Below are 44028 nucleotides of genomic sequence, written 5' to 3' on the forward strand. Positions count from 1 at the left end.
GCCTCGGTACGGAGAGCTATCCGGGCGGCGATCCGACGCTGTTCAACATGGCCGTGATGGGGCTGCGGCTCGCTCAGCGGGCCAACGGCGTCTCCACCCTGCACGGCGCGGTCAGCAGGGAGATGTTCGCCGGGCTCTGGTCCGGCTTCGACCCGGACGAGGTGCCCATCACCTCCGTCACCAACGGAGTGCACGCGCCGACCTGGGTGGCCCCCGAGATCGCCCGGCTGGGCGCGGGGAGTTCGGGCGGTTCCGGTGGTTCGGGGGACGCCCTGGCGGTGGACTCCGGGGACGGATCGCCGCGCCGGGACGCCATCGCCGCGATCCCGGACGGCGAGATCTGGGACGTACGCCGGGCCCTGCGCGAGCAGTTGGTGACCGAGGTACGGAAACGGCTGCGCGCGTCCTGGCGGCTGCGCGGCGCGCAGGACGCCGAACTGGGCTGGATCGACGGGGTGCTCGACCCGGACGTCCTCACCATCGGCTTCGCCCGCCGCGTCCCCTCGTACAAACGCCTGACGCTGATGCTGCGCGACCGCGGCCGGCTGATGGACCTCCTGCTCGATCCCGAGCGGCCGGTCCAGATCGTCGTCGCGGGCAAGGCGCACCCGGCGGACGACGGCGGCAAGCGGCTGGTGCAGGAGCTGGTGCGGTTCGCCGACGACCCGCGGGTGCGCCACCGCGTCGTCTTCCTGCCCGACTACGGGATGGCGATGGCGCGCACGCTCTACCCGGGCTGTGACGTCTGGCTGAACAACCCGCTGCGCCCGCTGGAGGCGTGCGGCACCAGCGGGATGAAGGCCGCGCTCAACGGCTGCCTCAACCTGTCGGTGCTGGACGGCTGGTGGGACGAGTGGTTCGACCCGGACTTCGGCTGGGCCATCCCGACGGCCGACGGCCTGGCCGCCGACGAGAACCGCCGCGACGACCTGGAGGCGAACGCTCTCTACGAGCTGATCGAGGACCGGGTCGCGCCGCGCTTCTACGACCGGGGCCCGGACGGACTGCCCGGCCGCTGGATCGAGATGGTCCGCGGCACCCTGGTCACCCTGGGACCGAAGGTGCTCGCGGGACGGATGGTGCGGGAGTACGTGGAGCGGCTGTACGCGCCGGCCGCCCGCGCCCACCGCGCCCTGGACGCCGGTACGGCGACGGAGCTGGCGGCCTGGAAGTACCGGACGCGCACGCTCTGGCCGTATGTGTCGGTCGACCACGTGGAGGCGGTGGCGGCGAGCGGTACGGGCGGCGCGGCCGAACTGGGCTCCACGCTCACCCTGCGGGTGAACGTCGGCCTCGGCGAACTCCGCCCGGACGATGTGGAAGTGCAGGCGGTCGCGGGCCGCGTCGGCTCGGACGACGCGATCGCGGACGCGGTGACCTTCCCGCTCAAGCCGGCCGGCGGACCGGATCTGGAGGGCCGCTGGGTGTACGAGGGCCCGCTGGCCCTGGACCGTACGGGCCCGTACGGCTACACGGTACGGGTGCTGCCCGCGCACCCGCTGCTCCCCACCGGTGTGGATCTGGGGCTGGTCACACTGCCGACGGAGATGACGGGGGAGGGCGCGGGAGTGCTGATGCGCTGACGCGCGGGGCGCGAGAGGTACGCGCGTTGGTTGAGAGGCGGTCTTCGGGGCCGGGCGGCGGTGGCCGCCCGGCCCTCCTCATGCGCGGCTGATCAGGATGCGCGGCTGATCAGGTCGGTGTGTGCGGCGAGCGCGGCGCGTCCGCGCCGATGTCGCCGATCCCGTTCGCCAGCAGGTCGAAGGCGCGGTCGATCACACCGATCTGGTCCGCGGCGACCGCGGTGGCCGTGTCACCGGCCATCAGCCGCTGGGCCGCCGTGGTCAGCACCGTGTGCAGCGTGGCCAGCAGCAGCTTGCCGACCAGGTCGGCCCCGAGCGGGTCGCCGGTCTCCTCGGTGAGCAGGGCCGCGACCGCCGACTCCAGCTCGTCCCGCTGCTCCCGGGCGCGGGAGCGCAGCGCGGGACTGTCCGCGACCACCCGTCCGAACACCGCCACGTGGGCCTGCGCACCGGACAGCGGATGCCCCTCCGCGAGCAGCCGGTGCATCAGCGCCCGTACCGCTTCGACCACCGGTAGGCCCGGCGGACGCGCGCGGATCGCGCCGAGGAGCAGTTCCTCCGCCTCGTCCCGGCGGTCCAGGAACATGTCCTCCTTGCGCGGGAAGTAGTTGAACACGGTCATCTTGGAGAAACCGGCGGCCTCCGCGATCTCCGCCACCGTCACGTTGTCGAACCCGTGCTCGAAGATCAGGCCCGTGGCGACGTTGGAGATGGCTTGCCGCGCCGCCTGCTTCTTGCGCTCGCGTAGTCCCGGCTGCATGCGCAAACTGTACCAAGGATATTTATTGACGCGACATAAAAATTGGTCCAGCATAAAAAACATGAAAGCTGATGTGACTGATGTGGTGGTGGCCGGCGGTGGGCCGGTCGGATTGCTGCTCGCGGCGGAGCTGCGGCTGGCCGGGGTGTCCGTGACGGTGGTGGAGCGGCTGATCGAAGGGAGCCGGGAGATCAAGGCGCGCGGGATAAACGGCCGCAGCGCCCAGGCGCTCGCCCGGCGCGGGCTGCGGGCCCGGCTCGACGCGGAGTCGGCGAAGTACGGCGGGGGGTTCGCGGCGTTCGTCCGGAAGGGCGCCGACCGGGACACGGACACCCGTACGGCTGGCGGCACGGACGCCCGTACGCCGAGCGGCACGGACACCGGGTCGGCGAGCAGCGCGGACGTCCGGTCCGCGAGCAGCAGGGACGCCCGGCTGTCGGGCCGTTTCGTCGGGCACTTCGCCGGGCTGCTCCTGAGCGCCGTACCGGGGCTGGAGATGCCGCCCGGCGCGGGCGTGCCGCAGCAGGCGCTGGAGCACCTGCTCGGCGCGTGGGTGGCGGAACTCGGCGTGCGGGTGCTGCGCGGCCACGAGATCACCGGCTTCGCCCAGGACGAGGACGGAGTCACCGTGCGCGCCATGACCGCCGACGGAGAGGTCACCGTGCGCGGCGGCTATCTGGTCGGCTGTGACGGCGGCCGGAGCACGGTGCGCAAGCTGGCCGGGTTCGACTTCCCCGGCACCGCCCCGACGATGACCGGATACCAGGCCGTCGTCACCATGGACCACCCCGAACGCCTCGCCGGCGGCTGGAACTTCACCGACACCGGCATGTACGTGCACGACACCTTGCCCGGCCGGATCCTCATCGCGGAGTTCGACGGACCGCCCGCGGACCGGAGCGCGGAGCTCACCGCGGCCGAGGTGCAGGACAGCCTGCGCCGTGTCAGCGGGGCGGATGTGACCATCACCGCGGTGGAGACCGCGACCCGGTTCACCGACAACACCCGGCAGGCGGCCACGTACCGGATGGGCCGGATCCTGCTGGCCGGCGACTCCGCTCACGTACACCCCCCGTTCGGGGGGCAGGGTCTGAACCTGGGCCTCCAGGACGCGGCCAACCTGGGCTGGAAGCTGGCCGCCACCGTGCGGGGCCGGGCGCCGGACGGACTGCTGGACAGCTACACCGCCGAGCGGCACCCGGTCGCCGCGCGGGTGCTGGCGAACACCCGCGCGCAGCTCACGATCATGCGGCGCGACGAGCACAGTCGCGCCATGCGCGAGCTGTTCGGCGAGCTGATCGCGGCCCCGGGGGTGACGGAGCGGCTGGTGAACATGGTGCAGGGCCTGGACATCCGCTACGAGATGGGTCCGGCGACGCACCCGCTGACCGGCCGGCACGTGCCGGACCTGCCCGGTGTCGAGGACGCCATGCGGTTCCTCCGGCCGGTGCTGTTCGACCTGGCCGACTCGGCCAAACTGCGTGCCGCCGTGGACGGTTGGGCCGACCGGGTCGACGTGTGCACCCTGCCCGGCTCGACCGAGCTGACCGCATTGCTGGTGCGCCCGGACGGCTACGTCGCCTGGGCCGCCGACGGCGAGACGGACGCCACCGACCTGGACGCGCTGCGCCACGCTCTGGGCAAGTGGTTCGGCGACCCGCTGCGGTAGTGGGGGGAGAGGGTGGGGCGCTGAAGTGCTTCCGGTATATGCGCCTTTGGTGTGTACGTGAACCCCTATTGGTCCAGACCTTGACGGGCTCATGGGTTGGTTCTACGTTCCTCTTCCGTGCAGAGTTCACAACCCCGCTCAATGTTCATATGAATGAACCGAGTTGGGGCTGAGGAACGCCCAACGACTGGAAGGGCACCCCCACATGCGCCCCGGATCCATCTCCCGCGTGCTCGCTCTCTCCACCGCCCTGGCGGGCCTGACGGCCGCCGCCTTCGTCACCCCGGCGGCGGCCGAGAAATTGCCCACGGTGGACAGGGCCCCGGCCCCGTCCGTCGCGGCCGCCCCGCAGAACTTCACCCACCCCGGTGTCAACCTCAACACCGCCCAACTCGACTTCGTACGCGGCAAGGTGCAGGCCGGGGCCCAGCCCTGGAAGGGCGCGTACGACCAGATGATGGCGAGCAAGTACGCCTCCCTGTCGCGTACGGCCAAGCCCCGCGCGGTGGTCGAATGCGGTTCGTACTCCAACCCGAACTACGGCTGCACCGACGAGCGCGAGGACGCCATCGCCGCGTACACCGACGCGCTGGCCTGGTACATCACCCGCGACGACCGGTACGCGAAGAAGTCCATCGAGCTCATGGACGCCTGGTCCGGCACGATCAAGGACCACACCAACAGCAACGCCCCGCTCCAGACCGGCTGGGCCGGCTCCTCCTGGCCCAAGGCCGCGGAGATCATCAAGCACGTCTACGCCAACGGCTCGGGGACCTGGGCCAACTCCGCGCGGTTCAGCACGATGCTGCGCACCGTCTATCTGCCCGAGATCATCAACGGGTCCAATTCCAACGGGAACTGGGAGCTGACGATGATGGAGGCGGCGGTGAGCGTATCCGTCTTCCTCGACGACAAGGCGAGCTACGACAAGGCGATCGGTAAATATCTGGTCCGCGTGCCCGCGTACATCTACCTGTCCTCGGACGGCGATCTGCCCAGGACCGTACCGAGCCAGAACCTGGACACCCGAGCCAAGATCGTCAGCTACTGGCAGGGCCAGGGCACCTTCGTCACCGGTCTCACCCAGGAGACATGCCGCGACTTCGTCCACACGGGGTACGGCATCTCGTCGGTCGGCCATGTCTACGAGACCGCGCGCATCCAGGGCCAGGACCTGTTCCCGCAGGTCGGCGAGCGGCTGCGGCAGGCGCTGGGCTTCCAGGCCAAGTACGAGCTGGGGGCCGAGTCCGTACCGTCGTCGCTGTGCGGGGGCACGGTGACGCGTGGCCTCGGCCCGATCACCGAGGTCGGCTTCAACGCGCTGAACACGCGGCTGGGTTACGCGATGACCAACACCCAGCGGCTCACCGAGCAGGGCCGGCCGGCGGGGACGAACAACCTGTTCGTCGCCTGGGAGACGCTGACGAACGCGAGCAACCCCAACTGACGGCCGTCGGGAGGGGCGCCGGACCCGGGTGGCGCCCCTCCGTTCTCCGCCCGTGACCGTGGGTGGCCGCGGACGCCGTCCGCGCTCGGCCCGCATCTCGGCCGCGGCACGGCCGTCCGCGGCCGAGATGCGGGCCGAGCGCGAGGAGACGGACAATAGGGACATCGGGGGGCTCGTACCGGGTGCTCCGGGCTCCGCGCCGGCAGGGCGTGGGGGCCGCTCCGCCCCGTGGGCAGGGAGGCGACTTCCATGAACCAGGGCAGCGGCGGCGTACCGCATCTGTCGCCCCAGGAGCGGGCCGCCCGGGGCAAGGCGGCTCGTGTGCGAGTGCCTAGGTCCAGCCATGCCGGGTTCGTACCGGCCGACAAGCGGCCGGATCCGGTGGCGGTGGTCGAGGAACAGTCGGCCACGCGAGTGCCGGAGCTCATCCCCATCCGCTACGCGCGCATGTCGGAGTCGCCGTTCCGTTTCTACCGGGGCGCCGCCGCGATCATGGCCGGTGACCTGGCCGCCACTCCCCGCTCCGGCATCACCACCCAGCTGTGCGGAGACGCGCACCTGCTGAACTTCCGGCTGCTGGCCTCGCCGGAGCGGCGGCTGGTGTTCGACATCAACGACTTCGACGAGACCCTGCCCGGCCCGTGGGAATGGGACGTCAAACGGCTCGCCGCGAGCCTGGTGATCGCGGGGCGGGAGAACGGCTACTCGAAGAAGGAGCGCGCGGTCATCGTCCGGGCCACCGTACGGTCGTACCGCGAGCGGATGCGGTACTTCGCCGGCCTGGGCAATCTCGCTGTCTGGTACGAGCACGCCGACATGGAGGCACCTCAGGCCCTGGCGAGCTCGCGGCTCAGTGCGCGAGGCCGTGGGCGGGTGTCCAAGGCGATGGCGAAAGCACGGTCGACGGACAACCTGCGGGCGTTCGAGAAGCTGACCCGGCTCCAGCTCGGACAGCGCCGGTTCGACGCCGATCCGCCGCTGATCGTGCCGATCGACGACCTGCTGGCCGGCGCCGAGCGGGACCGGATCGCCCATGAGCTCGCCGACCTGATCGAGAGGTACGGCCAGAGCCTCTCCACGGACCGGCGGCACCTGCTCCGGCAGTACCGCCTGGTCGACATCGCCCGCAAGGTGGTCGGCGTGGGCAGTGTCGGCACCCGCTGCTGGGTCCTTCTGCTGCTGGGCCGGGATGACGAGGACCCGCTGATCCTCCAGGCCAAGGAGGCCGACCGGTCGGTGCTCGCCGCGCACGTCGGCGAGAGCGAGTACGACAACCAGGGACAGCGCGTGGTCGCAGGGCAGCGGCTCATGCAGGCGACGAGTGACATCTTCCTCGGCTGGGAACGGGTCACCGGGTTCGACCGGAGCCAACGGGACTTCTACGTACGCCAGTTGCACGACTGGAAGGGCATCCTGGTGCCCCAGATCATGGTGCCGAACGGGATGCGGGTGTTCGGCGAGTTCAGCGCCGCCACCCTGGCGCGGGCCCACGCCAGGTCGGGGGACCGGATCGCGATCGCCGCCTATCTGGGTGGCGGTGACACGTTCGACCGCGCGTTGGTGGAGTTCGCCGAGAGTTACGCGGACCAGAACGAGCGGGACCACCGGGCGCTGGTGGACGCGGCGCGCGCGGGCCGGGTGGTGGCGGCCGCGTGATGTCCCTGGCGTGATGCCTTCCGGTGTCGCGCCCGAGAGGCGCGCTGCCGGTGGCCCGACACCCGTGGTGGGGCGGCCGCCGCTTTCGCGAACACGGCCCGGGAACGGACGCCGCCCCACCACGGGTGCCTCAGGCGAACGCGGGGCTGGGGCGGAACTCGTGCGTACCGGCGGGGAGATCGTCGAAGTAGGAGGACTCGACATCCCCCGTCAACAGCACGCCCTCCAGGAATTGGCCGCACGCCACCGAGTGACGTTCCCACCCGGGCCCGCGCCCCTCATTGAGGATCACGGTCCAGTCCTCGGGGTCCTGTTCGGGCCGGACGAGCCAGTACAAGTACATCCCCTGCTCGGTCAGTGCCCAGGGGATGACGCGGACGCCGTCCTCCGCCAGCTCGGGCGGCTTGGGTTCGCCCATCGACCAGAGCCGTTCGAGTATCTCGGGGCGTTCCTTGTTCTCGGTCACGAGGTCGTAGTACCTGTTGGCGCACCACGGCTCCAGGAGCCAGATCGAATCGTCGAAACTGCCTCCGCCGTAGGCATCGACGAGTTGTTTGTAGTCCTTCGGCAGAGACGCCCCGACCTGGCTCTCGACCTGTTGCCAGTCCTTGGGCTGCGGGGTGACGGTCGGCGGAATGGCCTGGACCAGGTGTGCGACTGATGAGTTCATCGGGTTCTCCTTCCGTGCCTGGTCAAGCTACGTGACGAGGCCACCGCCCGGAACAGCGGTGTGCCGCCCGGGGCGGGGGGACCCCGGGCGGCACGTGTGGTCAGGACGGCGAGCGACCTGACGGCTCAGCGGATCAGCTCGGTTGGGAAGACGACCGGCCCAGCGGGTGCGTACGGATCGGAGAGCTGAGCACGGATCGGAGAGCTGACGGATCGGAGAGCCGAGTACGGATCAGAAGGTGAACGTACGGATCAGAAGGTGAGCTTGAAGCTGTTGATGGTGCCCGTGTCCTGGGACGCGGTGTCCTGGACCTTCAGCTGCCAGGTGCCGTTGGCCACCTCCGAGGAGGCGTTCACCGTGTACGTCTCCACCACGTCGTCCGCCGAGTCGCTGCCGCTGGCGCTCTTCAGCCGGTACGAAGCGCCGCTCGGGCCGACCAGGTCCACGACCAGGTCACCGCGCCAGCTGTGCGAGATGTTCACGTCGACCTGGAGGGCGGCCGGGGCGTTGCCGGTGATTCCGGTGACGGCGAGCGACGAGGTGACCGCCGCGCCGTTGTCCGGGATGGCGACGGACGTGGTGCTCTCGAAGGCCGTGCCGCCCGAGCCGCCACCGCCGGGACGGGCGCCGACCGCGATGCCGGCCCAGGCGTCCTGGACGGACTTGTACTCGGCGCTGGTGGTGCCGTACAGCTCACCGGCGACCGCGAGCGTGCCCGTACGGGCCGCCGCGTAGTTGGTCGTGGAGGTGAACTTCGTGGAGAGCGCCTTGAACCAGATCTGCTCCGCCTTCGCCCGGCCGATGCCGGTCACCGGCAGGCCGTCGGAGGTCGAGGAGTTGTAGGAGACGCCGTTGATCGTCTTGGCGCCGCTGCCCTCGGAGAGCAAGTAGAAGAAGTGGTTCGCCGGGCCCGAGGAGTAGTGGACGTCGACACTGCCGATGCCGGAGTACCACGAGTCCTTGGACGCGCCGTCCTTGCTCGGCTTGTCCATGTAACGCAACGGGGTGCCGTTGCCGTTGATGTCGATCTTCTCGCCGACCAGGTAGTCGCCCAGGTCCTGCGGGCTGTTGGCGTAGAACTCGACAGCCGAGGCGAAGATGTCGGAGGTCGCCTCGTTCAGGCCGCCGGACTCGCCGCTGTAGACCAGCTTGGCGGTGTTGGCGGTGACACCGTGGGACATCTCGTGGGCGGCCACGTCGATGGACGTCAGCGGCTTGGCGTTGCCCGAGCCGTCGCCGTACGTCATGCAGAAGCAGCTGTCCTGCCAGAAGGCGTTGACGTAGCCGCTGCTGTAGTGGACGCGGGAGTACGCGCCGACGCCGTCACCGCGGATGCCGGTGCGGCCGTGCACGCTCTTGTAGTAGTCCCAGGTGAGACCGGCGCCGTAGGCGGCGTCTGCGCCCGCCGTCTCCAGGTTGGACGCGGCGCCGTTGCCCCAGACGTCGTCCGAACCGGAGAAGAGCGTGCCGGTGCCCGAGGTGCCGCGGTTCAGGTTGTACGTCTTGTGGCTGCCGCGGCCGCCGTCGGTAAGGTTGTACGTCGAACCCGACTGGGTCGAGCCGAGGGTGACCGTACCGCTGTACTGGGTGTTGCCGACGCCGTTCTCGACGCCCTGCCATTCGTACAGCTTCTTGCCGGTGGCGGCGTCGGTGACGACGTGAAGTTCGTTGGGGGTGCCGTCGTGCTGGAGACCGCCGACGACCGTCTCGTACGCGAGGGTCGGGGAACCCTGCGCCATCCACACCACCTTGCGCGGCGCGCGGTCGGCCTCGGTCTTCTTCGAACCGTCCGCGGCGGCGGCGCTCAGCGCCTGCTTCTCGGCGGCGGCCGGGGCGATGCCGGCCGTGGTGGCGACATTCTTCAGGGCGGACGTGGACGCCTTGCTCACGGACCGGGTGGCGCCCGCCTTCGACGCGGCGACGACCAGGTCACCGCCGAGTACCGGAAGGCCCTGGTAGGTGCGCTCGTACCGGGTGTGGGTGGTGCCGTCGACGTCCTGGACGACATCACGGACGACGAGCTTCTCCTGTGCGCCGAGGCCGAGATCCTTGGCGGTCTCCGCCTTGGTGGCGTCGGCCTCGCGTATCAACGCGGCGCGCTGGGCGGGGGAAAGACTCCGCGGCAGCGCGCCGGGATCGGCCTTGCCCGCTACGGGGGCCGTGGGGGCGCTGTCGGGCTGTGCGGTGGCGGTGCCGGCCTGCACACCTACGGTCAGCAGGGCTGCTGCGGCGATCAGAGCGCCGGCGGCGGAAGCGCGCCGGCTGGGCGTGGGTCTCACGCGAACTCCTTCTGCGAGGGGAATCGGACAGCACGGAAGGCCGTCCGGACAGTGCACGCGGAGCAAATGGTGCGGAGAACGGGGGAAGAGTGTCAGGTGCGGTGCTTTTCTGTCAGGAGCGCGTCAACAAGTTGGCCGGAAACCGTCCGCTGTCCAAAATTGCGGGTTCGTTAAGCGGACGTTTCGGCGATCATTACGGCGATGCCGTCGAGCGTTCGCTGTAGCCCGAATTCAGAGAGCCGGTCAAGACCGAGTTCGCATGTGTCCTGTGTGAACAGGGCGTTGAGCAGGGGATAGGTGCCGCCCGCCGTGCCCGCGTCGAGCTGTGGCTCGATCCGGTCCATCCACTCCCCGCCGGACAGCCCGGTGTCCTGCCGGTCCCGAGTCTCCAACTCCGGCTCCATGGACAGCCGTTGGACATAGGCGAAATCTGTGAGGTGGCTGTGGAGCATCTCGTGCGGTGTGAGCCCGGCGAGTTGGAGCGCGCTGTACGAAAGCGCGCGCGACGGTCGGCCCGGGCGCGTCAGGTGGAGGCCACCAGCAGATCCTCCCCGCTCGACGGGCGGAGACCGTCGGTCCGGTCGGCGAAGTAGCGTTCGGCGAGAACGCTTCCCGACACGTGCCGGACGTCCTCGAAGCCGGCGTCGCGGGCCAGCGCCAGCATCTCGGGCGGGGTGTAGAAGCTGATGAATGGCGTTCCGGCCGCTCGCGCCCTGGGCTTGGTCGCTTCGAGCGCGGGACGGTCGGCGGCGTCGAGAAGTTCGGTCGGCAGCATGAACGTCATGGCGAGCGTCGAGCCGGGGGCGAGTCCGGCGAGCCGGCGCAGGGTGGCCGCGGTGGCGTCCTTGGTGAGATACACGGTGACCCCGGTGGAGACGACGACCGCCGGTCGGCCGGGATCGAAACCGGCGGCGGACAACTGCTTCCACCAGTCCCCGCTCGCCTCGAAGTCGACCGGCACCAGGCGCAGCCAGTCGGGGACCCCGTAGCCGAGCTCGTTCAGTCGTCGGCGCTTCCAGGCCTGGGGGCCCGGCTGGTCCACCTCGAACACCCGCAGGCGGGCGGCGATCTCCGGCCTGCGCTGGGCGAAGGTGTCCAGTCCGGCCCCCAGGACGACGTACTGGGCGACGCCACGGCCGGCCTGCTCGACGACCAGGTCCTCGATGAAACGAGCACGGGCCACAATGGCCGCCCGGAACGCGCTGGTGGCGGCCGGGTCCATGTCCGGGCGCCGCCGCCATCCGTCGTCGGGGCCCACCAGCCGCAGGCCGATCTCGTCCTCGAGTACGTGGGGCGGGGGATCGACCCGTACGTGCAACGCCCGCCAGAGGGCCACCCGCACGGCGGTGCTGTCCGGTTCTTCGTGTGCCTCGTGTGCCTCGTGTGCCTCGTGCTGCTCGTCTGTCATGGTGTTCTCTCTTTACGGCCGGACCCGCTGCAGCGGCCCGACCTGCTGCCGCGACCGGGCCTGTGGTTACTCGCCCGCGGTCACGACCCTCAGTTCGTCGAGCGACTCCCGCAGGAAATCCGCCAGGGCGCGTTCTCCGCTGTCGCCGACCCAGCGCTCGAAGCCGACCTTGAAGACGGCGATGCCCGCCTCCGCGGTGAGGGTGGCGGCCGGGTCCTTGACGCCGCGTCGGCGCAGTGTGGCGGCGAGCGCCGTGGACAGGGATGCGAGCTTGATCAGCTCGCGCTCGCGCAGCTCCGCGTTCGCCATGATGACGGCCTGGCGCTGCCGGGAGTGCTCGTGGCGCTCCGTGAAGAAGGTGGCGACGGTCTCCAGCGTCGAGGCCATCGACTCGATCGGCGCGGCCGTGTCCGGGGTGTCGGCGAGAGTGTCCACGAATATCTGCTCCAGCGCGGACGCACCCCCGAACAGCACCTCGCGCTTGTCGGCGTAGTGCCGGAAGAACGTCCGCTCGGTGAGCCCGGCGCGTTCGGCGATCTGTGCGGCGGTGGTCTGCTCGAACCCGCGCTCGCTGTAGAGGTCCAGCGCTGCCTGCTCAAGGCGCCCGCGCGCGTTCGGCTCCCATCGACCCATGCCGCGATCCTACGTGATGGCAGTCGCTGACATCAGGTGCTACGGTTGATGACAGTTACTGACATCGACGTGTTCGCCGCGCGTCCCGTGCCTCGGTAATCCGGTATTCAGTACCGCCCGTACTCGGTATGCCAGTACTCGGTGCGCCCAGTACCTCGCGGCGAGGGCGATCGGCTTACCCGGGAGGTTCTCCTCATGCGTGTGTTCATCACCGGCGCGTCCGGCTGGATCGGTTCAGCCGTGGTCCCGGAGCTCATCGGCGCCGGTCACCAGGTCGTCGGGCTCGCCCGCTCGGACGCCTCGGCCGTCGCCCTCGCCGAGGCCGGCGCCGAGGTGCGCCGTGGCACCCTCGACGATCTCGACACCCTGCGCGGCGCGGCTGCCGAGTCCGACGGCGTGATCCACCTCGCCTTCAAGCACGACATCGCGTTCAGCGGCGGCTTCGAGGACGCCGCCGACGCGGACCGGCGTGCCATCGACACGTTCGGAGAGGCGCTCGCGGGCTCCGGCCGTCCGTTCCTCATCGCCTCCGGGACGCTCGGGCTGGCGCCGGGGCAGGTCGCCACCGAGCAGGACGGCCAACCGTCCGGCCCGACCGCCGCCCACTGGACCGGCGGCCCGGCCAAGCGGCTGGCCAACGCGCACGCGACGGCCGCCCTCGCGGATCACGGCATCCGCTCGTCGGTCGTACGGCTTCCTCCGACCGTGCACGGCGACGGGGACCACGGCTTCCTCGCCTCCGTGGTCGCCATCGCCCGAGAGAAAGGCGTCTCCGGCTACATCGGCGACGGCACCAACCGCTGGCCCGCCGTACACCGGTCCGACGCCGCGCACCTCTTCCGCCTAGGGCCTCTCGTTTGGATCTTGCCGGGCTCGCGTGCCCTGGCACCGCGCCTCGCCGCGTTGTCGTCACTCCACGACGCTCCGCGTCGCCTCACTCCTCCGCCTTGCGATCCACGGCACCAGACCCCGCTCCCTGATCCGGCCTGATCCAAACGAAAGACCCTAGCTCTGGAGAGCGCTCCGGCCGGCTCCACGCTGCACGCGGTCGCGGACGAGGGCGTACCGATCCGTACCCTCGCCGAGGTGATCGGGCGGCACCTCGGCCTGCCCGTGTCCTCGGTCGCTCCCGACGACGCGGCCGGGCACTTCACCTGGCTCGCCGCATTCCTCGGCATGGACAGCCCCGTCTCCAGCGCGCACACCCGCGAACTGCTGGGATGGCGGCCGACTCGGCCCGGACTCATCGACGACCTCGACAAGGGCCACTACTTCGCCACCCCGTCCGCCTGACCACCCGCACCGCATCGAGGCGAGACCCATGTCAGAGGCAGGGGCTAGCCTCGCCCTCGAAGGGCCAGCGCGAACACCCGGAGGGCAGCACCATGGCTTCGATGCCACAGAAGATCACCACTTTCCTCATGTTCGAGGGCAGGGCGGAGGAGGCGCTGACCTTCTACACGTCGCTGTTCGAGGATGCCGAGGTCGTCGACATCACCCGCTACGGCGCCGACGGCCCCGGCAAGGAGGGCACGGTCCTGCGCGCCACGTTCTCGCTCGCCGGACAGCGGTTCATGTGCATCGACAGCCACGTCAAGCACGCATTCGGGTTCACTCCGGCGGTATCCTTGTTCGTCGAGTGCGACACCGAGGCCGAGCTCGACCGCCTCTACGGCGCCCTCGCCGAACAGGGCGCGGAGCTCATGCCGCTGGGCTCGTACGGCTTCAGCGCCAAGTTCGGCTGGGTGAACGACCGCTTCGGCGTCTCCTGGCAGCTGAACCTGCCTGAGTGACGGCGGTACGACGCGGAATCCAGAGCGGAGGGTCGTAAGCGGAGGATCGTAAACGGCCGACGGCTGACAACCGCTGAACGTTACCGCTGCTCCTGATCACGCGAATCGCTCACGAAACCGCGAATCCCGGAGTCGAGTAGTCCAGGATTTCGCGAGCAGTACCTCCCGGGAGGATTGCCGAATTCCGAGCTGGGTGAGCACGGTCAGTGTTGGTCCGCCGTGAGTAATCTCATCCTCTGAGCGGCCGGTGGCGGTCACGGACTGTGCGGTGTCAGCCCTGTCCGGGGCTCTGGTCAGCGGGCAGGGCCGCCTCCCGCCTTCACTCCGAGCGGGAGGCGTACCCCGCGCGAACGTGCCGTCTTCGTCCTTGCACGCGGGAAAACGCGGGAATGAGGTGCTTGAGCGCGGGAAGGAGGTGCTTGCGCGGCAGATCGCCGGGCACGGTCGTGACAGTCACGCCGTCGACGAGCGCACGCGCCGAAGGAGAGACGGTCTATGACACAAGGCGAACCGGTAACCAAGAATCCCGACAAAGGCTATGTAGCGCTTCTTGGCTGGAGTCTCAATGCGGTGGAAGCCCTCGACCGGTTCGACCGGCGATACGTCGTCGTGGCACCGGAGTGGGCCGAGAAGTACTGCGTCGAGCACGACATCCCCTACGTGCCGTGGAATTTCGAACGGCTCAACGACCGCTCCTTGGAGATCGCCGAGACTCTTCAGAACGAGGGTGTCGACGTCGCGATCCCGCTGTTCGAGGAAACGGTTGAATGGGCAGGGGCGATCAACTCCGTTCTGCTGGACAATCCGCGTTTGTACGGTCAGGCCATGCTGCTGCGGGACAAGGCGCTGATGAAGCGCCGCGCGCAACTCGGCGGCATCCGGGTCGGAATATTCGAGGAAGCCCACGACCGGGACGACGTGATCCGCTTCCTCAAGCGCGTCAATCAGACCCTGCTCAAGCTGGACGGTGACCCGAACGACCCGATCCATCTCAAGGCGTTCGACAAGGCAGGATGCCTCGGGCACCGCGTCATCCGCACCCCGGACGAGGTCGACATGATTCCGGAAGAGGAGTTCCCGGTTCTCATGGAGTCCCACCTCGATGGCTGGGAATTCGCGGTAGAGGCGTGGGTGCACAACGGGAAGATCAAGTTCCTCAATATCTCCGAATACGTCACGCTGGGATATTCGGTGTTCGTGCCGGCAACCCCGGAACTGGAGCGGTACCGCCCGCAGATCACGGCGCAGATCGAGAAGCTCATCAAGACGTTCGACATCGAGTTCGGATTCGTGCACCCGGAGTATTTCGTCACCAGTGACGGCGAGATGTACTTCGGCGAGGTCGCCTACCGGCCGCCGGGCTTCAAGGTGTTCGAGCTGCTGGAGCGGGCGTACGGATTCAATGCCTACCATGGGCTGGTGCTGGCCTTCGACCCGAAGACGACCGAGGAGGAGATCGACGCCTTCTTCCCGCGCGAGGTCGTCGACGCGTCCGGGGTCGCCGGCTGCTTCGGTGTCTACCCGCGCCGCCGCGTCGTCAGCAACCTGGAGATCCCGGAGGAGACCGAGGACGACGACTACTACGAGTCGCACGACCTCTCGACGCCGCTTGAGGAAACCGTCACCAAGAGGACCGCGTTCGGCACCCACTGGGGCTTGGTGTACTTCTTCGGTGATGACCCCTACCGGATGCGCGACCTGTTGAAGAAGCAGGAAGAGCTCGACTTCTACGTCTGACGACCCCGTGGACGCAGGAGACCTACCCGAGGAAATCCTTTGAAACCGACCGTCGACGTCAGCGATGAGGCCACGACGCTGGACAAGCGCGTGACCTCACTCGACGACGCCATCCAGGCCATGGCCGAAACCCGCGACTTCGGCAAGCACACGAAGCTGCGGCGGGTCCTGGAAGCGTTGCGGCGGGTGCTCATGCAGCCGGGCGGCGCCGCGGTGGTCCAGGCCAGGGCGCAGGCCCTTGAGGAAGCCGGGCTTTTCCAGGGGACGGACTGGGCGTCACCGGAGATCCTTATTCCGTCGCTGGTCAGCCCGAGCCTGCACAGTGGAGACGCGGACACCGTTGTCATGGAGGCGACCAGCGAGCTGCGGATGCTCGCCGTCGCCCGCGGCGACTTCGCGCACCCGACGTTGCCCGCCGAGGACGCCCGCCAGTTCCTGTCCCAGGTACTGGCAACGAATCTGGAGCTGCTGTTCACCCCGCCCAGCGAGGCGGAGCGAATCCAGCAGGGCCGGACCGCACAGCTCATCCGGGACCTGTTCCGCCGCCTCGCCGACGAGATCGGTTACGAGAGCATCCTGGACAACCTGGTCGACGAGATCTGGCGGATCCTGCGCCAGCGTCCGATCCAGGTCGAGGCGGTGCAGTCCCTGATCACCCGGATCGCGGTCTACCGCGAGGACCCGGACGTCGACCTTGGCGTGTCGTCGGGGCTGGGCATCGACCGGCTCATCACAAGCCTGTTCGGGACCACCGAGGCATGCCGGGACGACCCGGGCATCGACGTCTTCCGCTCCCGGCTCGAGGCGATGGACACCGGCGGCCTGCAGTACGAGGCGACGGGGTTCGCGCGGGCGATGCACGACACCGGTCTGGTGTCGCCGTACCACGCGGAACTGCTCCGGTTCCTCCTGCGCGAGAGCGACTACCTCGTCGGTGAGGCGCTCGGGCTGTCCGACACAGGCCGGAACTGCCTGCTGCGCTACAGCCAACTGGTGCACCGGCTGATCGAGGTGGCCGTGCACCCGCAGACCGCGCAATGCATCTACGGGCTGGCACTGCTGCTCGACCGCGGCATCCTTTACGAGCGGCCGGTGGTGCCCGCGCTGTGGCGCCAGCTGGCGCTTGAGCTCTCCCCGGTCGCGCGGGAGCGGTTGACGACGGTGTTCGGCGAGGTGCCGGGGCCGCAGGCGCGGCTGGTCGCGGGGGTGCTCTCGATGCTGGGCCAGCCGCTCGGTGTCGGTCAGGGTGACAACCCCACCTGCCAGTCGGCCCGCGCGCTGTCGATGTGGTCCTACAACGACCCGGACTACCTGTTGCAAATGGTGGTCTGGGCGGCCCGCGACGACGAGATCCTCATGCACTTCGAGGGTCAGCCGATCTCGTCGAAGGACAGCGTGAGCGGAGTCGCGAGCACGCTGCCGATGGACCTGGAACCCGTGTCGCTGCTCGTGGTACCCCACTTGGACCGGATCTACGCCGAGATGGGGCGCCGCTGTGCCGAGCGCCCAGGGGACCCGCATCGGTGGATCAACCCCGAGTTCCACGGCTGGTGGGCGGCCCGTGGGTTCCACATCAACGTCGATGTCGCGACCGGAAACCTGGTCGACCTCGACGACTTCCTGCGGCAGTTCCACGCCGGCTACCACCCCTCCTACAACGGCGAGCAGCCGCTGATCCATCCGCAGCCGGCCGGCGTCGCCGTCACCGACAGCGCGGCCCGCTACGTCGGCTGGCACGCGATCACGATCCTGCGGGTCGCGCCGGACCCACAGGACGTCATGCGGGTGTATTTCTTCAACCCGAACAACGACAGCGGCCAGGACTGGGGCGACGGCGTCGTCGTCTCCACCGCGGGCAACGGCGAGCGGTTCGGCGAGGCCTCACTGCCGTTCGACCAGTTCGCCTCGCGCCTCTACATCTTCCACTCCGACCCGCTCGAGCACGGCGAACCGGAGCGGGTGCCCGCCGAAGACGTCGCGGGGATCATCGGCTACATCGAGCGCAGCTGGGGCAACGACCGGCTGCCCGCGGGGACGCTGCAAGCCCTCGGAATGCCCGCGAGCCTGTGAGCCTGGTAGCCCAGTACTCCCGCAGGAGTTCGTTGTCTGACCTGTGGGTGTGCTGGGCGGCTGGAGTGTGGCGGGCCGTGGAGTGGTCAGGGGCGGTTTCACGGAGAGCGTCCGGCCGTGGACGGAGCGAAAACTCCGCCACGGCACCGACCGGTCCGGCGCGTCAGACGAGGCTGTCGCGCCAGGCCCGGTGCAGGCCCGCGAAGTGGCCGGTGCCGCCGATCAGCTCGTCCGGTGTGCCGTCCTCGACGACGCGGCCGTGTTCCATCACCAGTACCCGGTCCGCGATCTCGACCGTCGACAGCCGGTGGGCGATCACCACCGCCGTACGGCCCTGAAGAACCGTGCCCATCGCGCGCTGCACGGCGCGTTCGCCCGGGATGTCCAGGGAACTGGTCGCCTCGTCGAGAATGAGGACCGCCGGGTCGGCGAGCAACGCGCGTGCGAAGGCGACCAGTTGGCGCTGGCCGGCGGAGATCCGGCCGCCTCGCTTCCGTACGTCCGTGTCGTAGCCGTCGGGCAGGCCGCTGATGAAGTCGTGGGCGCCGATCGCCTTGGCGGCACGCTCGATGTCCTCGCGGGAGGCGTCCGGGCTGCCGATGGCGATGTTCTCGGCGACCGTGCCGGAGAAGAGGAACGCCTCCTGGGTCACCATCACCACCCCGCGCCGCAGCTCCGCCGTGTCCAGCTCGCGCAGATCGACACCGTCGAGCAGGACCCGGCCTTCCGTCGGGTCGTAGAAGCGGGCCAGCAGCTTGGCGAGTGTGGACTTGCCCGCGCCTGTCGAGCCGACGACCGCGACCGTCTGGCCGGCCGGGACGGTCAGATCGAAGCGGGGGAGGACCTCGCCGCCCGTGCGGTACGCGAAGCTCACCCCGTCGAAGGACGCCTCACGGCCGGGGTACTCGCCGGCCGGCGCGGGCAGCGGGCGCGGAGCCGACGGCTCCGGCACCGTCGGCGTCTGGGCCAGCAGACCCGCGATCTTCTCCAGTGAAGCGGCCGCGGACTGGTACGAGTTGAGGAACATCCCGAGCCGGTCGATCGGGTCGTACAGCCGACGCAGATACAGCACGGCCGCCGCGAGCACCCCGAGGGCGAGGGTGCCGCTCGCGACCCGGTAGGCGCCCCAGAGCACGATCCCGGCGACGGCGGTGTTGGCGACGAGCCGGGAACCGAACACATACCGGGCCATCTCCAGGATGGCGCTGCCGTTGCTCCGTTCGTGGTGGTGGTTGAGCGTGTGGAAGTCCGCGTCGTTGGCGCGCTCGCGCCGGAACGCCTGTACCGGCCTGATGCCGTTCATCGTCTCCGCGAACTTCACGATGACAGCGGCGATCGCGGTGGAGCGCTCACCGAAGATGCGGCCCGCCCGGCGCTGGTAGAGCCGTACGAGCAGATACAGCGGCACGAAGGAGACCACGGCGAGCGAGCCGAGCCCCAGGTCCAGGTAGAGCAGCATCGCCGAGATGTAGACGAAGGCCAGGACCACACCGATGAGCTCCTGGAGCCCCTCGCTCAGCAGTTCGCGCAGGGACTCCACGTCGGTGGTCGACCGGGAGATCAGCCGGCCGGAGGTGTACCGCTCGTGGAAGTCCACGCTCAGGGCCTGGGCATGGCGGAAGATACGGCCGCGCAGATCGAGGAGCACGTCCTGGTTGATCCGGGCGGCGGCCCGGATGAAGGCGTACTGGAACACGCCCGAGGCGACCGCGCAGAGCGCGAACCCGGCGCCGACGGCGATCAGCGGCCCGTTGTCGCCGCTCCGGAAGGCGGGCACGCCGCTGTCGATGGCGTACGCGACGATCAGCGGGCCCGCCTGGGCGGCGGCCTGCTGGATCAGCAGGAGCAGCCCGGCCACGAGGACCCTCGTACGCCGGGCGCGCAGCAGCGACCGCAACAGCGCGCCGGTGGCGCCGGGGGGCGCGGGCAGCGCGTCCTGGCCGAAGGGGTCGTCGGGCGGGGCGAGTTGGCCGGACGACGCCGGGTCGGTCTTGGTACCGCGTGGGTCGTTCCTGCCATCGGTTCCGGTATCGGTACCGGTCCCGGAACCTGTCCCCGCTCCAGGCCCGTCCGTGCCGCTGTCCGTAGTCGTGGATGTGGTCATCGGACGCTCTCCTCAACAGCCCCTGACGCGGACCCGGACGCAACCTCGGGATCGGCCTCCGGACGGCACCCGGGCTCGGCCCCGGTATCGGCCTCCGTGCCGCTGCCGGACTTCGGTTGCGTGGCCGCCGTAGCTCCAGTACCTCCCGTACCTCTAGTACCTCCGGTACTCCCCGTACCTTCCGTACCGGACATCAGCCACGCGTACTCCTCGCTGCCGTACAGCAGTTCCTGATGGGTGCCCACGGCGGCGATCCGTCCCCGCGAGATCAGCGCCACCCGGTCCGCGAGCATCACGGTCGAGGGCCGGTGTGCCACGACCAGCGCGGTCGTCTCCTTGAGCACCCGCCGCAACGCCCCCTCCACCAGCGCCTCCGTATGCACGTCCAGGGCCGACAGCGGATCGTCCAGCACCAGGAAACGCGGCCGCCCGACCACCGCCCTGGCCAGCGCGAGCCGTTGCCGCTGGCCGCCGGAGAGACTGAGCCCCTGCTCGCCGACCTCGGTCCGTACCCCCTGCGGAAGGTCGTGTACGAAACCGGCCTGGGCCACCTCCAGGGCCCGCCTCAGCGCGTCCTCATCGGCGCCCCCGCCGCCCATCAGGACGTTCTCCGCCACACTCGCCGAGAACAGCGTCGGCTCCTCGAACGCCACCGACACCAGCTCCCGCAGCCGCTCGCGCGGCATCACGGCGATGTCCTCCCCGTCCAGCGTGATCCGTCCGCCGGTCACTTCGTACAGTCTCGGTACGAGCGCGGTCAGCGTGGTCTTGCCGGAACCGGTGGCTCCGACCAGGGCCACCGTCTCGCCGGGCCTGATGTGCAGATCGACGCGCGCGAGGACGGGAGCGGAGTCCGCGTCGGCGTCCGGGTACCGGAACGAGACCCCCTCGAAGCGCAGCCCGCCGCCTGCCCCTCCTGCCCCTATCGTCCCGGCCTCGGTCTTCGCGTCGGCCCTGGTCTCCATCCCGGTGTCGGCCTCGGCCCTGGTTTCGGCCTCGGCCTCCTCGTGTACGTCCATCACTTCGAAGTACCGATCGGTCGCCGTCGCCGCCTCCTGGCTCATCGCCAGCAGGAACCCGATCGACTCCACCGGCCACCGCAGGGCCAGCGCCGTCGACAGGAACGCGACGAGCGTGCCGGCCGAGAGCCCGCCGTCCGCCACCTGGATCGTGCCCAGCACCAGCGCCGCGCCGATCGCCAGCTCCGGAACGGTCATGATCACGGCCCAAATGCCCGCCAGCAGCCGCGCCTTGCCCAGCTCCGTCGTGCGCAACCGCTCGGCGAGCGCGCGGAAGGCGAGGGCCTGGCTGCGGTGGCGACCGAACCCCTTGACGATCCGGATGCCGAGCACACTCTCCTCGACGACCGTCGTCAGATCGCCGACCTGGTCCTGCGCCCGGCGCGCGACCAGTGCGTACCGCGACTCGAAGAGCGAACAGAGGATGACCAGCGGCACGACCGGTGCCAGGAGCACCAGCCCCAGCGACCAGTCCTGCATCAGCAGGATGAGGAAACCGACCAGGATCGTGACCGAGTTGACCAGCAGAAACGTCAGCGGGAACGCCAGGAACAACCGCAGCAGCATCAGATCCGTCGTGCCGCGCGAGAGCAGCTGACCCGACGGCCACCGGTCGTGGAAGGCGACCGGAAGCCGTTGCAGATGCCGGTAGAGATCGGACCGCAGCGCCGCCTCCACCCCGGCCAGCGGCCGGGCCACCAGCCACCGCCGGAAACCGAACAGCGCCGCCTCCACCATCCCGAGCACCAGCAGTACCAGTGCCCCGAGCCAGACACCTCCGGGGTCCCGGTCCGCCACCGGCCCGTCCACCATCCACTTCAGGGCGAGCGGGAACAGCAGGCCCATACAGGACGCGAGGACCGCGACACATGCCGCGCCGAAGAGACGTGTACGCACCGGGCGTACGTACGGCCACAGGCGCAGCAGTGAACGCACGGCGGACCGGTCCTTGGTGCCCTGGGTGGTTGCGTTTGTGGTGGACATCAGAGCCGAGCCTACGGTTCGCCACTGACAACCGCCCAGGTGTTTTCCCCCGTACGACGCACCCCCGGCCGGCCCCGCTCCGGTCGGCCGGCAACGCTCCGTGCCGCGCCTTCCAGCTCTGCCGGTTCCGTCGGTGCTCCCTCGGTGCTCCCCTGGTCCCGTCAGCTCCGTATCCTCCACAGCAGCACCGTCCGCGCCGGGACCGTCACCGTCGTACGTCCCCCGTGCACGGTCCCCGGCGCCTCCGCCTGATCCTCCCGCGCGGTGTCGATCACCAGCTCGTACGTCCGGGCCCACGGCGGCCCCGGCAGCATGAACTCCACGGGCCGGTCCGCCGCGTGCAGCACCGTCAGGAAGCTGTCGTCCGTGATCTTCCGCCCGTGTGCGTCCCGGCCCGGTATGTCCCGCCCGGAGAGGAACAGCCCGAGCGTCGACGTCGGCGCGTACCAGTCCCGTTCCGTCATCTCCGCGCCCCGCGCGGTGAACCACGCCAGGTCCCGCAGCCCGTCGGGAGCCTGCGGCCGGCCGGAGAAGAAGGCGCGGCGGCGCAGTACGGGATGGGCGTGGCGCAGGGCGAGCAGCCGCGTGGTCAGCTCGTGCAGACCGCGCGGGCCCGGCTGTTCCAGCAGCGACCAGTCGAGCCAGCTCACCTCGCCGTCCTGGCAGTACGCGTTGTTGTTGCCGCCCTGTGTACGGCCCATCTCGTCGCCCGCGACCAGCATCGGCACCCCGGTCGACACCAGCAGGGTGGTGAGCAGATTGCGCAGTTGCCGCCGCCTCAGGGCATTGACCTCCGCGTCGTCCGTCTCGCCCTCAGCGCCGCAGTTCCAGGCGCGGTTGTCGTTCGTCCCGTCCCGGTTGCCCTCCCCGTTGGCCTCGTTGTGCTTCCGCTCGTAGGACACCAGGTCGCGCAGCGTGAACCCGTCGTGCGCGGTGACGAAGTTGACGGAGGCGTACGGCCGGCGCCCGCCCCACGCGTACAGATCGCTCGACCCGGACAGCCGGTAGCCCATCTCCCGTACGTCGGGCAGGGCGCCGCGCCAGAAGTCCCGTACGGCGTCGCGGTACCGGTCGTTCCACTCCGTCCACAGCGGGGGGAACGCCCCCACCTGATAGCCCCCGTTGCCCACGTCCCACGGCTCGGCGATCAGCTTCACCCGGCGCAGCACCGGGTCCTGGGCGATCACGGCGAGGAACGGCGAGAGCATGTCGACGTCATGCATGGAGCGGGCCAGGGCCGCCGCCAGGTCGAAGCGGAAACCGTCGACGCCCATCTCGGTGACCCAGTAGCGCAGCGAATCGGTGATCAGCCGCAGGACCTGGGGCTGGACCACATGGAGGGTGTTCCCGCAGCCGGTGTAGTCGGTGTACCGGCGGGCGTCGGACGGCAGACGGTAGTAGCCGCGGTTGTCGATACCGCGCAGGGACAGGGTCGGACCCAGCTCCCCGGCCTCCGCCGTGTGGTTGTAGACCACGTCGAGGATGACCTCGATCCCGGCGGCGTGCAGCGCCCGCACCATCCCCTTGAACTCCTCGACCTGCTGCCCGCGGGTGCCGCCCGCCGCGTAACCGGCGTGCGGGGCGAAGTAGCCGATGGAGTTGTAGCCCCAGTAGTTGCGCATTCCGCGCCGCAGCAGGTGGTCCTCGTGGGCGAACTGGTGCACGGGCAGCAGCTCGACCGCCGTCACCCCGAGCCGCCGCAGATGGCCGATCGCCGCCGGGTGCGCGAGCCCCGCGTACGTACCGCGCAGCTCCTCGGGCACCCCGGGATGGAGCTTGGTGAAGCCCCGCACATGCAGTTCGTAGATGACCGAATCGGCCCACGGGGTCTTGGGGCGCCGGTCGTCGGTCCACTCGTCGTCGGGTGCGCCGTCGTGGACGACGACCCCTTTGGGAACGTACGGAGCCGAGTCCCGGTCGTCCCGCACGGTGTCCGCGACACGCTGCTCCGGCCAGTCGCGCACATGCCCGTAGACCTCCGGGGGCAGCCGGCCGTAATCATTTCCGCCCGCCCCTTCGGCCGCGTCCACGGCGCGGGCGTACGGGTCGAGCAGCAGCTTGGCCGGGTTCCAACGGGCGCCCGTCCAGGGGTCCCAGCGGCCGTGGACCCGGAAGCCGTAGCGCTGTCCGGGGCGAACGCCGGGCACGAAGCCGTGCCAGATCTCATGGGTCAGTTCGGTCAGCGCGAGCCGCGTCTCGGCGCCACCGTCACTGAACAGACACAGCTCGACGGCCTCCGCACCGCCCGCCCAGAGCGCGAAGTTGGTGCCGGCGGTCCCGTCGGGATCCACGCGGTAGCGCGCGCCCAGTGGGGTGGGCGCACCCGGCCAGACCACCCGGCGTGGGGTGTCCGGGCCGGGCTCCGGGCGACGGCCGTTGAGCCCGTCCGCCGGGAGAACGCCGGGCCGTACTCCTTCTCCTGCTCCTACTCCTATTCCTGCTCCTTCTCCTGATCCTTCCGGGGCCTCGCGTACTGGCTGCTCCGTGACCACACGTGCTCGCTGTCCCCCGACCACACGCGCTCGCCCCTCCCTGACCGCGTGTGCCCGCTCTTTCCCGACCGCACGTGGCGGCTCCCCGGCTCGCTCGCCCGGCCCCTCGTCCGTGGCCGTCCGAGTCGTTCGAGCCGCTTCCGCGCCCCTGCGTGCTTCCGTGCCACCGTCCGCCTGCGCTCCCCGGTCCGCTTCCCGCGCTCCCCGGTCCGCTTCCGCGCCCTGTCGAGCCCCCTTCTTCCCGTCCTCTTCCGGAGCCTCCTCTTCCGGAGCCTCCTCCGCCGACTTCCGCACTGCCCTCTGCTCGGCTGCGCTCGCCACCTGACCGGCCTCCCGCGGCTCGTGGCCTCGCGGATCGGTGCGCACGGCGTCCCGGCCGTCGCTCTCCTCGCGTGGTCCTCCCACCTGTTCTGCCCGCAAGAGGGCCCGCCCTCACGTTTCCCCCGGAGGGGGGTGGTCGTTGGGCGGGGCGTGAGACACGTACTGAAGCGCGCAGGGACCGGCACGGCCGTCTTCCTGACATGGGCAGGACTGATGGCCGGCGTGGCCGGCCTGACGGGATGCACCGGCGAGGAAACCTTTATGGAAGGCAAGTCGCGGGCGTCGGGGGACACGATCCGGATCACCCCCGAGGACGGCGCGAAGGGCATCGGCCGCACGGACCGGATCGAGGTGAGGGTGCCGGACGGCCGGCTGGAGCGGGTGGAGGTGACACAGGTCGAGGACGCGACACCGACGGAACTGCCCGGAGAGATCTCCGAGGACGGCCGCTCGTGGACACCGGAGAAGGGCGCGATGGTCGCGCTGGCCGCCAAGTACAGCGTGGACGCGGTCGCCGTGGACGCCCGCGGCCGCCGCTCGGCCCGCCACACCACCTTTACGACGACGGTCCCCACACACCGGTTCATCGGCTATTTCTCGCCGGAGAACCGCTCCACCGTGGGCACCGGAATGATCATCTCCTTCGACTTCAACCGGAAGATCCGCGACCGCGCGGCCGTCGAGCGGGCCATCAAGATCACCTCGCAGCCGCCGGTGGAGGTCGTGGGCCACTGGTTCGGCGACGACCGTCTCGACTTCCGGCCGCAGGAGTACTGGAAGCCGGACACCAGGGTCGGGATCGAGCTGAACCTCCGGGACGTCCAGGCGTCGCCGGGGGTGTTCGGTATCCAGCAGAAGACCGTCGGCTTCACGATCGGCCGCTCCCAGGTCTCGCTGGTCGACGCCGAGGAGCACACCATGAAGGTGTGGCGCGACGGAGAGGTGGTCTCCACCGTGCCGATCACCGCGGGCGGTCCCAAGACCACCACGTACAACGGGAAGATGGTGGTCACCGAGTTGTACGACGTCACGCGCATGGACGGCAGGACGGTCGGCTTCGGCGGTGAGTACGACATCAAGGACGTGCCGCACGCCGTACGGCTGACCACCTCGGGCACCTTCCTGCACGGCAACTACTGGGCGCCCGCGGACACCTTCGGCTCGAAGAACGTCAGCCACGGCTGCGTCGGTCTGCGCGATGTCAAGGGCGGCGGAGCGGACACCCCGGCCGGCTGGTTCTTCGACCGGACACTGATCGGCGATGTCGTGGAAGTGGCCAATTCCCGTGACCGTGTGGTGGCCGCCGACAATGGTCTGGGTGGCTGGAATCTGAACTGGGAACGCTGGAAAGCCGGTTCCGCACTCCGCTGAACCTCCGCGCCCCGCTCCCTCGCCCCGCCCCGTCCGGCGATCTCCCCCGCACGGCCTCACGGCCCCTACAGCCCGTATGACCTGCACCGTCCCGGGACTTGCCCGGGACCTGTTGGGACGGAACGGTGACATTCGCGAGCCCTCCCCGGAGCGCGCGGTGTGATTATCTTGCGCCATGCGCGTGCACTACCACGCGCGTGCGGGAGTGCGGGCCGTGGCGGGGCCAGGCCGCGCGAGGGGAGACGACCAATGGTGAACGGGCTGCCGATATCGGGGATATCGGAGATGACGGCCGCGTCGGACCGGGGGCCGCAGGGACGGCGACCGGTACGGCCGAGGGGACACAGGGGAACGGGCCTGACGGCCATGATGACGGGGGCGCTGCTCCTGCTGGTGACCGCCTGCGGCGGAGGAGGGGGCTCCGCGGGCGACAACGGCAAGGGGGGCAACGGCGCGGACGGGGTGAAGAACGCGGCGTCCGCCGCCGTGCTGACCGTCGCGCCGAAGGACGGCGCGAAGGGGGTCGGCACCATGGGAGCCCTCAAGGTCACTGCCGACAAGGGCAAGTTGACCACGGTCACCGTCAAGGACGACAAGGGCAACCCGGTCGAGGGCAGGACGGCCGCCGGAGGCACGAGCTGGGAGCCGCTCCAGCATCTGGCGGCCGGCACCAAGTACAAGGTGCACGCGATCGCCAAGGACGCCGACGGCCGGGCGTCCGCCAAGGCCACGAGCTTCACGACGCTCGTCCCGAAGAACACCTTCATCGGCCAGTACACGCCGGAGGACGGCTCCACGGTCGGTGTCGGTATGCCGGTCTCGATCAACTTCACCCGGGGCATCACCGAGCCCGAGGCCGTGGAGAAGGCCATCAAGGTGACGGCCGTTCCCTCCGTACCGATCGAGGGCCACTGGTTCGGCAACGACCGGCTGGACTTCCGGCCCGAGAAGTACTGGGCCGCGGGCACGAAGGTGACCGTGAAGCTCGACCTGGACGGCGTCGAGGGCCGCCCGGGGGTGTACGGCAAGCAGGCCAAGACGGTGAAGTTCACCGTCGGCCGCAGCCAGGTCTCCACGGTCGACGCGAGTGCCAAGACGATGAAGGTCGTACGGGACGGCAAGCAGATCAAGAACATCCCGATCACCGCGGGCGCCCCGTCGACCACCACGTACAACGGTCAGATGGTCATCAGCGAGAAGTACGCGGTGACGCGGATGAACGGCGCGACGGTCGGCTTCGGCGGTGAGTACGACATCAAGGACGTGCCGCACGCGATGCGCCTGTCGACCTCGGGCACCTTCGTCCACGGCAACTACTGGGCGTCTTCAGGCACTTTCGGATCGGCGAATGTCAGCCACGGCTGTGTGGGGCTGCGGGACATACGCGGCGGCGGTGACAACGGCACCCCGTCGGCGTGGTTCTACAACTCCTCCCTCATCGGCGACGTCGTGATCGTGAAGAACTCGAACGACAAGCAGATCGCCCCGGACAACGGCTTGAACGGCTGGAACATGTCCTGGTCGGAGTGGACCAAGTAGGCCCGCTCGTTCATACGTAGCGTGAGCTTCCGTACGCGTGAGCCTCCGTACGGAGGAGACGCGGTCCACGACGGACCCGGTGCACGGTGACCCCGTGCGCCGGGTCCATTGTCGTAAGCGACCGTTAACCTCGCTCGTATGACCCATGTGACCCTCGAAGTCTCCGGCGGCGTCGGCACCATCCGTCTCGACCGCCCTCCGATGAACGCGCTGAACACCTCCATCCAGGACCGGTTGCGGGAGCTGGCCGAGGAGGCAGGCCGGCGCGACGACGTACGTGCCGTGATCCTCTACGGCGGCGAGAAGGTCTTCGCGGCCGGCGCCGACATCAAGGAAATGCGGGAGATGGACCACGCGGCGATGGTCGTACGGTCCCGTGCGCTCCAGGAGGCGTTCACGGCGGTGGCCCGTATCCCCAAGCCCGTCGTCGCTGCCGTCACCGGCTACGCGCTGGGCGGGGGCTGTGAGTTGGCGCTCTGCGCCGACTTCAGGATCGCCGGGGCCGACGCCAAGCTCGGGCAGCCCGAGATCCTGCTGGGCCTGATCCCCGGCGCCGGCGGCACCCAGCGCCTCGCCCGGCTGATCGGCCCGTCGCGGGCCAAGGACCTCATCTTCACCGGCCGTCAGGTGAGGGCGGACGAGGCGTTGTCGATCGGCCTGGTCGACCGGGTGGTCCCGGCGGCGGAGGTGTACGAGCAGGCCCGCGCCTGGGCCGCGAAGCTCGCCCAGGGGCCCGCGCTCGCGCTGCGGGCCGCCAAGGAGTCGGTCGACGCGGGGCTGGAAACCGACCTGGAGACCGGCCTCGCCATCGAACGCAACTGGTTCGCGGGCCTGTTCGCCACCGAGGACCGCGAGCGCGGAATGCGGTCCTTCGTGGAGGACGGGCCAGGGAAGGCCACATTCCTCTGATCGCGCCTTCGCCGGTCGCCGCACGGCCTCGGAGGTCCGTTCCGGGGATCTCCGGGCGACCTCGCGAGGCTGTTCCCGGGGCCTCTCGCAAGCCTCTCGCGGGGGGCTCGTGGGGCTTTTGGTCGGACACGGAGAGTCGCCGCGTCAACCCGGTGCATGGCTTAATACAGCCTTAAATGAGCGTTAAGATAATCGCCTTGATCGCTCTTGGTGATCATTGAATCACTCGACGTACGTGCAGGTCAGAACGGTCGTTCAGGCGCATCCACTGCCCGGGGCATATGCCATTGCGCCCCCTGGAATGATTCATTCCGGTGAGGTCGATTACCCGGGAACGGCCCCGGGGAAGGCTCCTGGCGGCCATGATGGGGGCATGGCGGGCCTGGAGGGTGTGGAGCAACCGCGGCAGCGCGGGAACGCGGCCGCTGCGCGGTGGATACCGTCCGTCGAAGACGAACAAGCGCTCAGAGCGCTGGAGTTGTACGGCAATCCGACGGACGGAGAAGTGCGGCTGCCCTCCCGCCCGGAGTCCGCCTCCGCCGCCCGCCGGATCACTCACTGTGTGGTGCTGCGTCAGTGGGCGCTCTCGCCGCAGACCGCGGAGTACGCGGTGCTGCTCGTCTCCGAACTCGTCGGCAACGCCGTACGGCACACCGGCGCGCGGGTCTTCGGGTTACGGATGCTGCGGCGACGCGGCTGGATCAGGATCGAGGTGCGGGATCCCTCCCGGGGGCTGCCGTGTCTGATGCCGGTTCAGGAGATGGACACCAGTGGGCGCGGGCTGTTCCTGGTGGACCGGCTCTCCGACCGCTGGGGGGTGGATCTGCTGCCGCGCGGCAAGACCACCTGGTTCGAGATGAGGGTCGCCGACCGCCAGACGCCCTGAGCCCGGCGACCGGGCTCCGTGGGGCGGGTGAGCGGATAACTGAGGCGGGTGCGGACTCCTAGGTGTGGTGAACGGGCTTCCTGGTCCCGCTGGCAGGCCCCCCGGCAGGCCCCCTGAGTCCGGTGGTGCCCGCGTCGGTAACGACCCGTAAGCACCCCTCATCGGGTCAATCATCACCTTTCGCCCCCTTCCCCCCTTAAATGGGGGCGTGATCCCGATCGACCGTCGCAGTGCACTGCGCGCAGCAGCCGGCGCGGCCGTCACGGGCGTCCTCGCCACCGGTTGTACGGACAGCGGCCGCGCCGGGCCCACCTCCGTGCCGTCGGGGTCGGATGCCCGGTCCACCGCCCCGTCCACGTCACCGTCCGCGTCAACTTCCTTACCGCCGCCCGGATCCGCCGCGGGAAACGCGCGGCCCGCGGCCCGTGACGCGCCTCCGCCCCGCCGCTTCCCCGGGCAGCCCGCAGAGATCGCGCACGGCCCCCGCAACCACCCCCGTGTGGCTCTCACCTTCCACGGCCAGGGTGACCCCGCCACCGCCACCGCCGTCCTGAGCGAGGCCGAGCGTGCCGGGGCCCGGATCACCGTCCTCGCCGTGGGCGGCTGGCTCGACGAACACCCCTCCCTCGCCCGCCGGATCCTCGACGGCGGCCACGACCTCGGCAACCACACGCTGCATCACACCGACATCTCCACGATGGACGAGGCGGAGGCGTACGCGGAGATCACCGGCTGTGCCCAGCGGTTGCGCCGCCTCACCGGCTCCATCGGCAGCTGGTTCCGGCCGTCCCGCACCCAGCACGCCACCCCGCTCGTCCAGCGGCTGGCCCGGCGGGCGGGTTATCCGCATGTCCTCTCGTACGACGTCGACTCGCTCGACTACACCTCGCCCGGCGCCGCGGCCGTCACCCGCACCGTCACCGGACAGATCCGCAACGGCTCTGTGGTGAGCCTGCACTTCGGGTACGCGGACACGGTCGCCGCGCTGCCCGCCCTCCTCGACGCACTGGAACGCCGCGGCCTGCGCGCGGTGACGACCACGGAGTTGCTGACCTGATGCACCGGATGCCTCGCCGCCCCGCGCGGACCACCGCCCCGCCCGCCGCGCGGACCACCGCCCCGCCCGCCGCGCGGACCACCGCCCCGCCCGCCGCGCGGACCGCCACCGCGCGAACCACCGTCCCGCGAACCACCGTTCCGTTCATGACCGTTCCGCCGCTCACCCCGCGGACCATCGCTCTCCTCGCGACGGCCGCCCTCGCCCTGCTCGCGGGCTGTGGAGGCCCCGACGCCCAACAGTCCGAACCACACGTCACCAAGGCCGCCGCGAGAGCCGTCGCCTCCGCGCGGGCCGTCGCCTCCGCACCCGCCCGGCCCGCCGGGCTGCCGGGCATGCCGCCGGTGCGGAACCCCAAGGACATCTACGCCGCCGACCGGCCCGGCCTGCTCTCGCCCGTCGTGAAGGGCTTCCCGTCCCGGGTGTACGTCCCCAACACCCACTCGGACACGGTCTCGGTCATCGACCCCGCGACGTACAAGGTCATCGACACCATCCCGGTCGGCCGGCAGCCGCAGCACGTCGTGCCCTCCTGGGACCTCAAGACCCTCTGGGTCAACAACAACCGCGGCCACACACTCACCCCCATCGACCCCGCCACGGGCAAGGCCGGCGAACCGGTCGACGTGCACGACCCGTACAACCTCTACTTCACGCCCAACGGCAAGTACGCGATCGTGATGGCCTCGCTCGACCGGGAGTTGGTGTTCCGCGATCCGCACACGATGAAGGTGATGAAGACCGTTCCGGTCACCTGTGCGGGCGTGAATCACGCCGACTTCTCGGCGGACGGGCGGTACTTCATCGTCTCCTGCGAGTTCTCCGGCGAACTCCTCAAGGTCGACACGGAGAAGATGAAGGTCCTCTCGCAGCAGAAGCTGCCCTTCGACGGCGCCATGCCGCAGGACGTGAAGATCTCGCCCGACGGCAAGACGTTCTACATCGCCGACATGATGGCCGACGGCATGTGGGTGCTGGACGGCGAGAAGTTCACCACGCCGAAACTGCTGGCCACCGGCAAGGGCACCCACGGTCTCTACGTCAGCCGCGACTCCAAGGTGATGTACATCTCCAACCGTGGCGAGGGGACCGTCTCCGTCTTCGACTTCGCCGGCAAGCACCTCGCCAAGAAATGGCGGCTGCCGGACGGCGGCAGCCCCGACATGGGCGGTGTCTCGTCGGACGGCAAGGTCCTGTGGCTGTCAGGGCGTTACGACTCCGAGGTGTACGCGATCGACACCGCCACGGGCAAGGAGCTCGCCCGGATCCCGGTCGGCGGCGGCCCGCACGGACTCGCGGTCTACCCGCAGCCCGGCCGCTACTCGCTCGGTCACACGGGAGTGTTCCGCTGATGACCGGCTGACCGTCGTACGTGCGGCCGACTTGCGGGGCCCGCGTTTTGGCGTCAACTCGCCATCTCTGAAGGCCCTGAGGGCTTCGTAGGGCAGGGCGGCGGTCTGACACGCCCCTGTACGGGTGACGGTCCCCGGCCCGTCGTCGTGCAGCGTGGAGGGTGCTCCCCATGATCACTCCTCGCTCGCGGCGACGGGCCGCGGCTGTAGCTCTGTGCGTCGCCGCCGCACTGATCCCGGCCGCCGCCACCGAGGCCGCGCCCGCACCGCCTTCGGCCTCGTCCGTCTCCGTCAAGCCCGCCCCCGTGGGGCTCGTCTCCGTCAAGCCCGCCCCCGTCAAACCCGTCGAACTGTGTCCTGCCATGGCCGACCCGATGTTCGCCGCGGCGGACCACAGCGTCGAGGTGGACCGGATCACTCCGGCGCCCTCCTGGCGCACCGACTGCAAGCAGCTCTACCGTCCCGACAGCCGGGGGCCGGGGGTCGTCTTCGAACAGGGCTTCCAGCCGAAGGCGCCGCTGGGCGGCCAGTACGACGTGAAGAAGTACGTCCTGGTCGACCAGCCCTCGCCGTTCGTCTCCACGTCGTACGACCACGACCTGTACAAGGGGTGGTCCAAGAAGGGCTTCAACTACTACATCGACGCCCCGGGCGGCATCGACGTCAAGAAGACGATCGCGGACCCGCAGATCCGGGCGGGGGCGGAGGAGATCGTCTTCCCCGGTGGTATCTCGCGGGAGCGCATCGTCGGTGTCTGCCCGGTCGACGAGCACAAGAAGACCGAGATCATGTCGGAGTGCGTGGACAATCCGCACTACGAGCCGTGGCGCGGCTGACATCCCACCGGCCGGCGGCCCACTCTCCGTAAAGCCCGCTCCCCGTAAGGCCCGCTCTCCGGGACGTGGCTTGGACCGACCGGTCTTACTCTCCGGAACGCCCGCGTACCGCGGGCGTTCCCGCCGCTCATGCCTCCGTCCTCTTCCCCCTCCGCAAGCCCGCGATCCGTCGTGGTCCCGGGTTGCCGCCGTACGAGTGAACGTGAGCGGATAATCTGACTCCGTAAGTACGGCTCCACCGGAGGGACGGAAACAGTGGCGGACATCGACGAGGCGCGCAAGGCGTTCGAGCGGTTCGACGCGGACGGCGACGGGCGCATCACGGCGGCCGAGTACAAGAGCGCGATGGCGCAACTCGGTGACTTCCATGTGACGGAGACCGTGGCGCAGGCCGTGATCAACTCGCACGACGGGAACGGCGACGGGCTGCTCACCTTCGACGAGTTCCTGGCGTCCCGCGCCGGGAACTGACGCCGCTCTTCTCCGCTACTCGGGGTCACTCGGTACGCCCCCGGGTCCCCACCCGCCGTGTCGGCCCTACCGCGTTCGCCACAGCCACGTTGCCGTGTCCCGCGCCCGGTGGGGATGATCAGAAGGTGATACTTCCGGGTCCGTCCGAAGACGGCACCAGCGGTTCCACCGTTCGAAGACCTGTCATAACGGCGGGTCTGGTCGCCGGGGGAGTCCTGGTCGCCCTGCTGGTCGCGCTACTGGGCGTGGGTATAGCGGCGCGTGGCACCGGGGAGCTGAGGATCCCCGGCGCGGGCGTCACCACCGCACTGCGGGTGGTCGTCTTCGCGGCCCTCGCGCTCCATCTGGGCGAACTGGCCGGCCGCCGGCTCGCCCGTACGGACCCCGTGCCCCGCAGTTGGGCGGTCGCCGCCGCACTGGCCGGGGCGACCGCCTCGGCCGGGCAGATCGGACTGCTCGCCTTCGTCAGCGGTCTCAAGATCACCTCGGTGTACGGCACCGTGGACGGTCGTCTCCTGCTCGTCATGGCCAACGGGTTCCTGCTCGCCGCCTGGTGCGCGGCGACGAGCCGGCCGATACGGGCGGTGGCCCCGCTCGCCGTGGTCGTGGGCGCGGAGGCGCTCCGCGCCCACCCGGAGCAGTACACACCGCTGCTGGGCGCCGGCCTCACCGTCGTCCATCTGACGGCGGCCTCACTGTGGACCGGCAGCCTGCTGTACATATTGCGCACGATGTGGCTGAGGCGGGACGACCCGGCCGCCGCCAGAGACGTACTGACCCGTTACGCCAGGATCGCCGGCTGGCTCTTCGCCGCGCTGGCCGTCACGGGGACGCTCTCCACCCTGCGCCGACTCCCCGTCGATGTCGTGTTCACGACGGCGTACGGCCGCGTGCTGATCGCGAAACTCATTTTGATCGCGCTGGTGAGCGGCCTGGCCCTGACAGCCAGGCGCAAACTGCGCCACGGGGGAGACACGGCCACGCCCGCGCGCCGAGAACTGGCCGTACTGGCGGTGGTCGTTCTGCTCTCGGCGGTCCTGACCGTGGTCCCGGACCCGCACTGGATCAGTACGCGGTAGTCACGGCGCGCGGGGCCGCCGGCGCGTATTCGTACCGGCGTGGAGGGGTGCACCCGCGTGGAGCCGGCCTTCCGAGCGCGCCGCGCCGAAGGTCGCGGGCCGTCCTCTGAACGCCCCGTGAGTCACGGCCGTAATACACGGCATGCTGCCGGGCCGTGAGGTCGCCGGGGCCCGCCGAGGAGGTCTGTCACGGATGATCAGCCACCGCATTTCCGCCACCGCGCCCCTTGCAGCCGCCGTGCCACTCCTGCTCGCCGGGCTGACGGCGTCGATCACGCTGACGGCGGGACCGGCGTACGCGCACGGCGCACCGACGGACCCCGTCAGCCGGGTCGCCGCCTGTGGCCCGGAGGGGGAGCAGCTCACCCGGTCCGCAGCCTGCCGGGCGGCCGTCACCGCCAACGGGGGGCAGGCGATCGGCGCGTGGGACAACCTCCGTATCGCCGACGTCAACGGCCGGGACCGCCAGGTCGTTCCGGACGGGCAACTGTGCAGCGGGGGCCTCGACGCGTACAAGGGCCTGGATCTCGCCCGTACGGACTGGCCCGCCACCACACTGCGCGCCGGGGCCGCGTTCACACTGACCTACGAGTCCACGATCCCGCACGAGGGGACGTTCAGCCTCTACCTCACCCGTGAGGGGTACGACCCGGCCACGGCACTGACGTGGGACGATCTGGACCCGCAGCCGTTCATCACGGCCCGGGACCCGCAGCTGGAGAACGGTGCGTACCGCATCACCGGCGCGCTCCCGGACGGGCGGACCGGCCGGCACGTGCTCTATACGGTGTGGCGCAACTCCAGCACCCCGGACACGTACTACTCGTGCTCCGACGTCGTCTTCCCCGGAAGCGACACCGCCGACCAGGCCCGGACCCCGCAGGACCGGCCCTCCGTACCGCAGTCGGCCTCCCCGCCCGACGACGCGGAACAGGCCCCGGTCCCGGTCCCCGAGACCCCGGCTCCCGAAACGTCCGCCCCGGAGTCCGCAGCCCCACAGGCCCCCGCCGCTCAGTCCTCGCCCGCGACGTCCGCTCCTCAGGCCGTTCCCGTACCGGCTGGTTCGCAGTCCGAGTCCGCCGATTACCTGCCGATGGCGGCGGCGGGCGGTGCGGTGATGGCCGCGGGCATCGTCGTACTGGTGGCGCGCAGGCGACGCGCACGCTGATCGCCGTACACCGCTCTCACCGGCACGCCCGGCACCCTCGCATCCCCGCACCCCCGTATCCCCGCACCTCCGTCCCCTCACGCACATCCCCTCCTCTACGCACCTCCCCGAAGCACCGACCGTAAGGAGACCTCTGTCATGTCCCAGCCCCACGAAATGGGCCTCCTGCGCAGTGCCGCGCACAGTCCGTCCTGGGCCATGCTGAGCCGCCTGTCGCCGGGTGCCCCGCCGGAACACTCCGAGCCGTCGGCCCAGGCCGATCCCTACGCCAGGGCCCAACCGGCGCAGCAGCGGGTCGACTTCTGCATACCGTGCAACCCGTACTTCCCCACCCCGGACATGTTCGCCCGGATGCGCGGATCCCTGGAATCGATCCTGAAGTACTACCCGAGCGACGCCGACACCGTCACCGCCGAGCTGTGCGCGGTGCTCGGCCTCAACCCGCAGACCGTGGCCATGGGCAACGGCTCCACCGAGCTGATCACCTGGATCGATCATCTGCTCGTACGCGAGAGCCTGGCCATCCCGATCCCCACCTTCGGACGCTGGACGGACCAGCCTCTGGAGACCGGCAAGCGCGTGGACATGTTCCCGCTGCACGAGGACCAGGACTTCACCCTCGATCTCCAGGAGTACGTCCGCTTCATCCGCCGGCGCGGTTCCCGGGTGGCGGTCATCTGCAACCCCAACAACCCCGACGGCGGCTACCTCCGCCGCCACCAGGTGCTGTGGCTGCTCGACGAACTGTCGGACCTCGACCTGGTGGTGGTCGACGAGTCGTTCATCGACTTCGTCGACGCCGAGCGCGCCCCGTCCGTCGCCGACGAGGCGTCGATCCGGTCCAATGTGATCGTGCTGAAGAGCCTCGGCAAGAACTTCGGCCTGCACGGCATCAGATTCGGCTACCTCGTGGCCAACCCCGCACTCGCCGCGACCGTGCGCAAGGCACTGCCCAAGTGGAATCTCAACTCCTTCGCCGAGAGCGTGGTGTTCATGCTCAAGGAGTACGGAGTGGAGTACCACCAGAGCCTGGCCCTGCTCGCGCGGGACCGCGCCAACATGGCGCAGGCACTGGCCGCGCTGCCCGACCTCATCGTCTTCCTCTCCCAGGGGAACTTCCTCCTGGTCAAGCTGCCGGACGGGGTCGACGGCGCCACCTTGCGCGACCGCCTGCTCACCGAGCACGGCGTCTTCATCCGCGAATGCGGCAACAAGCTGGGCAGCAGCAGCCAGTTCCTGCGCCTGGTGGTGCGGCCGCACGAAGACGTACAGCGCCTGCTCACCGCCCTCCAGGCCTGCCTCCCCACAGGACCGACGGGCCTCGCCCGCCACCCGGACCACGCGGCGGCTGCCTCGACGTCGCTTCCCGCGCTGTCACCGGCCCGCTAGGGGCTGACGTCTGTCGGGCCTGCTGCTCTGATGCCCCAGCGTGGTGCTGGGGCTATCCGGTGGGGAGTTGGAGGACCATGACGTCGTAGAAGGGCGCTTCCGCCCACGGATGGGACACGCCGACTTTTCGGTACCCCCACGCCGCGTAGGCGGACTGAGCCGGGGCAGCGGTCGGCTCAGTCCGCATCGTGAGCGTTACCCGTTCGGCGTCCAGGCCTTCGACCAGAGTTGCGTGCAGGTGGGCGGCGACGCCTCGGCGTCGCCATTCCTTCCGCACCGCGAGTTCGATGATCACGTACGTGCGGGTGCCGTCCTCCCGCGTGAAGTCGGCGGACAGCGGCTCCTGGAGGTTGCTCCACCAACGGGTGTCAGCCGGCAGGAAGTAGCCGAAGGTGAAGCCGATCACCCCGTCGCCCTCGCGGGCGAGGACCAGGCGCATACGGGGGCGCTTGGCCTGGAGCCGGTAGCGGTCGATGAACTCGGCGACGTCGCGGGGGCCTTCGCAGTACGGGGGCTCGACGTACACCTCCTCGTACGTGGGAAGGAACGCGTCGAGCTGAGCGCCGGCCTCCTGGCCCTCGTACCGCTCGAACGTCACCTCGTGCATCGGCTCTGTCCCTTCGACCGCGCGTACTCCGTCAACTCCTCGGCGGCGCCTCGGGCGCAGGCAGCGTCTACGCCGTCCAGCAGCTTCGCCACCTCGGCCAGTCGCCGCATGACGCGGCCGGACTCGACCTCTTCGAGATGCTCCAGGCTTTCTACGGCATGGGTCGAACCCTCTTCGACTTCCCCGGCGTTGATCAGGCCACGGGCGAGGGTGAGCCGGTACAGGGCGCGGTTGCGACCGTAGGTGCGGTCCTGGTGGGCGAGCGCTGCCCGGACGAAATGAACGGCCGCTTGGTGGTGGCCGAGATCGGTGTAGAAAAGCCCTTGCGCGTAGTCGAGTTCCGCGTGGCAGTGGAACGCGGCCCACTCCGGGGCGGGGCGCCCATGGCCGGTGCGCTCGACCAGGCGCATGGACTCCGCGAGCCGTTTGCTCGCGGTCTTGCCGTCACTCATCAGGGAGAGCGCGCGGGCCTCACGGGCGGCGATGAGGGACGCGAGGACAGGGGAGCCGTACCGGGAGGCGCGTTCCTGCGCGGCGCGAGCGAGGTCGTACCCGTCACGCGGCCGGTTCTCGTGGCTGGCCTGCATGCTCAGGGACGCGAGCACGAGGATTTCGAGGCTGTCGTCCCTGAGCATGGTCGCTGTCGTCAAAGCCTCGCCCCAGTACCGGCGAGCGTTTTCCTGGTCGTCCGCGTCGTAGTACAGCCACGCACAATGTTCGGCCGTTTCACCGGCGAGGAGTTGTAATTGACGGCCGATGGTGTCCGGGTAGGAGTTGCTGTTGATGATGCGGCGGACTCGGCTCAGATGGCGGACGGCCAGTGAGCGCACGTCGCCTCCGCCGTACGCATCGTCGAGCGTGTAGAGGGAACGGAGGCCTTCCCGGAGTTCGAGGAGGTGGGTTGTGCTGACACCGCTGGCGCGTCCGGGAGGAGTGAGCCTCCGCTCTTGAGTCGATAGGCCGGCGGCGGCCGCTCCGAGGGAGTCGGTGAGAAATGCCCGTCGATCCACGCTGCTGGTGCCTTCCTGTGCAGGGAACGCTGGTGCTGCGTTTCCTACGGTGGCACCCGGTGGCGGTCCGGGGAAGCCCAGTTCGGTGGGGCTGACTCCGAACATGGCATGGAGTACGCGCCATGCGCGCGCTCGGGGCGCGGGTGGTACCGGCTGGCGCCAGCGCCGGAATTGGCGGTCCGTCACGGTGATCGGCTCGCCGAGCATGGTCGCAGCGGCCTCGAAGGCGCGCAGGAAATCTGCTGGCGATGCCCACCCGCGTGCGGCGCATTCCCGTTCGAAGGGCGTTAGGGCATGGGCCACTTCGTACCTCCGGTGATCCGGGTCGTGTACCGAACGTAGTCGGTTGATGACGCGAGTAAAGGCCGGTCGCTGCGAAAAGGTCCGGTCGCTGTGAAAAGTCCGGCGAAACGTCCGCCCGTACGTCCGGCCACGCCCGTCCCTCCGGGGGTTAGCTCATGTCGTGGGGGAGCCACCGAGGGGAGCCCAAATCGTGGACCACACGCAGATGCCCCAGAGCACGCCGGACGCAGCCGGACGTACCTCGCTGCAGCGATTGACGGACATGTCGATAGGCGATCTGGCTGTCCCCGTTGGCGGTGTCACCGGCCCCCGATGGCGCGCTGATGACTTGATCCCGTGCATGCCGTGCGCGTGGCCTGCGGAATCTGTCCATGTCTTGGGCGCTCGTCCCCCGTTCCTGCCGGGAAACGAGCGCCGATGAGTGAGATGCCGGGCGGTCTCCGTGTTCGGAGGAGCACGTTCGTGATGACTCAGGTGGCCGCGACCGGCTCCCCGGCGTACACCGAGACGCTTCCCCGCCTTCCCGAAGCTGCTACGGCCGCTCGGCTACTGGTGACTCTCGCACTGGCAGTCTGGAACCTCGACGCGCTCACCGACGACGCGAAGCTCATCGTCACGGAACTGGTCGCCAACGCGGCGGACCATGCCCGGGGGGACTCGATCCGAGTCACGGTTACCCGGCTGGACGAGTACTGCGTCCACATCGCGGTGGTCGACAAGTCCCGCGCGCAGCCGAGGCTCCGAGAGGCCGGCCCGGACGAAGTAGCGGGCCGAGGCCTCGCGATGGTCGAGGCGCTGTCCTCGAAGTGGGGCGCGGACCCTCTGCCGTGGGGTAAGCGCGTGTGGGCGGAGCTGGAGGCCGCTTCATGACAGTTCTCTCCAGCGTCTCCAGGAGCAACGGCCGGCAACTTCCTCCGGTACGGGAGGGGACGCGGTGAATCAGCGGACGGAACAGGTGGTGTACGTCATCGTGCTCGCAGCACTCCTGGAAGCGCTGGTCTACAGCGTTTCCCAGACCTGAGCCCTACCACGGTCGATGGCCGACCGCGCGCATGTGCTTCACCGGTACCACCGCCGGCCGGGGTGACCGGTACTCCGGTCGCCGTCCCACCGCCCCCGAGCGAGGGCGGCCGACGCCATCAACAACACCAAGGAAGGAGGTGCCGCGTGAAGCGGAGACTGGTCATCGGAGAGTGCTGGTTGTGTGACGGCACGGGTCTGCCGGTGATGTGGCTCGGGCCGGTGCAAACCGGCCGGGGCTCCGCTCCTCTCCTTGCCTGTGAACCGTGTGTCTTCCGTCTTGAGAGCCGGGTCCGTGAGTACCAGGCCCGGGAGGACGCAGCACCCGCGTGGTAGGGGCGGCACGCCGACCGCTTCTGGTTCAACGTGACTCGACCGCACTGACGCCGGGTGACCGGATCGACGCCCGTCGAGGGCACCGCTTCTTGAGGAGCATCCTGATGGACCCGAATACGTTGAATCCGGATGACGATCGCCCGTTCCAGTACCTGTCACTGAGTATCGGAGACTTCGGCTTCCGTGCTCGAACTGACGTTCGCGCCGGCTGGGCGGCCTGGCAGATCATTCGTCGCGACCACCCCGTGCTCGTGCGGGCGGTGCGACGTACTTCGTCGTCGCACTCTCGTGGCGGTCACGCGTTACGGGACCGGTTGGAAGATCCCCGACCCTGATTCACGTGGCCGTAGCGGTCCACGTCGACGGCTTCGCCTCTCTGGCCGTCCCGACCGGTGGTCGTCGTCTCGGCGGCTTCATGCCCTTCGGGCGGATCACAAGCGCTCTCGCTGTGCGCAGGGCCCTCACCAGTCGGCCCGGCTTCTCCAACGTTCGCGTCCGGTGGGCTCAGGACATCGACGTCTGCCATGCCGTCGAGTGGGGAGCACGCGTCCCCTGTACGGAAGATGACGTGATCCGGGGCAGGTTCTACGGCTACCGGACCGAGGCAATCGACCGGTTCCGGGCGGAACTCTCTGCCGCTCCCGACGTGCTCGTGCTGTCAGCTCTGATCAGTGCCCACAACCGCCGTGGTGCCGTCTCCGCCTAGACCGCGTGTTCCAAGGACAAGCCCCCTGAACCGAGTTTGGAGTGCCGCCCCCTCTTCCGCTGGGCCGCCGTGGGTTAGCGGAAGACGTCATGCTGCCGCATCACGGGGCCCTTTGGCCCGCGATTCGACCTGCGTTGTCTCACGGGATGTCAGAAATGCCATCCAGAAGACATTGCGGGCCGAGAATATGGCACGAAGCCGCAGTACCTACAAGAAAGAGAGACCAGCCATACCCACACCCGAGGGTGTGAATGCTCAACTCGTCGGATGAGCCTGCATGATGACTGGTCTCGCAGTCAGTTAAACACACCTCTCACGTTGGCCGTCAAATTTATGGGCCCGCAACTCCTCGTGGACGGTTGCTGGCAGGCTAATTCCTCCCCGCTCTCGTGGCTGATTCCCACAGAGCGGGCCCGGCGCACCGCGGTCACCTGGGCTGAACGCACGGAGCTCCACAGGGACTCGGCAGGAACGATTCGCCGTGCGAGCGGGAGGATCCATGACGCAGCTGAAAGGTTCGAAACCCCTGCTCAGAACCGGTTTTCTCAGCACTCGATGATGTTCACCGCGAGCCCGCCCCGAGCGGTCTCCTTGTACTTGACCGACATGTGGACGGCTGTTGATCATGGGACTGACCTGCAGTTTTGGCGTGCCCAGGCTTGTCTTGAATCACGTCAGGGACTTTGTGGGGACTTTTTGTCGAGAGCTGATTACAACGTATCGCGTGTTGCGTGAAAAGCTTGCGGGATTGGGTAATTGACGATCGGGCGCCACGCGATGGCTTCGGCGAGCCCGCTCTCGTTATGCGGTGCTCATGCACGAGCGCCCTCCCGAGTAGTGGAAGGGCGCTCAACGATGATCGACATCGACACCGCCGACAGTTCAGCAGCAGGTCAAGACTTTGATCGAAGAGACGGCCGCAGGTCAGGGCCGTCGTTGACGAGTTGTGGCTGTGCAGCAGTCGGATCAAAGAGCCAAGGTTCGGTACTCGGACAACAGGGAGGTCAGCCGATCCACGAGCTGCTACGCGAGGCGGAAACGAAAGAGCGCGCTGCGAGGGTGTGAGGAGTCTGAGGGAAGTTGGGAGGCGCATCAGGTTCCGGCTGGCGTCGGTCGGTTCAGCGGCCGACATTTCCTGGTGTGCGGGGTGGATCAGACCAGGGTCGACGGTATCGCGCACAGTTCGAAGACTGGTGGCAAGAACTTTATAGCCGAGGCGGGGTCACGGGCGGATCGTGGTGTTGTCTCCGGTGACGGCCGTGCCGATCGTCTGTGCGGCGATAGACCGTTCACCGGACGCGGTGATCGTCACTGCGCCGACTGCGGGAAGTTGGGCGGCCAGTTCGGCAAGCAATTGTGGATTCTCCCTTAGAGTCCGCTTGATCTGCTGACGCAGCGCGGCTGCAGCATCGGTGTCCTCCGGCTCCTCGGCCGCCTCACGCACCGCCGCCTCCAGCTCCTGGCGTCCGGCCGGGCTCCGGCGCCGCCAGACCGCGTGCAAAATACTGCGCCCTGCGTTCGCCGTTGCTCCCACCGCAGCGTCCTCAGCCCGGGCCAGTACCCCCGCACCATAGGCACCCAGGGCTGCGCTTAGATACGGCCCTGCCTGCTCCAAAAACTGCACGATCTCCGCTCCCACAACCCACCCCTGAATTCCTGTCATTGACTGATACCACGGCATCAGACTAAGCCGCCCAGCCAGCGCGCACACGGCAATTCTGCATTCACAGATCGTCGACCGGCCTCACTCCACACGAGCTTAGCGAACACCTTCCTGCCCTGGCGCGGCCTGGCTACGCTCCTGACTGCCAGGCCGCTGACCAGGGAAGCGGAGAACTTCAATGGAGTACTAACGGTCAGACCGCGAAGTGGCGTGCTCGGCTGCGTCGATCCTTGCACGGATCTGAGTGACGAGCGGGTTCTCCGGTCTCAGGGTGGGCTCGATCCGGTCGAGGGCAACGCGATAGACGGCGATCGCTTTTTGGTGTGCGCCGGCTTCCTGGTGGGTGTCCGCCAGGGTGAGTTGGGCGTTCAGGACATTGGGATGGTCGCCAAGGGTCTGCTGCCAATGGGCGAGGTTGGCTTCGTACAGCGGCACAGCCAAGTCGGGTTGGTCGTTGGCCCGGTAGATCTCAGCCAGGTACTGCCGTTGCTTGACTGTGTCCGGGTGGGTGACGCCGAGTTCCTTCTCGGCGAGCGCAACGCTGTATTCCAGCAGTTCGGTCGCCGGGGGGAGGCCGCCGGACCCGCCAAGCGCACGGGCCAGCATGGCGGTGGAGTGAAGTGTTTGCGGGTGCGCGCGGCCGAGTTCGGCCTCCAACTGGGCGCGGACGTCCTCCAGGACGGTGACTGCCTGTGCCGCGTTGTCGGACTCCAGGTGAGCGGCGGCCAGGTTCGTCCGGCTGGTGACCGTCTGCGGGTGCGTGTCGCCAAAGATGAGGCTGGCGTTGCGCACGGCGGCTTCGAGGAGCTGGACGGCGCGCGGGGCGTCGCCGACTGTGAGGTGTGCGAGGGCCAGGTTGTTCCGACACACGATGGTGTGCGGGTGGTCCTCGCCGAGCGAACGGACGCACCGCTCCAGCGTTGACTCCGAGAGGGACACCGCCCGTGCCGGATTGTCCGTCTGGCGAAGTGCGTCGGCCAAGCCGATGTAGTTGGACAGGGTGTCCGGGTGGGACGGGCCGAAGACTTGCGCGCACTGGGCGACGACGGTTTCGAACAGCGGGACGGCGCGATCTGGGTCGCCAGCCGCGAGGTGTGCATTCGCGAGGCCGCTTCGGGTGGCGAGGGTATGGGGGTGGGTCTCGCCGAGTAGCGCGGCACGGTGCTTGAGGATGGTGTCGTACTGGGCGATCGCCCGTCCATCCTGGCCGGCGGCCTGGTATGCCCGCGCCAGCCCATTCCTGGTGGTCAGGGTCTGGGGATGGGCATCGCCGAGGAGGTGGGCGCTCTGCGCGGCCGCGGTCTCCAGCAATGGAAGCGAACGGGTGGAGTCTCCAGCGTCCCGGTAGGCGCAGCCGAGGTTCGCTCGGACGGCAATGGTCTCTGGGTGCGCCTCGCCGTACACCTCCTCGCACTGGGCCAGGGCCGTCTTGAGGTGCTGCGCTGCCTGGTCAGGGCGTCCGGCGGTCAGATAGGCGTAGGCAAGGTTGTTCCGGCTGGTGATGGTTTCGGATTCGCTGTCGCCGAACGCCTGCTGCCACTGTGCGAAGACGGCGGAGTACATGGGAATGGCGCGGGACAGGTCGCCTGAAGCGAGGTAGACCGCCGCTAGGTTCTGTTTCTCGGATCTGGTGACAGGGCTTGGTGTGCGGGTCCAGGCTCGGTCATGTGACTGGACGAGGGGCGTTGACGAACGCGGAGT

At 69.3% G+C, this 44028-nt stretch carries 33 protein-coding genes and 2 pseudogenes (1 of these 35 only partly in view); 22 read left to right on the top strand and 13 right to left on the bottom strand.

The window, feature by feature from the left end:
• On the top strand, positions 1–1583 hold the 3' portion of the coding sequence (glgP, locus tag ACIQD6_RS04825; protein WP_401877931.1) for an alpha-glucan family phosphorylase. Its footprint begins 1189 nt before the window's first position; 1583 of the gene's 2772 nt are visible here — the last part of the coding sequence; the start codon falls outside the window, past its left edge; its stop codon occupies positions 1581–1583.
• Positions 1584–1692: 109 nt separating this feature from the next.
• Here the strand turns inward: glgP and ACIQD6_RS04830 are convergent, their stop codons facing one another.
• Positions 1693–2343: a TetR/AcrR family transcriptional regulator gene (locus tag ACIQD6_RS04830; protein ID WP_401877933.1), complete on the bottom strand. Its 651-nt coding sequence runs from the start codon at positions 2341–2343 to the stop codon at positions 1693–1695.
• Positions 2344–2404: 61 nt separating this feature from the next.
• Here ACIQD6_RS04830 and ACIQD6_RS04835 point away from each other — a divergent pair, with 61 nt between their 5' ends.
• The 3 genes from ACIQD6_RS04835 to ACIQD6_RS04845 all read left to right on the top strand — a co-directional run bounded on the left by ACIQD6_RS04835 (position 2405) and on the right by ACIQD6_RS04845 (position 7115).
• Positions 2405–4012 (top strand): FAD-dependent oxidoreductase, encoded by a 1608-nt coding sequence (locus ACIQD6_RS04835; RefSeq protein WP_401877935.1) that lies wholly within the window; start codon positions 2405–2407, stop codon positions 4010–4012.
• Between the two features lie 205 nt (positions 4013–4217).
• Positions 4218–5459, top strand: coding sequence for an alginate lyase family protein (locus tag ACIQD6_RS04840; RefSeq protein WP_401877936.1), 1242 nt, complete (start codon positions 4218–4220; stop codon positions 5457–5459).
• A 249-nt stretch (positions 5460–5708) separates the two neighbouring features.
• Positions 5709–7115 carry a DUF2252 domain-containing protein gene (locus ACIQD6_RS04845; RefSeq protein WP_401877938.1) on the top strand — a complete coding sequence of 469 codons (1407 nt, stop codon included), beginning with the start codon at positions 5709–5711 and terminating at the stop codon, positions 7113–7115.
• Between the two features lie 130 nt (positions 7116–7245).
• Here the strand turns inward: ACIQD6_RS04845 and ACIQD6_RS04850 are convergent, their stop codons facing one another.
• The 5 genes from ACIQD6_RS04850 to ACIQD6_RS04870 form a co-directional block, all read right to left on the bottom strand.
• Complete coding sequence (locus ACIQD6_RS04850; RefSeq protein WP_401877939.1) at positions 7246–7785, bottom strand: SMI1/KNR4 family protein; 540 nt, start codon at positions 7783–7785, stop codon at positions 7246–7248.
• Between the two features lie 251 nt (positions 7786–8036).
• The gene (locus tag ACIQD6_RS04855; RefSeq protein WP_401877941.1) at positions 8037–10064 is read right to left on the bottom strand and encodes a M4 family metallopeptidase; all 2028 of its coding nucleotides are present in this window, start codon (positions 10062–10064) and stop codon (positions 8037–8039) included.
• A gap of 170 nt (positions 10065–10234) precedes the next feature.
• The gene (locus ACIQD6_RS04860; protein WP_401877943.1) at positions 10235–10516 is read right to left on the bottom strand and encodes a hypothetical protein; all 282 of its coding nucleotides are present in this window, start codon (positions 10514–10516) and stop codon (positions 10235–10237) included.
• A 71-nt stretch (positions 10517–10587) separates the two neighbouring features.
• Positions 10588–11472, bottom strand: coding sequence for a class I SAM-dependent methyltransferase (locus tag ACIQD6_RS04865; protein ID WP_401877945.1), 885 nt, complete (start codon positions 11470–11472; stop codon positions 10588–10590).
• A 66-nt stretch (positions 11473–11538) separates the two neighbouring features.
• Positions 11539–12105: a TetR family transcriptional regulator gene (locus tag ACIQD6_RS04870; RefSeq protein ID WP_401877947.1), complete on the bottom strand. Its 567-nt coding sequence runs from the start codon at positions 12103–12105 to the stop codon at positions 11539–11541.
• 195 nt (positions 12106–12300) lie between these two features.
• Between ACIQD6_RS04870 and ACIQD6_RS04875 the strand changes: the two genes are divergently transcribed.
• The 5 genes and pseudogenes from ACIQD6_RS04875 to ACIQD6_RS04895 all read left to right on the top strand — a co-directional run bounded on the left by ACIQD6_RS04875 (position 12301) and on the right by ACIQD6_RS04895 (position 17705).
• Entirely contained in the window at positions 12301–13095 is a 795-nt protein-coding gene (locus ACIQD6_RS04875) for an NAD-dependent epimerase/dehydratase family protein (RefSeq protein WP_401877949.1), read from the top strand.
• Positions 13096–13110: 15 nt separating this feature from the next.
• Positions 13111–13398, top strand: a pseudogene (locus tag ACIQD6_RS04880) (3-beta hydroxysteroid dehydrogenase); the annotation flags it as partial.
• Positions 13399–13499: 101 nt separating this feature from the next.
• Positions 13500–13898, top strand: a complete 399-nt coding sequence (locus tag ACIQD6_RS04885) for a VOC family protein (RefSeq protein WP_401877950.1) — start codon at positions 13500–13502, stop codon at positions 13896–13898.
• A gap of 570 nt (positions 13899–14468) precedes the next feature.
• On the top strand, positions 14469–15635 hold the full coding sequence (locus tag ACIQD6_RS04890; protein WP_401877952.1) for an acetyl-CoA carboxylase biotin carboxylase subunit family protein: 1167 nt from the start codon (positions 14469–14471) through the stop codon (positions 15633–15635).
• Between the two features lie 39 nt (positions 15636–15674).
• Positions 15675–17705, top strand: coding sequence for a hypothetical protein (locus ACIQD6_RS04895; RefSeq protein ID WP_401877954.1), 2031 nt, complete (start codon positions 15675–15677; stop codon positions 17703–17705).
• Between the two features lie 163 nt (positions 17706–17868).
• On the opposite strand, the gene ACIQD6_RS04900 is transcribed toward ACIQD6_RS04895, so the two are convergent.
• From ACIQD6_RS04900 to glgX, 3 genes are all read right to left on the bottom strand, one after another.
• Complete coding sequence (locus ACIQD6_RS04900) at positions 17869–19809, bottom strand: ABC transporter ATP-binding protein (RefSeq protein ID WP_401877956.1); 1941 nt, start codon at positions 19807–19809, stop codon at positions 17869–17871.
• Complete coding sequence (locus tag ACIQD6_RS04905; RefSeq protein WP_401877958.1) at positions 19806–21812, bottom strand: ABC transporter ATP-binding protein; 2007 nt, start codon at positions 21810–21812, stop codon at positions 19806–19808. The genes ACIQD6_RS04900 and ACIQD6_RS04905 overlap by 4 nt, the downstream gene beginning before the upstream one ends.
• Positions 21813–21973: 161 nt before the next feature.
• Positions 21974–24148: a glycogen debranching protein GlgX gene (gene glgX / locus ACIQD6_RS04910; RefSeq protein WP_401877960.1), complete on the bottom strand. Its 2175-nt coding sequence runs from the start codon at positions 24146–24148 to the stop codon at positions 21974–21976.
• 627 nt (positions 24149–24775) lie between these two features.
• Here glgX and ACIQD6_RS04915 point away from each other — a divergent pair.
• From ACIQD6_RS04915 to ACIQD6_RS04965, 11 genes and pseudogenes are all read left to right on the top strand, one after another.
• Positions 24776–25996, top strand: a complete 1221-nt coding sequence (locus ACIQD6_RS04915; RefSeq protein ID WP_401877962.1) for an Ig-like domain-containing protein — start codon at positions 24776–24778, stop codon at positions 25994–25996.
• Between the two features lie 252 nt (positions 25997–26248).
• Positions 26249–27535, top strand: coding sequence for an Ig-like domain-containing protein (locus tag ACIQD6_RS04920; RefSeq protein WP_401878165.1), 1287 nt, complete (start codon positions 26249–26251; stop codon positions 27533–27535).
• A gap of 138 nt (positions 27536–27673) precedes the next feature.
• Positions 27674–28444, top strand: a complete 771-nt coding sequence (locus tag ACIQD6_RS04925; RefSeq protein WP_401877964.1) for an enoyl-CoA hydratase/isomerase family protein — start codon at positions 27674–27676, stop codon at positions 28442–28444.
• Positions 28445–28817: 373 nt separating this feature from the next.
• On the top strand, positions 28818–29330 hold the full coding sequence (locus ACIQD6_RS04930) for an ATP-binding protein (RefSeq protein WP_401877965.1): 513 nt from the start codon (positions 28818–28820) through the stop codon (positions 29328–29330).
• Between the two features lie 208 nt (positions 29331–29538).
• Positions 29539–30387, top strand: a complete 849-nt coding sequence (locus ACIQD6_RS04935) for a polysaccharide deacetylase family protein (RefSeq protein WP_401877967.1) — start codon at positions 29539–29541, stop codon at positions 30385–30387.
• A gap of 146 nt (positions 30388–30533) precedes the next feature.
• Entirely contained in the window at positions 30534–31739 is a 1206-nt protein-coding gene (locus ACIQD6_RS04940; RefSeq protein WP_401878167.1) for a hypothetical protein, read from the top strand.
• 170 nt (positions 31740–31909) lie between these two features.
• The gene (locus ACIQD6_RS04945) at positions 31910–32575 is read left to right on the top strand and encodes an ADP-ribosyltransferase (RefSeq protein WP_401877968.1); all 666 of its coding nucleotides are present in this window, start codon (positions 31910–31912) and stop codon (positions 32573–32575) included.
• Between the two features lie 255 nt (positions 32576–32830).
• Entirely contained in the window at positions 32831–33046 is a 216-nt protein-coding gene (locus tag ACIQD6_RS04950; protein ID WP_401877970.1) for an EF-hand domain-containing protein, read from the top strand.
• Between the two features lie 125 nt (positions 33047–33171).
• The gene (locus ACIQD6_RS04955) at positions 33172–34125 is read left to right on the top strand and encodes a CopD family protein (RefSeq protein WP_401877972.1); all 954 of its coding nucleotides are present in this window, start codon (positions 33172–33174) and stop codon (positions 34123–34125) included.
• 193 nt (positions 34126–34318) lie between these two features.
• The gene (locus tag ACIQD6_RS04960) at positions 34319–35293 is read left to right on the top strand and encodes a lytic polysaccharide monooxygenase (RefSeq protein WP_401877974.1); all 975 of its coding nucleotides are present in this window, start codon (positions 34319–34321) and stop codon (positions 35291–35293) included.
• 156 nt (positions 35294–35449) lie between these two features.
• Positions 35450–36595: pseudogene (locus ACIQD6_RS04965) on the top strand (pyridoxal phosphate-dependent aminotransferase); the annotation flags it as partial.
• A 139-nt stretch (positions 36596–36734) separates the two neighbouring features.
• On the opposite strand, the gene ACIQD6_RS04970 reads toward ACIQD6_RS04965, so the two are convergent.
• Together ACIQD6_RS04970 and ACIQD6_RS04975 are read right to left on the bottom strand one after the other, a co-directional pair.
• A complete protein-coding gene (locus ACIQD6_RS04970) occupies positions 36735–37289 on the bottom strand; it encodes a GNAT family N-acetyltransferase (RefSeq protein WP_401877976.1) in 555 nt (184 codons plus the stop codon).
• Positions 37277–38119, bottom strand: a complete 843-nt coding sequence (locus tag ACIQD6_RS04975; RefSeq protein WP_401877978.1) for a hypothetical protein — start codon at positions 38117–38119, stop codon at positions 37277–37279. Before ACIQD6_RS04975 ends, ACIQD6_RS04970 begins: the two co-directional genes overlap by 13 nt.
• Positions 38120–39067: 948 nt before the next feature.
• Here ACIQD6_RS04975 and ACIQD6_RS04980 point away from each other — a divergent pair.
• The gene (locus ACIQD6_RS04980) at positions 39068–39472 is read left to right on the top strand and encodes an ATP-binding protein (protein WP_401878169.1); all 405 of its coding nucleotides are present in this window, start codon (positions 39068–39070) and stop codon (positions 39470–39472) included.
• A gap of 820 nt (positions 39473–40292) precedes the next feature.
• Positions 40293–40664, top strand: a complete 372-nt coding sequence (locus tag ACIQD6_RS04985; protein WP_401878171.1) for a DUF6302 family protein — start codon at positions 40293–40295, stop codon at positions 40662–40664.
• 1222 nt (positions 40665–41886) lie between these two features.
• On the opposite strand, the gene ACIQD6_RS04990 is transcribed toward ACIQD6_RS04985, so the two are convergent.
• Together ACIQD6_RS04990 and ACIQD6_RS04995 are read right to left on the bottom strand one after the other, a co-directional pair.
• Positions 41887–42303, bottom strand: coding sequence for a hypothetical protein (locus tag ACIQD6_RS04990; RefSeq protein WP_401877980.1), 417 nt, complete (start codon positions 42301–42303; stop codon positions 41887–41889).
• 210 nt (positions 42304–42513) lie between these two features.
• On the bottom strand, positions 42514–44028 hold a 1515-nt coding region (locus ACIQD6_RS04995; protein ID WP_401877982.1), incomplete at its 5' end, for a tetratricopeptide repeat protein.

The organism is Streptomyces sp. NPDC088400 (assembly GCF_044753355.1).
Taxonomy (GTDB): Bacteria; Actinomycetota; Actinomycetes; order Streptomycetales; family Streptomycetaceae; genus Streptomyces.

Excerpts from the sequence above, each read along its gene's own strand:
- ACIQD6_RS04840 (WP_401877936.1), top strand. The coding sequence starts at position 4,218 with ATGCGCCCCGGATCCATCTCCCGCGTGCTCGCTCTCTCCACCGCCCTG.
- ACIQD6_RS04960 (WP_401877974.1), top strand. The coding sequence starts at position 34,319 with ATGATCAGCCACCGCATTTCCGCCACCGCGCCCCTTGCAGCCGCCGTG.
- ACIQD6_RS04930 (WP_401877965.1), top strand. The coding sequence starts at position 28,818 with ATGGCGGGCCTGGAGGGTGTGGAGCAACCGCGGCAGCGCGGGAACGCG.
- ACIQD6_RS04865 (WP_401877945.1), bottom strand. The coding sequence starts at position 11,472 with ATGACAGACGAGCAGCACGAGGCACACGAGGCACACGAGGCACACGAA.
- ACIQD6_RS04925 (WP_401877964.1), top strand. The coding sequence starts at position 27,674 with ATGACCCATGTGACCCTCGAAGTCTCCGGCGGCGTCGGCACCATCCGT.
- ACIQD6_RS04870 (WP_401877947.1), bottom strand. The coding sequence starts at position 12,105 with ATGGGTCGATGGGAGCCGAACGCGCGCGGGCGCCTTGAGCAGGCAGCG.
- ACIQD6_RS04940 (WP_401878167.1), top strand. The coding sequence starts at position 30,534 with ATGACCGTTCCGCCGCTCACCCCGCGGACCATCGCTCTCCTCGCGACG.
- ACIQD6_RS04905 (WP_401877958.1), bottom strand. The coding sequence starts at position 21,812 with ATGTCCACCACAAACGCAACCACCCAGGGCACCAAGGACCGGTCCGCC.
- ACIQD6_RS04875 (WP_401877949.1), top strand. The coding sequence starts at position 12,301 with ATGCGTGTGTTCATCACCGGCGCGTCCGGCTGGATCGGTTCAGCCGTG.
- ACIQD6_RS04845 (WP_401877938.1), top strand. The coding sequence starts at position 5,709 with ATGAACCAGGGCAGCGGCGGCGTACCGCATCTGTCGCCCCAGGAGCGG.
- ACIQD6_RS04980 (WP_401878169.1), top strand. The coding sequence starts at position 39,068 with ATGACTCAGGTGGCCGCGACCGGCTCCCCGGCGTACACCGAGACGCTT.
- ACIQD6_RS04850 (WP_401877939.1), bottom strand. The coding sequence starts at position 7,785 with ATGAACTCATCAGTCGCACACCTGGTCCAGGCCATTCCGCCGACCGTC.
- ACIQD6_RS04885 (WP_401877950.1), top strand. The coding sequence starts at position 13,500 with ATGCCACAGAAGATCACCACTTTCCTCATGTTCGAGGGCAGGGCGGAG.
- ACIQD6_RS04835 (WP_401877935.1), top strand. The coding sequence starts at position 2,405 with ATGAAAGCTGATGTGACTGATGTGGTGGTGGCCGGCGGTGGGCCGGTC.
- ACIQD6_RS04860 (WP_401877943.1), bottom strand. The coding sequence starts at position 10,516 with ATGCTCCACAGCCACCTCACAGATTTCGCCTATGTCCAACGGCTGTCC.
- ACIQD6_RS04830 (WP_401877933.1), bottom strand. The coding sequence starts at position 2,343 with ATGCAGCCGGGACTACGCGAGCGCAAGAAGCAGGCGGCGCGGCAAGCC.
- ACIQD6_RS04945 (WP_401877968.1), top strand. The coding sequence starts at position 31,910 with ATGATCACTCCTCGCTCGCGGCGACGGGCCGCGGCTGTAGCTCTGTGC.
- ACIQD6_RS04970 (WP_401877976.1), bottom strand. The coding sequence starts at position 37,289 with ATGCACGAGGTGACGTTCGAGCGGTACGAGGGCCAGGAGGCCGGCGCT.
- ACIQD6_RS04900 (WP_401877956.1), bottom strand. The coding sequence starts at position 19,809 with ATGACCACATCCACGACTACGGACAGCGGCACGGACGGGCCTGGAGCG.